The 56,266-nt window shown below is 63.0% G+C and carries 54 protein-coding genes and 2 pseudogenes (1 of these 56 cut by a window edge); 22 read left to right on the top strand and 34 right to left on the bottom strand.

Annotation, left to right across the window (positions count from 1 at the left end; all coding sequences use genetic code 11):
• Together ACZXDY_RS26755 and ACZXDY_RS26750 are read right to left on the bottom strand one after the other, a co-directional pair.
• Positions 1-1,076, bottom strand: the 5' portion of a protein-coding gene (locus ACZXDY_RS26755; RefSeq protein WP_464347568.1) for a calcium-binding protein. Its footprint begins 526 nt before the window's first position; only the first 1,076 of its 1,602 coding nucleotides appear in the window; it begins with the start codon at positions 1,074-1,076; its stop codon lies off the left edge, out of view.
• Between the two features lie 968 nt (positions 1,077-2,044).
• Positions 2,045-2,236: a hypothetical protein gene (locus ACZXDY_RS26750; protein WP_464347567.1), complete on the bottom strand. Its 192-nt coding sequence runs from the start codon at positions 2,234-2,236 to the stop codon at positions 2,045-2,047.
• Between the two features lie 263 nt (positions 2,237-2,499).
• On the opposite strand from ACZXDY_RS26750, the pseudogene ACZXDY_RS26745 reads away from it, so the two are divergent.
• Positions 2,500-2,616 (top strand): annotated as a pseudogene (locus ACZXDY_RS26745) (winged helix-turn-helix domain-containing protein); the annotation flags it as partial.
• 81 nt (positions 2,617-2,697) lie between these two features.
• Here ACZXDY_RS26745 and ACZXDY_RS26740 read toward each other — a convergent pair.
• From ACZXDY_RS26740 to ACZXDY_RS26700, 9 genes and pseudogenes are all read right to left on the bottom strand, one after another.
• Positions 2,698-3,306, bottom strand: a complete 609-nt coding sequence (locus tag ACZXDY_RS26740; protein WP_028164415.1) for a hypothetical protein — start codon at positions 3,304-3,306, stop codon at positions 2,698-2,700.
• Between the two features lie 20 nt (positions 3,307-3,326).
• Positions 3,327-3,435, bottom strand: a pseudogene (locus ACZXDY_RS26735) (SDR family oxidoreductase); the annotation flags it as partial.
• Between the two features lie 45 nt (positions 3,436-3,480).
• Positions 3,481-4,128: a hypothetical protein gene (locus ACZXDY_RS26730; RefSeq protein WP_464347566.1), complete on the bottom strand. Its 648-nt coding sequence runs from the start codon at positions 4,126-4,128 to the stop codon at positions 3,481-3,483.
• Positions 4,125-4,613, bottom strand: coding sequence for a c-type cytochrome (locus ACZXDY_RS26725; RefSeq protein WP_464347575.1), 489 nt, complete (start codon positions 4,611-4,613; stop codon positions 4,125-4,127). The genes ACZXDY_RS26730 and ACZXDY_RS26725 overlap by 4 nt, the downstream gene beginning before the upstream one ends.
• Before the next feature lie 132 nt (positions 4,614-4,745).
• Positions 4,746-6,458, bottom strand: coding sequence for a PQQ-dependent dehydrogenase, methanol/ethanol family (locus ACZXDY_RS26720; protein WP_433994507.1), 1,713 nt, complete (start codon positions 6,456-6,458; stop codon positions 4,746-4,748).
• Between the two features lie 187 nt (positions 6,459-6,645).
• Complete coding sequence (locus ACZXDY_RS26715; RefSeq protein ID WP_464347565.1) at positions 6,646-7,113, bottom strand: copper chaperone PCu(A)C; 468 nt, start codon at positions 7,111-7,113, stop codon at positions 6,646-6,648.
• Positions 7,114-7,573: 460 nt separating this feature from the next.
• A complete protein-coding gene (locus ACZXDY_RS26710) occupies positions 7,574-8,551 on the bottom strand; it encodes a Bug family tripartite tricarboxylate transporter substrate binding protein (protein ID WP_464347564.1) in 978 nt (325 codons plus the stop codon).
• A gap of 80 nt (positions 8,552-8,631) precedes the next feature.
• Positions 8,632-9,828 (bottom strand): CaiB/BaiF CoA transferase family protein, encoded by a 1,197-nt coding sequence (locus ACZXDY_RS26705; RefSeq protein WP_464347563.1) that lies wholly within the window; start codon positions 9,826-9,828, stop codon positions 8,632-8,634.
• 45 nt (positions 9,829-9,873) lie between these two features.
• A complete protein-coding gene (locus tag ACZXDY_RS26700; protein ID WP_464347562.1) occupies positions 9,874-10,752 on the bottom strand; it encodes an IclR family transcriptional regulator in 879 nt (292 codons plus the stop codon).
• Positions 10,753-10,965: 213 nt separating this feature from the next.
• On the opposite strand from ACZXDY_RS26700, the gene ACZXDY_RS26695 reads away from it, so the two are divergent.
• Positions 10,966-11,550 (top strand): hypothetical protein, encoded by a 585-nt coding sequence (locus ACZXDY_RS26695; protein ID WP_464347561.1) that lies wholly within the window; start codon positions 10,966-10,968, stop codon positions 11,548-11,550.
• A gap of 428 nt (positions 11,551-11,978) precedes the next feature.
• On the opposite strand, the gene ACZXDY_RS26690 is transcribed toward ACZXDY_RS26695, so the two are convergent.
• On the bottom strand, positions 11,979-13,559 hold the full coding sequence (locus tag ACZXDY_RS26690; RefSeq protein ID WP_028164408.1) for a porin: 1,581 nt from the start codon (positions 13,557-13,559) through the stop codon (positions 11,979-11,981).
• A gap of 372 nt (positions 13,560-13,931) precedes the next feature.
• Here ACZXDY_RS26690 and ACZXDY_RS26685 point away from each other — a divergent pair, with 372 nt between their 5' ends.
• On the top strand, positions 13,932-14,414 hold the full coding sequence (locus ACZXDY_RS26685; RefSeq protein WP_028164407.1) for a MarR family winged helix-turn-helix transcriptional regulator: 483 nt from the start codon (positions 13,932-13,934) through the stop codon (positions 14,412-14,414).
• Between the two features lie 73 nt (positions 14,415-14,487).
• On the opposite strand, the gene ACZXDY_RS26680 is transcribed toward ACZXDY_RS26685, so the two are convergent.
• The 3 genes from ACZXDY_RS26680 to ACZXDY_RS26670 all read right to left on the bottom strand — a co-directional run bounded on the left by ACZXDY_RS26680 (position 14,488) and on the right by ACZXDY_RS26670 (position 17,932).
• Positions 14,488-15,615 (bottom strand): alpha/beta hydrolase family protein, encoded by a 1,128-nt coding sequence (locus ACZXDY_RS26680; protein ID WP_464347560.1) that lies wholly within the window; start codon positions 15,613-15,615, stop codon positions 14,488-14,490.
• Between the two features lie 551 nt (positions 15,616-16,166).
• Positions 16,167-16,823 (bottom strand): pyridoxamine 5'-phosphate oxidase family protein, encoded by a 657-nt coding sequence (locus ACZXDY_RS26675; protein WP_464347559.1) that lies wholly within the window; start codon positions 16,821-16,823, stop codon positions 16,167-16,169.
• Positions 16,824-16,831: 8 nt separating this feature from the next.
• Positions 16,832-17,932: an Ldh family oxidoreductase gene (locus tag ACZXDY_RS26670; protein ID WP_464347558.1), complete on the bottom strand. Its 1,101-nt coding sequence runs from the start codon at positions 17,930-17,932 to the stop codon at positions 16,832-16,834.
• Positions 17,933-18,137: 205 nt separating this feature from the next.
• Between ACZXDY_RS26670 and ACZXDY_RS26665 the strand changes: the two genes are divergently transcribed.
• Complete coding sequence (locus tag ACZXDY_RS26665) at positions 18,138-19,361, top strand: ABC transporter substrate-binding protein (RefSeq protein WP_464347557.1); 1,224 nt, start codon at positions 18,138-18,140, stop codon at positions 19,359-19,361.
• A 124-nt stretch (positions 19,362-19,485) separates the two neighbouring features.
• Complete coding sequence (locus tag ACZXDY_RS26660; protein WP_130227607.1) at positions 19,486-20,091, top strand: helix-turn-helix domain-containing protein; 606 nt, start codon at positions 19,486-19,488, stop codon at positions 20,089-20,091.
• A 98-nt stretch (positions 20,092-20,189) separates the two neighbouring features.
• Here ACZXDY_RS26660 and ACZXDY_RS26655 read toward each other — a convergent pair whose 3' ends face one another.
• Positions 20,190-20,390 (bottom strand): hypothetical protein, encoded by a 201-nt coding sequence (locus tag ACZXDY_RS26655; protein ID WP_165435342.1) that lies wholly within the window; start codon positions 20,388-20,390, stop codon positions 20,190-20,192.
• A 214-nt stretch (positions 20,391-20,604) separates the two neighbouring features.
• Here ACZXDY_RS26655 and ACZXDY_RS26650 point away from each other — a divergent pair, with 214 nt between their 5' ends.
• The 6 genes from ACZXDY_RS26650 to ACZXDY_RS26625 all read left to right on the top strand — a co-directional run bounded on the left by ACZXDY_RS26650 (position 20,605) and on the right by ACZXDY_RS26625 (position 30,685).
• Positions 20,605-20,925 (top strand): helix-turn-helix domain-containing protein, encoded by a 321-nt coding sequence (locus ACZXDY_RS26650; RefSeq protein ID WP_464347556.1) that lies wholly within the window; start codon positions 20,605-20,607, stop codon positions 20,923-20,925.
• Between the two features lie 234 nt (positions 20,926-21,159).
• Complete coding sequence (locus ACZXDY_RS26645; RefSeq protein ID WP_464347555.1) at positions 21,160-21,900, top strand: outer membrane protein; 741 nt, start codon at positions 21,160-21,162, stop codon at positions 21,898-21,900.
• 258 nt (positions 21,901-22,158) lie between these two features.
• Positions 22,159-24,303 (top strand): methyl-accepting chemotaxis protein, encoded by a 2,145-nt coding sequence (locus ACZXDY_RS26640; RefSeq protein ID WP_464347554.1) that lies wholly within the window; start codon positions 22,159-22,161, stop codon positions 24,301-24,303.
• Between the two features lie 204 nt (positions 24,304-24,507).
• A complete protein-coding gene (locus tag ACZXDY_RS26635; RefSeq protein WP_130230471.1) occupies positions 24,508-25,569 on the top strand; it encodes an MBL fold metallo-hydrolase in 1,062 nt (353 codons plus the stop codon).
• A 260-nt stretch (positions 25,570-25,829) separates the two neighbouring features.
• The gene (gene hemA / locus ACZXDY_RS26630) at positions 25,830-27,059 is read left to right on the top strand and encodes a 5-aminolevulinate synthase (protein ID WP_028164401.1); all 1,230 of its coding nucleotides are present in this window, start codon (positions 25,830-25,832) and stop codon (positions 27,057-27,059) included.
• 116 nt (positions 27,060-27,175) lie between these two features.
• Positions 27,176-30,685 carry a hybrid sensor histidine kinase/response regulator gene (locus ACZXDY_RS26625; RefSeq protein WP_028164400.1) on the top strand — a complete coding sequence of 1,170 codons (3,510 nt, stop codon included), beginning with the start codon at positions 27,176-27,178 and terminating at the stop codon, positions 30,683-30,685.
• Between the two features lie 12 nt (positions 30,686-30,697).
• Here ACZXDY_RS26625 and ACZXDY_RS26620 read toward each other — a convergent pair whose 3' ends face one another.
• Together ACZXDY_RS26620 and ACZXDY_RS26615 are read right to left on the bottom strand one after the other, a co-directional pair.
• Entirely contained in the window at positions 30,698-31,426 is a 729-nt protein-coding gene (locus tag ACZXDY_RS26620) for a class I SAM-dependent methyltransferase (RefSeq protein ID WP_464347553.1), read from the bottom strand.
• 84 nt (positions 31,427-31,510) lie between these two features.
• Positions 31,511-32,185 carry a response regulator gene (locus ACZXDY_RS26615; RefSeq protein WP_028164398.1) on the bottom strand — a complete coding sequence of 225 codons (675 nt, stop codon included), beginning with the start codon at positions 32,183-32,185 and terminating at the stop codon, positions 31,511-31,513.
• Between the two features lie 349 nt (positions 32,186-32,534).
• On the opposite strand from ACZXDY_RS26615, the gene ACZXDY_RS26610 reads away from it, so the two are divergent.
• Entirely contained in the window at positions 32,535-34,160 is a 1,626-nt protein-coding gene (locus ACZXDY_RS26610) for an MFS transporter (RefSeq protein WP_464347574.1), read from the top strand.
• Between the two features lie 62 nt (positions 34,161-34,222).
• On the opposite strand, the gene ACZXDY_RS26605 is transcribed toward ACZXDY_RS26610, so the two are convergent.
• From ACZXDY_RS26605 to ACZXDY_RS26595, 3 genes are read right to left on the bottom strand one after another with little or no spacing between them, the layout of a single operon-like run.
• Complete coding sequence (locus ACZXDY_RS26605; RefSeq protein WP_464347552.1) at positions 34,223-34,696, bottom strand: secondary thiamine-phosphate synthase enzyme YjbQ; 474 nt, start codon at positions 34,694-34,696, stop codon at positions 34,223-34,225.
• A gap of 23 nt (positions 34,697-34,719) precedes the next feature.
• Positions 34,720-35,238 (bottom strand): hypothetical protein, encoded by a 519-nt coding sequence (locus tag ACZXDY_RS26600; RefSeq protein WP_464347551.1) that lies wholly within the window; start codon positions 35,236-35,238, stop codon positions 34,720-34,722.
• Positions 35,239-35,274: 36 nt separating this feature from the next.
• Positions 35,275-35,898, bottom strand: a complete 624-nt coding sequence (locus ACZXDY_RS26595) for a DsbA family protein (protein ID WP_464347550.1) — start codon at positions 35,896-35,898, stop codon at positions 35,275-35,277.
• 272 nt (positions 35,899-36,170) lie between these two features.
• Here ACZXDY_RS26595 and ACZXDY_RS26590 point away from each other — a divergent pair, with 272 nt between their 5' ends.
• The 5 genes from ACZXDY_RS26590 to ACZXDY_RS26570 all read left to right on the top strand — a co-directional run bounded on the left by ACZXDY_RS26590 (position 36,171) and on the right by ACZXDY_RS26570 (position 38,758).
• Entirely contained in the window at positions 36,171-36,542 is a 372-nt protein-coding gene (locus ACZXDY_RS26590; protein ID WP_027581444.1) for an AtpZ/AtpI family protein, read from the top strand.
• Positions 36,543-36,613: 71 nt separating this feature from the next.
• Positions 36,614-37,363, top strand: coding sequence for a F0F1 ATP synthase subunit A (locus ACZXDY_RS26585; RefSeq protein WP_028164393.1), 750 nt, complete (start codon positions 36,614-36,616; stop codon positions 37,361-37,363).
• Positions 37,364-37,415: 52 nt separating this feature from the next.
• Positions 37,416-37,646, top strand: a complete 231-nt coding sequence (locus ACZXDY_RS26580) for a F0F1 ATP synthase subunit C (protein ID WP_027537362.1) — start codon at positions 37,416-37,418, stop codon at positions 37,644-37,646.
• Positions 37,647-37,703: 57 nt separating this feature from the next.
• Positions 37,704-38,273: a F0F1 ATP synthase subunit B family protein gene (locus ACZXDY_RS26575; RefSeq protein WP_464347549.1), complete on the top strand. Its 570-nt coding sequence runs from the start codon at positions 37,704-37,706 to the stop codon at positions 38,271-38,273.
• Positions 38,273-38,758 (top strand): F0F1 ATP synthase subunit B family protein, encoded by a 486-nt coding sequence (locus ACZXDY_RS26570; protein ID WP_028164391.1) that lies wholly within the window; start codon positions 38,273-38,275, stop codon positions 38,756-38,758. Before ACZXDY_RS26575 ends, ACZXDY_RS26570 begins: the two co-directional genes overlap by 1 nt.
• Before the next feature lie 174 nt (positions 38,759-38,932).
• Here ACZXDY_RS26570 and ACZXDY_RS26565 read toward each other — a convergent pair whose 3' ends face one another.
• From ACZXDY_RS26565 to ACZXDY_RS26545, 5 genes are all read right to left on the bottom strand, one after another.
• Positions 38,933-39,583 carry a hypothetical protein gene (locus tag ACZXDY_RS26565; protein ID WP_464347548.1) on the bottom strand — a complete coding sequence of 217 codons (651 nt, stop codon included), beginning with the start codon at positions 39,581-39,583 and terminating at the stop codon, positions 38,933-38,935.
• A 102-nt stretch (positions 39,584-39,685) separates the two neighbouring features.
• Positions 39,686-40,273 (bottom strand): GNAT family N-acetyltransferase, encoded by a 588-nt coding sequence (locus ACZXDY_RS26560; RefSeq protein ID WP_028167927.1) that lies wholly within the window; start codon positions 40,271-40,273, stop codon positions 39,686-39,688.
• Between the two features lie 209 nt (positions 40,274-40,482).
• Positions 40,483-41,772: a M16 family metallopeptidase gene (locus ACZXDY_RS26555; protein WP_464347547.1), complete on the bottom strand. Its 1,290-nt coding sequence runs from the start codon at positions 41,770-41,772 to the stop codon at positions 40,483-40,485.
• The gene (gene thrC, locus ACZXDY_RS26550) at positions 41,769-43,187 is read right to left on the bottom strand and encodes a threonine synthase (protein WP_165435315.1); all 1,419 of its coding nucleotides are present in this window, start codon (positions 43,185-43,187) and stop codon (positions 41,769-41,771) included. The genes ACZXDY_RS26555 and thrC overlap by 4 nt, the downstream gene beginning before the upstream one ends.
• Before the next feature lie 506 nt (positions 43,188-43,693).
• Positions 43,694-44,338 carry a response regulator transcription factor gene (locus ACZXDY_RS26545; RefSeq protein ID WP_028167930.1) on the bottom strand — a complete coding sequence of 215 codons (645 nt, stop codon included), beginning with the start codon at positions 44,336-44,338 and terminating at the stop codon, positions 43,694-43,696.
• Positions 44,339-44,420: 82 nt separating this feature from the next.
• Here ACZXDY_RS26545 and ACZXDY_RS26540 point away from each other — a divergent pair, with 82 nt between their 5' ends.
• Positions 44,421-45,752: a histidine kinase gene (locus ACZXDY_RS26540; protein ID WP_464347546.1), complete on the top strand. Its 1,332-nt coding sequence runs from the start codon at positions 44,421-44,423 to the stop codon at positions 45,750-45,752.
• Positions 45,753-45,776: 24 nt separating this feature from the next.
• Here the strand turns inward: ACZXDY_RS26540 and ACZXDY_RS26535 are convergent, their stop codons facing one another.
• The 8 genes from ACZXDY_RS26535 to coxB all read right to left on the bottom strand — a co-directional run bounded on the left by ACZXDY_RS26535 (position 45,777) and on the right by coxB (position 52,334).
• Entirely contained in the window at positions 45,777-46,544 is a 768-nt protein-coding gene (locus ACZXDY_RS26535) for an SURF1 family protein (RefSeq protein WP_464347545.1), read from the bottom strand.
• Positions 46,541-46,930: a DUF983 domain-containing protein gene (locus ACZXDY_RS26530; protein ID WP_130227290.1), complete on the bottom strand. Its 390-nt coding sequence runs from the start codon at positions 46,928-46,930 to the stop codon at positions 46,541-46,543. The genes ACZXDY_RS26535 and ACZXDY_RS26530 overlap by 4 nt, the downstream gene beginning before the upstream one ends.
• 74 nt (positions 46,931-47,004) lie before the next feature.
• Positions 47,005-47,901, bottom strand: coding sequence for a cytochrome c oxidase subunit 3 (locus tag ACZXDY_RS26525; protein WP_028167934.1), 897 nt, complete (start codon positions 47,899-47,901; stop codon positions 47,005-47,007).
• A gap of 49 nt (positions 47,902-47,950) precedes the next feature.
• Positions 47,951-48,592, bottom strand: coding sequence for a cytochrome c oxidase assembly protein (locus ACZXDY_RS26520; protein WP_464347544.1), 642 nt, complete (start codon positions 48,590-48,592; stop codon positions 47,951-47,953).
• Between the two features lie 12 nt (positions 48,593-48,604).
• Positions 48,605-48,769, bottom strand: coding sequence for a hypothetical protein (locus ACZXDY_RS26515; protein ID WP_028167936.1), 165 nt, complete (start codon positions 48,767-48,769; stop codon positions 48,605-48,607).
• An 18-nt stretch (positions 48,770-48,787) separates the two neighbouring features.
• Positions 48,788-49,723, bottom strand: a complete 936-nt coding sequence (locus tag ACZXDY_RS26510) for a heme o synthase (protein WP_028167937.1) — start codon at positions 49,721-49,723, stop codon at positions 48,788-48,790.
• A 69-nt stretch (positions 49,724-49,792) separates the two neighbouring features.
• Positions 49,793-51,403, bottom strand: coding sequence for a cytochrome c oxidase subunit I (ctaD, locus tag ACZXDY_RS26505; RefSeq protein WP_028167938.1), 1,611 nt, complete (start codon positions 51,401-51,403; stop codon positions 49,793-49,795).
• Between the two features lie 91 nt (positions 51,404-51,494).
• Positions 51,495-52,334 (bottom strand): cytochrome c oxidase subunit II, encoded by an 840-nt coding sequence (gene coxB / locus ACZXDY_RS26500; protein WP_464347543.1) that lies wholly within the window; start codon positions 52,332-52,334, stop codon positions 51,495-51,497.
• A gap of 499 nt (positions 52,335-52,833) precedes the next feature.
• Here coxB and ACZXDY_RS26495 point away from each other — a divergent pair, with 499 nt between their 5' ends.
• The 4 genes from ACZXDY_RS26495 to ACZXDY_RS26480 all read left to right on the top strand — a co-directional run bounded on the left by ACZXDY_RS26495 (position 52,834) and on the right by ACZXDY_RS26480 (position 56,130).
• Positions 52,834-53,370, top strand: a complete 537-nt coding sequence (locus ACZXDY_RS26495) for an invasion associated locus B family protein (RefSeq protein WP_464347542.1) — start codon at positions 52,834-52,836, stop codon at positions 53,368-53,370.
• Positions 53,371-53,473: 103 nt separating this feature from the next.
• Entirely contained in the window at positions 53,474-54,898 is a 1,425-nt protein-coding gene (gene tldD, locus ACZXDY_RS26490) for a metalloprotease TldD (RefSeq protein ID WP_464347541.1), read from the top strand.
• Entirely contained in the window at positions 54,898-55,668 is a 771-nt protein-coding gene (lepB, locus tag ACZXDY_RS26485) for a signal peptidase I (RefSeq protein WP_028167942.1), read from the top strand. The genes tldD and lepB overlap by 1 nt, the downstream gene beginning before the upstream one ends.
• A 120-nt stretch (positions 55,669-55,788) precedes the next feature.
• Positions 55,789-56,130, top strand: coding sequence for an MmcQ/YjbR family DNA-binding protein (locus tag ACZXDY_RS26480; RefSeq protein WP_464347540.1), 342 nt, complete (start codon positions 55,789-55,791; stop codon positions 56,128-56,130).
• Positions 56,131-56,266 lie beyond the last annotated feature (136 nt).

The following is a 56,266-nucleotide window of genomic DNA, read 5'->3' as shown; positions in this document are numbered from 1 at the left end:
GCGACATTGTAGAGCTCCCCCCCGGGAGAACCAAGCCTACCGCCGGCTACCGCGTCGAGATGTGCCGTGAGGCTGTCGTTTCCGCTACCGCCCTCGAGTTGATTGAGTGCGCGAACGGCTTCACCAAGCGCGGTGGAGTTCGCAATCAAGGTGTCATTGCCTCTCCCGCCGTCCAGATAATTCGTGAGATCCGTAACGGCGTTCTCCCCATCGGTAGAATGAGTCGCCTCTAGGGTGTCGTTGCCGTCATCGCCCCAAAGCTGGTTGATGCCGACCGGCGTGCTGCTATTTGAGTCCGTCAGATTGAAAGCGCGCAATATGTCGTCGCCCCGACCGCCGTGGAGCTCATTTGTCACCAGGTCGGTGGAATTGGATTGTCCGATAGCGGAGGCGTCCAGCACGTCGTTGCCGTCACCACCGAAGAGCACGTTGCTGGCGCTGCTGTTGAGCCCAGAGAATTCTGTTTCGGCACGAGCCGTGATGTGGTCATCGCCGGAGCCACCGTCGACGGTGTTCGTGACGATACTATCTCCGAAGGCATTGCGGCCATCCGCAAGGGCATGAATGGTATCATCGCCGCTTCCGCCGAACACGTGGGTGCTGACGGTTACAGTTTCGAAGACCCGAGGCGCCACATTTGCCGTGGCGTTGATAACGTCGTTTCCGCTGCCACCATCGAGGAGCACATCTGCGGTCTTCTCGGTGCTCTGAGGCGTGCTCTCACCCTGAAGAGTGACGGTCCCATCGAGGTGGTCGTTGCCCGTTCCGCCGAACTGAATGGCAAGTCCGTGCAAATCGCCCTGCGGCACGACAACATTGGTTGTCAAAGTGTCATCGCCGCGACCGCCGATCAACGCGGTCCGGTTGAATGCGCTGCTCAAATGATCATCGCCGGCAAGGCCAAACACAATGTCACCGTCAGCCTGTGCGGCAAGGACATCGTCGTGGCGGGTGCCGATGATCAAATTGTTGACGGGATCGATGAGGGAAAGCCAATCGAAGGCCCGGGAATCTTGAAAAAACCCTTCAGCTCCCAACAATTGCTGGGCGGCCTGGCTTTTGATGGAATTCGCCATATTTTCCTCCTTGGCACCTGGATAATGATGTCGACCAAATTCGAGCAACGAAATCGCATTCCGCAAAATGCGGAATAAATGACAATTAAATGACGGGATTATGCGCTGCGCCCGCCCGCAAATTCAGGCCGCGCATTCGGCGGCCACGGGCGACCTCTCGATTCTCCTCCTACGTCGCTCTTGCCGTTGCGGCTTCCGCAGTCGCCGGCAACATAATCACTTCCAATTTTCCGCAGGCAGCCAGGAAATTGCGCCGATCCGAAGCGGATTGGGGTCCGGCTCTGCTGAGTCGAGCATCCGCATCTCTTTTCACAGCCATGAAAGGAACGAACCTATTTAATCCAACCAACAACAAAATATTAAATCAGAAGTTGCGCGACACCTAATCACATTTAATTCGCGCCGTGTGGTGCGACAATATATCCGGAGTCGTCAGACTGGAGCGGTTCCCCCTCGTCTTCGCGACCGCGCTTCGCCACGGAACCGAGTTCCTTCGCAACGTCAGGGATGGCGCTGCGGCTCAGGTGAGCGGAAACCCGCGTGGCCGGGGGCGCTTGAATCCGCGAGGAAGCAGCCGGTGATGCGACTGAAGGGAGATCTTCAGCTCGTGCGCCTTTGCGATGACGCCACTCGGAGATCGATGCAGCATCCGCGCGATGCTCTGTGCGGGGTAATCGCGACGCGCCATTCGCTTGAGATCGTCGACGTCCAGGTCAGACCAACGGCGTCCCATGATCCCTCGAGATAATCTCTTGAATACGGATCGAAACGAGCAATTGATTGGATGAGCTTCGCGGACCGGATCGGGAAATGCTTGAGACGCTGAAAATGTACCGGGCGCCGGTTTCTTTGACAGTGCTAACACCGCGGCGGCTCCCGTTCTTCCCCGGAAAACTACGGCATTCGCGTGCGCAAAGGTGAAGCAGTTCGGCAGGGGTGGCCGCTTCGGCGGTGCTGCGCCCTTGCGCTCAGCGGAGCCGCCCTGACTTCGCCGGCTTGATCGTTCGAAGCGTGTTGCGGTTCGTCATCAACCGGAATCCGTCGATGAACTCAACGAGGCACCGGTTCTTGTTGCCGCGGACCAGCACGCGGCAACCTTGGCCCTTCCGCGCTTGATCGCGGCCGCGATAGATATGTGTCAGCACCTTGTTGGACAGCACGATTGCCCTACCTTTTCGTGCGAGGTTCACAGAACGGCCCTGGCCGGGGCGACGGGACCTTCAGGGGGCTCCGGAAAAATGCGCTAGGGTTCGGCGCCGAATGGTAGTTCCAGGGATGTGCCTTTTTAACCTACCTTTTCGGGTATAAACGCGAAGCGCGATATCGGGCCGTGCACACGATAGGACGAAGCCAAGCGCTGAAGCGGCCGCTGCCGGATGACATTCTGAAGATCGTCATGCGCGGCCCCGCTACGCGGATGTAGATCTCCGCACCAGCGCACGCAAGCGATGACGTCTTTGATCGACGCATTGATGTTCAGGTGAAGCGCTTGCGACGCGAACTGGAGGCTGATCCCTTCTCGCCGAAGATGATCCTGACTCACAGAGGAGTTGATACCTATTGCGTGCGACGTAGAGCGATCCGAACAGCCGCGGTGCGCCATGCCGCCGCGTCGACCGGCTCAGTTCGGACCCATCACGTCGAACAAACTCACGACCCAGATAATCTGGATTGCCAGCGCAGAGGCGACGAACGAGACGTGGTACCGTTCGGAAGCCGAAAGCAGCGCCCCTATTGTCCCGCCGATCAGCAGGCTCTGCCTCACCGGATAATACCAGCCGTAGAATTGCTTGTAGTAGTTCGCGCCTTTCAGGAGCGTGTCGAAAACATCGATCGAAAATAGAATCAAAACGAGAACGTAGAATACCCTCCTGCGATCCCAGAAATACTCCTTCAGCCCCTCATGTTCACCGATGTTATCCGGAAAGATCATCGCGGACAGCATCACGAACACCACCGCGTAGCAGATGATGAGAAAATAGCTCTCGAACGTCCACCGCTCGATCCTGGACAGCGCGAATTCGAACCACCAGAAGTGGATGATGGCGAGGAACAGGAAGATAGCCCATCCAATATGGAGGAGGTTGATCCTCTCCTTGCCGGGGTGCTGAATGAACCGCGTTACACCGCTGACGAGCCGGGCAAGGCTGATGCCCAGGATCATTCCGACGATGATACGGATGTGGACGAAGATCTCATGGCTCTGATGCAGGTCATTGTAGCCATCCATCGGAATTGCACGACGCCCCACTTCGTGATGAGACCGCCGTTGACGAGAACGGTCTGATCCGTCATCCACCAGCCGCCAGGAATCGAATCCAGCGCACGATATCTGGATATCGGCGAGACCGGTCTTGGTCAACTTCGGGGCTCGGGCCTGCAACCCGACCTTGCCTCGTAGGCGCTAATCCTTCGCGCGCAGGATGCTGATCCGTGTTTCGTCGACGAAGCTCTTGGTGTCCTGATCGGGCCGGCGGAACAGGTTGCGTTCGACGACGAGCGAGCGGCCACTGATGGTCTTGGTGCAGCGCTCCTTGAGATAGACGCCGCCCACCGGCTGGTCTCCGGAATCCGGCTGGCCTTCGGTGCAGGCCCAGCCCTCGGCGCCATAGCGCGACTTGGCCTGCAGCCCGAGCAGGAATGCCTTCTTCCGGATATAGAGACGCGCCTTCGGGTCGGTGACGATCAGCAATCCGGAAACATGCCCGCTATCGTCGATCAACAGGGTGAGAAGCGCCGGATGGCCCGCCACCATCGTGCCGTCCCGGCTGGTCGTGGGATCATATCCAAACCGGACTGCCCGCGCCCCGCTGGCGCCGGCAGGACAGTCGCGCCAGTCTTTCCAGCCGGTCAGCGCATGTCTTGGATCCGTCGCACAGTAGAGGTCTACATAGCCTGATTCCGCGAGTTCGTTCACGGCCATGCCGAGGCGGATGTCGCGCAGGTCATTGCCGCCGAATTCTTCCGTCCGGGCCGAAGAATTGGCGAACGCGACCGCCTGCCAGGCGAGCAGGACGCTGAGGATTGCACAAAGTTTCAACCTGATCGTCACTGGCTCTTCCCCGTGCTGGCCGTCGCATCATCCTGCTTCTTGTAGATGTCGCAGACCCGCGACGTGCTCGAGAAGAAGGTGACGCATTCCGCATAAGTCGGCTCGCCGGCGCCTTTGATATGCGCAAGCACATAGTCGGCGACCGCCTCGATATCCTTCTGCCGCAGGAAGGTTCCGGCCTCAGGCGGCATGTTGCTGCCTGCCTCCTCGCGGTTCATGCCGTAACACTTCACCTCATCATAGGCGCCGCGCACGAAGAACGGCATGCCTGTAGAGGGCCGCCCGCAACTGACGGTTTCAATGATTTGCTCACGCGTCAGCACGGTCTTGCGCAGCGACAGCGCATCGCCACCGTAACCGCCGCCGCCATTGCCGTGCCATTTGTGGCAACCCATGCAATTGGCCTTGCTGAACACCGCCTTGCCGGCATTGGTCGGATCCGAAGCCGTCGCCTGCGCCGACTGACCGAAAGCTGCGGCTGGCATCGAAAGAGTCAGGGCGACGACACTCATAAGCAGCACGCGTGCCGCCGCCGGGGATGCGTTGAAGATCATCATGACGTCTCTTGTTGACGAAACGGGAGGGCCCGACATTGCGGGCCCTCCATGGTTGGAAAGTCAGAGCGCGAACACGTAGAGCATCGATCCCGGCTGGATCTTCTTCAGCTCGGGCGTCGAATCGATGAACCACTTGTCCCAGGCGCCGCCGAGACCGACGAGGATGGCGAGATACTGCTTGCCATCGACCGTGAAGGTCATCGGCGGTGCGTTGACGCCGCCTCCGGTGTTGAACTCCCAGAGCTTCTGCAGCGACTTGGCATCAAGCGCCATCACTTCGCCGGACGGCTGGCCGCTGAAGACGAGATCAGGGGTTGCAAGAATGCCGCCCAGATTGGGGAACGGCGTTTCCATCTTGCCGGCGATCTTGCCGGTGGTGACGTCGATCGCGGTGACGCTGCCCGTGATCTTGAACGGCTGGCTCGGACCACCGCCGGTCCAGAACTCACGCGGCTTCAGCTTGTCGGGCGTAGCGACCTCGACCTTGATCCGGTTGCAGCTCTCGATGACAGGGATGTACCAGAGCTTCAGGTCCGGATTGTAGGCGGTCGGCGGCCAGTTCTTGCCGCCCATGTTGCCGGGGCAGATGTCGGTTTCCATGTTGGTGCGGCTCGGCGTCACCGAGGCAATGTAAGTCTGCACCGGCTTGTTCGGATCGTACTCGATCGGCTTGCCGGTCTCGGCATCGAGCCCCTTGGTCCATGTGACCTTCTTGACGAACGGAAGGCCCCAAATGAACTTGCCGGTGGTGCGATCGATCGCATAGGCGAAGCCGTTGCGGTCGGCCTCGAGCGCGAGCTTACGCGGTCCGCTGGGTCCGGGGATATCGACCAGCACATTCTCCGCCACGCTGTCATAGTCGTAAGGGTCGTTCGGCGTGTGCTGATAGTGCCACTTGATTTTGCCGGTGTTGGCATCGAGGGCCAGCGAGCTGTCGGTGTAGAGATTGTCGCCCGGCCGATACTCGTTGTCCCAGTCCGGTCCCGGATTGCCGACGCCCCAGATGATGGTGTCGGTCGACGGATCGTAGCTGCCGGTCACCCAGGTCGAACCGCCGCCGGCGGCGGCCGCGTTGTTGCTGTCCTTCCAGGTATCGCTGCCCGGCTCGCCTTTGCCCGGAATCGTGTGCGTGCGCCAGAGTTCCTTTTGGGTGTTGAGATCGGTCGCGGCGATCCAGCCGCGGATGCCGTATTCCGCGCCGGCCACACCTGTTATCGCCATGTTCTTGACGATCAGGGGCGCGCCGGTGATGACCTCGCCCTTATCAGGATCGGCGACGGTGCGTTGCCAGGCGACCTGACCGGTCTCCTTGTTGGTCGCGATCAGCCGGCCGTCCAGCGTGTGGGAAATGACGAGATTGCCCCACAAAGCGACGCCGCGGTTGTCGACGCCGCAGCAGGCGACGGCACCGGCCCAGTCGCGGTCGGTCTTGGGATCCATCTTCCAGACCAACTGGCCGCGGCCGCCATGCGCGTCGATCTTGTAGACCGAGCCCCATCCATCGGTGACGTAGAGGAAGCCGTTTTCGGCGATCGGCGTGCCTTCGAGGCCGCCATGGCTCCAGATGCCGCCGGGCTCGATGCCGCCGAGATGCATGGTCCAGGCGACCTTCAGGTTCTTGACGGTATCGCGGTTGATCTCCTTGAGGGAGGAGAACCGGTGCGCGGAGTAGTTCTGGTGATGATGAAGCCAGTTGCCCGGTTCCTTGTCGACGTTGAGCAGCCGTTCCTGGTTGACCTCGTCAGCGGCGAAAGCTGGCAATGCCGCCATCATGCCTCCGGCCGCGACTGCTGCAGCGAGCAGACCCGCTCGCCTGGTGATTCTTCTTGCGTGACCTGAAAATCGCTCCATGAGCAAATGCCCTCCTTTGGCAAGTTCATGTTGGATCGAGCGTCCGGCACATCCGAACCGCTCAGTCGAGAAGCCTCATTCACCGGGCTCACCTTGCCCGTTGTCGCGATCACGGCGTTCGTGAAACCTCCACCTCCGTTTCCTTGGTTCCGGCTTTTTGGAAGACGACGGCGCATGTGAACTTCTCGCCGTCGACAAGCTTCTGCCGCGTCTGCAGCAGCATCACGTGATATCCGTCGCGCTTGAGCTCGGTGGTGTTGTTTTCCGGAATCGGAATCGACTTGATCTCGCGCATGGCCGGCGCGCCCTCGCCACGATCAACGGTGTGCTTTTCGGAGAAGTTCGCGAACGGACAGCGGACCCGCAATATCGCGTCGGGCTCGGCCGCATCGTTCCTGATCGTCATCAGTAGCGGGAGATTGATGCCGATCTCTTCGGATACGGGCACGCGGGCGTTGGTCACCTGCAGCGCAATATCCGCCGCGGCGGCCCCGGGTGTCAGCCAAGTTCCCACGGCAACCAGCCCAATCGCAATAATTCCCGATCTACGGGACAGCGATGTCGCTATGGCGATCATCGGCTAGGTCCTGGCGGAAGCGTGATCCTGCGCATGCCCTGTCGGCAGCGAGCGACAGGTGATGGACGCCCAAACGAAATGCTTCGTCCGACTCATCGGCGCATTCCTCCCAAGATCATTCTTTTTTCTTAGCGAGCGACGTTACGCTCGTTGCAAACACAAATCATCCCAAAATATGGCGATGAGAGGACCGACGTCTGGAAAAGGATTCCAATGAATGATGCGCTTCATGCTTTTCATTCCAATGATGCGCACAGAGACAAGGCATGGTCGCGCCCGCGCGCGAGCCAGGTGTTCGTGAGTGCTCAACCAGCGCGGTGCAAGCGCGCTGGTACATTGGATTCCAAGTGGGCCATGATGGCCCTGAAGCGACCCAGTACGTGTCGGTTAAGCTTTGCTCAAATCACTCGAAGACTTCATTGCACCGCAACAGCCGTGGCCGGCAAAAGCGTTGTGATCCTCATTCTCCTTTGAGGCCGGCGTCGCGGATCAACTGGCCCCATTTGCTCGTTTCCGCGTCGATGAACGCGCCGAACTCCGCGGCCGTGCTGCCGCGGACTTCCAGCCCCTGGGCGAACAGCTTTTGCTTCACGTCGGGATCGGCAAGGATGCGGACGATCTTATCCTGCAGACGATCGACGATGGAGCGCGGCGTGGCCGCCGGCGCCATGAAGCCGTACCAGCCGGCCGCGATCACGTTGGGCAGACCTTGCTCACGCAAGGTGGGAGCGTCCGGATAGATCGGGCTGCGATCGACTGACGCCACACCCAGCACGCGGAACTTGCCGCTCTGGATATAGGGCAAGGCCGTGCTGATCGCGGTCAACGTGGCATCGACGCGGCCGGCCAGCAATTCCGTGTAAGACATCGCATCGCCGCGGAAGGGAACGTTGAGGCCCTTGACGCCTGCATCCCTGAACAACAACTCGGCCGCCAGATGAGGTTGGGAGCCGGCGCCCGGAGAAGGGAAGGTAAGCCCGTTGGGCTGCTGCTTGCCGTAGGCGATCAGCTCCTGCAGGTTGTTGAACGGCGCCTCCGCACCGATGATCAGGAACAGCGGCGCGATGACCGCCATCGCCACCGGCTGCAGGTCCTTGCGGTCATAGCCCAGTTTTCCGAACAGCGCCTCGGCCGTCGCATAGGGCGCCGCGGCGTAAAGAAAGGTGTAGCCATCAGGCGTGGCGCGCGCGACCGCTTCGTTGGCAAGGCGCGTGCCGGCGCCCGGCCTGTTCTCGACGATGCATTGCTGTCCGAGCTGACGCTCGAGCTGCTCCGTCAGGATGCGCAGCGAGATGTCGTTGGCGCCGCCTGCCCCGTACGGCGATACAAACCGCACAAGACGCGAAGGCCAGGCGCCCTGTGCGAACGCCCGGGAACCGCAGCCTGCAGCGAAGCTGGCCGCGACGCTGCTCAGCAGAGTTCGGCGTGTGACGTTCATGATGCCTCCCTTTCGTTGTTGCACGTCCGCATCGCTTTTCTTGTTGTCTCCGCGGAACCGCGCCGGTGCATGGCCGGCCGTCAGATCACCTTCTTCTGAGTGAGCCGTTCGATCTGCTGCTCCGAAAGGCCGAGCCAGTCCCGATAGACCTCGCGATTGTCCTGCCCGACGTCGCCGGCGGAATGACGCAATTGCGCGGGATCGGCGGCAAAGCGCGGAACGACGTTCGCCATCGCTACCGAGCCGAAGTCGCGATCGGGAACGCGGGCAATCATCTCGCGCGCCTTGGCTTGCGGGTCCGCCGCGATCTGATCGATCGAATAGATCGGCGCGATGGTGCCCTGCGCGGCCGTGAATTTTGCGAGCACCTCATCGAGCGTGTGTTCGGCGCACCACGCCGCGAAGATCTCGTTGAGCTCGCCCGCATGCTTTACGCGCCGCTCATTGCCGGAAAAGCGCGGATCCTCGATCAGGTCGGGCCGTCCGATCGCGCGGCAGTTCGCCGCGTAGAGCGCATTGGTCGAACCTGCGAGCGTAACCCAGCGAACGTCCTTGGTACGAAACACCGCCGCCGGCGCGGAATAGCCGTTGGCATTGCCGATCCGGCTGCGCACGAAACCAAGCTGGTCGAACTCGATGGGAAGGACATCGAGCAACCGGAACACCGCTTCGGTCAATGCGAGATCGATCTCTTCGCCGGGAGCATTCGGGTCCCGCGCCCGCTTCCACAACGCCGCGAGCACGCCGACCGCGCCGAACAGGCCGCCGACGGAGTCCCCGATCGGGTAGCCGGGATGCGTGGGCTCGCCATCGGCCTCGCCCGTGATGTAGGTCAGCCCGCCGATTGCCTCGAAGATCCGGGCGAAGCCGGGTCTATCGCTATGGGGCCCGTCCTGTCCGAAAGCCGTCGCGCGCAGAATGACCAGGCGAGGCTGGATCGACCACAGCATCTCCTTCGAGAGGCCCCAGCGATCGAGCGTGCCCGGACGAAAATTCTCGATCAGCACGTCGAAGCGCGGCAGCATCTGCTTGAACAGCGCAAGCCCTTCGAGGGTGCGAAGATCCAGCGTCGCGAATTTCTTGTTGCGGTTCGCCGCCTTCCACCACAAGGGCTTGCCGTCCTTCAGCGGCGGGAACGACCTGAGCCCATCGCCCTGCCCCGGCATTTCGATCTTGAGGACCTCGGCGCCATAGTCGGCCAGCAGGGTAGCGGCCAGCGGCGCGGCGATGATGGTGGCGATGTCGAGAACCTTCAATCCCTCGAGCGGTCCGGCCATCTCATGATCCGCCGCTCGCTTCGGCTACAACGGCCATTTTGCGGATCATTTCGTGACCTTCTTCTTGGGCTGCTCGATGGTCGGCTCGGCCTCGTTGACGAGCGAGCGGATGCTGACGGCAAGAGCACTGATGCGCGGGCCGATCTCGGATTCGAGCTGTCCGGGCTGCAGCCGGAACGCAGGGATTCCACAATTGATGGCAAACGACTGCTTCAATCGCCGCGCATGAAACAGCGGCGCGGCGACCGCATGAATCGACGGCATGTATTCGCCGTAGCAGGTGCAGAAGCCGTGATCCGCGCACTGCTGAATTCCGGCGCGATACTTGTCGCGATGCGTGGACCATGCGTCCGCGTTATCGGTTTTGATATGCCGCTCCAGCAGCGCGGAGTCGGCTGCAGGCAGTGTCGCGGCCGCAGCGCGTCCCATCGCTGTGCTGACGACCGGAATGGGCATGCCGATGTCTGGAACGTGCGGCCCGACATCGCCTGATCTTGCGGTTTCGACATAGACCATCGCCGTTCCGTCGAGCAGTCCGATCGAGACGGTGCCGCGTACGCTTTCCGCCAATTCCTGCATCAACGGCCGCGCCACCTGGCGAAATTGCATGCCCGCGAGCAGCGGATGAGCCATGCGCAGCGCCCGCGCGCCGAGACAGTATTTCGCGAGATCCTGGTCGTAACGGAGATAGCCGAGCTCGGCGAGCGTATGCGTCAGTCTCGCAACCGTCGGCCGCGGAATCCCCGTGCGGGCCGAAAGCTCCATGTTGCCAAGCAAGCTCGCCTGCGCATCGAAGGCTTCGAGCACCACCAGCCCCTTTGCCAGCGTCGTGGCGAAAGCGGCGTCGCCCGCGCTTTCAGCCAGCACCGCCTCCGCGGAGGGAGACGGAATGAAGGTCGGTTCGCGGGTCGCGGAAAGGGCCATGTGGCTCTGCTAGACCAGATCAGAATTTTTGTCCATATATTACCGGCTTTACCTAGCATCCGTCCACTATTTGGACAATCATCTGATAAGCTATTGATTTTAATGCCTACACAGGGCTCCAACAGGAGAATTCAGCTTGCGGCGCGGGGCGCGATGGGATTCTCGGCTTGCGCGTCGACGCCTCTTGGATGCTGGATCGCCCGGTCACGGACGATGACAGCGGCAAGCTGTTTGACATTTGAGTCAGAAGCGTTCCCGGTCATTCGACGGGACGACGCCGGTGCAGGCGCGCCAGCGACAAAACAACGCCGACGAAGAGAGCGTCGCGCTCCAGCCAACGCGGGGATCAACACAGGGCAAATGATGGTCGGCCGGTTTTTCCTATTCGCGGCCTGGTGCGCGCTGCTCTGGTGCCTGCAGGTCAACCCTGGGCTTTCGCGCGATGCCGCGGTGGACGCGGATGACAGCGTCTGGACGGCGATCATTCCCGACGCTTTCCCGCACTACCTCTACACGTGGCGCATGAGTCCGGACGGCAGCTACCGCGAGGACGGGCGCGATGCCGCAAGCGGCAGGCCGATCCAGGCCACGCTTTCCGGACATTGGAGGCGCGACGGGGCGCGCATGGTTCTACGGCAGGAGGGCTACCCGTTTGTGTTCGACGGAGTGGTGCTCGGAAATAGCTATGCGGGCTCGCTGTATCTGGGCGGCCGCTCCTTTTCCCGCTTCTGCGCCGCCAAAGGCGAAAAGCCGCCCGAGGGCTGCGGCAGCGAGGCTGGCGTCGCGATGATGCGATGACAGGATTGATTGGGCGACCTCGCCACGATCGCCCGGCGCATCCATCGACCATCGGATACCCGAATCACGTGGAGCGCGGACCGCGGAGCCCTGCCCCAGTCGCCGAAATGAAAAACCTCCGGCAGGGCATTGCCGGAGGTTTCGGAGGTTTAGCATTAAGAGGTTGTGTCTCAGCGAGACCTAACGGGCCGACCATGCTGCGCCGACTTGAGTCCTTAGTACCTTAGAAAATTACCTGAGTAAATCATATTTTTCTGGCAATGCGCTATGCCGAAGCTGCGGAGGTCAGGATGAATGGCGAATAGCGAGTTGCGATGGAGTGCGCGACGCCCGCTCGCTTCGCTATTCGCCACTCACCATTCGCCCAACGAAAAATCCCCGGCAGTTGCCTGCCGGGGATTCTCTAGAGATGCATCAGATCGAGCGGATCAGAAGTTGCGCTGAGCGCGGACCTGCAAGCTGACCGTATCCTGGTCCTTGTACTCGTAAAGCGTGGCCGGCTTCGGGGCCGGCACAGCGAGAACGGCACCGCCGGTGAACTTCTGGTCGAGGTGGAGCCAGATGACTTCGGCCGAGAACGTCAGGTTCTTGACCGGGGTCCAACGGGTGACCACGCCGAGCTGAGACACGTTGAAGTTCGGGTTGCAGCTGTAATCCGCAGTGACAGCCTTGGTACCGGTGTAGTTGGCGCAGATGAACGCCTTCGCCGTGTTGTCGTAGCTCACGCTGGAGTAGCTGCCGAACAAGCTGGTCGACCAGTAGGGATCCCAGTTGTGGTTGAACGCACCACGGATACCCCAGGCCTTGGTCAGGTGGATCGAACCGTCGCCACCGGCCGCAACCGGAAGGTACACGCCATCGGTGGTCGCACCGAAGCCGACGCTCTGATAGGCGCCGAGCCTGCTCGTGCTGCCGAATATCGCAAAGCTCGGCGAGGCCGCCGACGTCGAGATCACCTGCTTGGTGTCACCGACGGCATAGGTCGCATCCAACTTGATGTCGTCGCCGGGACCGGTCGGGATGTTCTTGATCTGCAACGCAGCCATCACTGCACCACCCCACTTGGTGTCGGGGTGACCGGACAGTTCCGAAGCAGCGGTCGGAGCCGCACCCGGCAGACCGACGCCACCTGCGGGAGCCGCAGCGGCGTTCAACACGTTATAGGAGCCGCTGACTTCATGTGCCGCAGCCGAAATCTGGAACAGACCCCAAGCCTGATCGATGCGGATGTTACCGACGATGTCCGGAGCATGGACGCCGGCATAGGCGTTGGCGACGCCACCGGTCGCGGTGAGAGGCAGCGACAGGTTGGCAACCGTCGTGCGGTTGAACACGGTCGGATCATCGAGGCCGATGGTGCCCGAGATGCCGTTGCCGAACTGCGCGGTGTACTGGATGTTGTTCACACCCGTGACGGTGTCATGACCGCCGAGCAGGTTGGACGAGTTGTTGCCCGGATAACCATTCCAAGGCGTCGCAAACGCGGACGATGACTTACCGAAGGTAAAGCCCGCGAACTGGATGAACACGTACTCGACCGCGACGTAGCCGCCGCCCGGCGTGTGCAGCAGGTTGGCACCTGCGACCGGAAGCGAACCATTGATCGAGTTCGGGCTGTAGGTGTTGTTGCCGAGCGTATCGAACTGGAAGTCGCCCTGAGCGAAGGTGCGGACGACGCCATATTCCGTCGCGGTGCGGGTATCGATCGTCAGCGCCATACGGGAGCGGGCGGAGAAGTAGTCTTGATAACGGTTGTGCTGACCCGCATCACCGCTCCAAGCCTGCGAACCGTAGATGCCGCCGTTGAACGTGGTGTCGACACGCAGATAACCACCGATCTTCATGCAGGTATCGGTGCCCGGGATGTACCAGAAACCGGCACCATAGAGCGAACAGACCTTCACGTACTCGACCGCTTTGGCCTTGACGGGAAGATCGGCCGCCTGAGCCCCGCCCATCGCGAGCAGAACCGCCGCTGAGCCAAGAATAAGGCTCTTAGCCACCTTCATTGTTAACCTCCAAGTAAGTGCTGTGCACGAACCCCCGTGCAAAGCGGATTAGACTGCCCTCGAAAAAAACGTTGAGGATCAACGCATCTCTCAAGCCGGTGGCCTGATGAGAACCACCTGAGACGAGACGGTCGGGTGCCCCCCTCCGTCGGAATGAAAGTTATGCATGTGCTATTTAGATAATCAAATTAGTTTACTCACTCATATATTGATTGCCAACGCGATGTGTCTTTTCGGCAACTGAGCGCGCCGCTACCGAAGGACCACCTGTTGCCAAATTTCCCGTGCGAATTGACACATATATAACTGATTACCGGTGTCGTTTCCGCCGCACATCCGCTATGGAGTCTGAAGGGGGTGAGTACAGTGCCCATGGATGAGTCCGCCACCAAGAGCGAGAATGTCATTCGGCGATTCGCCTGGGAGATCGCGGCGATCAGCGTTCATCTCGAGGAGATTCGCTACTTCTGGGCCAAGCAGCTCGGAATCAGCGGACCGCAATGGATGATGATCGTGGCGCTTGCCGATCTCGATCAGGGCGACGGCGTGCCGGTCAACGCTGTGTCAAAAATGCTGCATGTCGATCCGTCGTTCGTCACGACCCAATCGAAGCTTCTGGAGAAGAAAGGCTTTGTCCGTCGCAAGCCGGCGAAGGAAGACGCCCGCATCGTGAAGATGTCGCTGACCGACAAGACCTACAAGCAGCTCGCGGGCCTGACCTCGCAGCAGGAAAGCCTGAATGAGTTCATTTTCGCGGAATTCAGCCCGCGCGAGCTGGATGATCTGACCAACAAGCTCGCCGCCCTCAAGAGGCGGCTGGAGAAAGCCCGCCTGAAAGTGGCGGCGGATTTTTAGAGACGCGACGTCACCGGCCTCCGTTCATCATCTCCGAAGACGCGAAGGGCGACGCGCCTGCGACTAGATCCTGTTATCTCAAAGGCTGCGCCGCGATGCGGGATGCTATCCAATCGAAAATGAACTCGTTGGCGAGAGTTGGATTGTCCAGGAGCCCCTGGCCTGCGGCAGTCTCCGCGCTCTCAAAAATCTCGAGCGTGATGTCCCGGTCGCGCCGCCCCGCCCGCAACTGATCCGTCAGTTCTGCAACCCTGTCCGCCCTGAGTCCGCCGCGCCCGCTCGCGGCAATCAGCAACGGACACCTGATGCTCCTCAGGATGCGGTCGGCTTCCAATTCAGGACACGATTCGATGCCGAACGATCTGTCCTGCGGATTCAGGAATGACCGTATATGCAGATCCCAGATGCCGCCGTCGCAAACGGCCGCAGCAAAGCGATGGTCGAAGGCGATCCCGCGCGCGACAAAGGACGAACTCCAGCCATCGGCGAGGATCGCGATCCGCCGCTCGTCGACATCGTCGCGGCCGACAAGGTAATCCATGATCGGTGCAATGGCCCGCTGCGGCTTGCGGCGCAGCGACACCTCCTCGAATGACTGGCCGCTGCCGTCGCCTAGGACGTCCACCGCAAGCAGCGCCATCCCGCGCTCGGAGGCATGGTGCGCAAGCTTGAACAGGAATTCTTCCTTGTGGTGTCCGGGCTCTCCGATACAGATGACCACCGGCGCACGATCGCCGCCGCGGCGCGCCGGCAAATAATATCCCTGCAAGGTGAACTCGTTCAGCCAGGGTATCGAGACGACCTCGCCGACCGGCTCGCGGCAGTTGAGATATTTCGCGGCGCATTCGCGCATCGATGCGATCGCTAACCGCCGCTTGTCCGGCGAAAGATCAAGCGGATATGCGGCGGTAAGATAATAGTTGATGGCGCGCAGCCAATTGCTCCTCGCCGTCGCCAGATGGCCCTGTGCGGCCGCGGATGAAGCCCGCTCGCGATTTACTTCCGCGGCGCCAATCCATTCCCGGTGCCAAGAATCGTCGCCATCGTCGCCAGCGAAATCGATGCGGCTGGCGGTGAGCCAGCATTCCGAAAAAGTCGCGCCGCCTTCCTGGACGGAAGCCAGCAAGCGCATGAACTCGAGCGAGAGATCCTCACGTTCAGGCCACCAGATCCACCCTTGCGGGCTCAGATCAGACTCCATGGCCGGAAGCGCCTTGACCCGGGGGAGATGATCGCGAGGACTGCGATCTCTGCAATCGACAACCGGCAACAGCAATTAGCGCGTCCCCCAAAAAGGCCTCAGCCAACTTCGACAGTCCAATAAGCGCATCACGAAAAACTTCGCGCGCGCTGTTCTTCCCCAACTCTGCCCCATGGAGAATGCGCCTTTCTTTCGGCGCAAATCACATCGCTGTCAAAGCGAATGATGCATGGCGGGGTTGCGCAACAGGATGGCGCAGAAACATCTTGCGACGATTGCAGTCAACTGTGCTCACCAATTCATCAGTGAGGGATGCGAACTGCACGATAGCGGGCAGAGAGACAGCCAGCGCCGGCGATGGCGAGAAGAGTTCGGCGAGCATGACGACAAGTTCGGCTGTCGTGCGTCTGTTGCCGTAGCAACTACGAGAGTCGATCAGCGGACATAAGACCGCACGTGGTCAGGCGCGACCTTCACTCGCAGCGACCTGCCCAACATCAGTGCGCCGACCGTCATCGGCGCACGAAACGACATGGAGCTCAATCACAGCTTCACCGGCCGCGGCGATAGTTCTTCGCGTAGTCGGGTACGGCGATACCGGGCTTCAAGGCCGAACAATTGCGCGGCTCGCCGGCGGTAAGCTGAAGCGGAATCACGCCCGACCAGGTGTCGAGCCGATAATCCTCTTCGGGATCCACGACGCCCTGATTCCTGATCTTGACCGAGGCTTCGGTCAGCGGAAACCGCATGAAGAGCGTGGCGGCAATTTCCTTCGGTTTCGGCGCACGCACCTGGTGGCCCGGGCAGATGTCCTCGATGAACGCCGCGACGAGGCGCTCCTTCTCGCCGGGATCGACGATCTTCTCGGCCGCCGCGAAAATCATGACGGAGCGGTAGTCCATGCTCATGCCAAACCCCGATCGTCCCGCAACGATCGAATCGATCAGGGTGACCGTGATGCAGGCGGGAGCGCCGGCGGCCAGCGCCGCGAGCGACTGATTGGCGGGGCTGCCATGGATGTAGGCGAAATCGCCGATCCTGACGATTGCGGTCGGAAGCACGCGCGGCGCGCCATCAACCACGACACCGACGTGACAAACCAGCGCCTCGTCGAGGATGCGATACATCACCTCGCGATCATAGACGGCACGTTCCGGATGAAGCCGGACGCGGGTGCGTTCGGTCGGCGATAATGTCGAGCCTGTCATGGCTGCCCTCACATCGCGACGGCCTGACCGGCATCCTTGCGATGCGTCAGGTGATCGCCCTCATAGGCATTCCGCTCGGCTGCTTGCTTGCCTGCGATGTAAAGCTCGATCGAGTCGTGGAGCGATTTCGGCACCAACACGCCTTCGACTTCGGTGCGCTTGCGGGCCTCGTAGCGGCGATCCGAGGGCAACCGGACGCCGTCCTGTGCCAGCATCTTGCCGAACAGCAATTCGGCATGTTCGAGCTGTTTGGCGCGATCCCCGTTCGCCATGCAACGGACCGGATCGATCGCGATCACGAGTTCTCCGCCGCACGGGGCGCCCGTATTCGCCTTGTCGCGCTCGCCGGCTTCGAAGCTGAGGACATCTCCGAGCAGCGGCCCTGCCAGCAATTCCACCATCATGGCGATGTTGGAGCCCTTGAAGCCGCCGAATGGAAGCTGCGCGCCGGCCAGCGCCTGGGCCGGATCGCGGGTCGGCGTGCCGTCCGGTCCGATAGCCCAGCCGTCGGGCAATGTCTTGCCATCGCGAAGCCGGAGCTGGATCTCGCCGCGGGCGCTGGCGCTCGATGCCTGATCAAACACGACCGGAGGCTTGCCGTTTCGCGGCCAGGCGAATGCCATGGGGTTGGTGCCGAACAGCGGCCTTGTGCCGCCAGCCGGCGCGACATAGGGACTGGCAGCGACAAAGGCGAAGCCGACCAGGCCGTGCTCCGCCAGCCGCTCGACCTCCGGCCAAAGCGCGGCGACGTTGAGCGCGTTGTTCACCGCCATCGCCGCGATCCCCATCTTCTTGGCAAGCGCGGCGAGCGGCTCGGCTCCGCGCTCCAGTGCCAGCGGCGAGAAACCGTATTTCGCATCGACCTTGATGACGGCAGGCGCAAGCATGGACAGTTCGGGCTCGGCGTCGGGCGAAGCCTGACCCGCGTGCAGCCCGTTCATGTAGAAAGGCAGCCGGAACAGGCCGTGATGGCGGCACTCGTCCCGCTCGGCCATAGTCATGGTGTTCGCAATCGCATTTGCATGCGATGCACTAAATCCTTGCGCGAGCAGCGCGGCCTTGGCCGACCTGTGCACGTCAGCCAGCCACATCCGGATGGCGTCCGACATCCTCTACCTCCTATTTTCTCTTAGCTTTCCCGGCGCGGGCGGCCGACTCGCTTAGAGAAATGAACTTTGCATGTTATGCAAATTTTGTCAGGCTATTTCGTGATCAGCACGATAATTTAACCCTGCACAAAAGTGCATGATATGCAAAACTGACTGCAAGATTTCAGCGCGCGCCGTCCCTGAGCGAAACCAAAGGAGAAGCAAGATGCCGTCACTGATGAAATTCCTCAGCCTTGCAGCCGTGCCGATCGGCTTGGTGCTGGCCATGCAGCAGGGCCGGGCCGCCGAACCGGTGATCTCGGACGGCTTCGTCAAGATCGGCATCATGAACGACCAGTCCGGGCTCTATGCGGATCTGGCCGGTCCGGGCTCGGTGGTTGCGGCGAAAATGGCGATCGAGGAATTCGGCGGTACGGTCCTCGGCAAGAAGATCGAGCTCGTCTCCGCCGATCATCAGAACAAGGCCGACATCGGCGCGGCAAAGGCGCGCGAATGGTTCGACCGGGATGGTGTCGACATGGTCGCCGATTTCTCGAACTCGTCGGTGGGCTTTGCCGTGCAGGCCCTGGCGAAGGACAAGGACAAGATCGCCATCATCATGGCGGCCTCTTCCGACTTCACCGGCAAGGCCTGCACCGCCACCTCGGCGCAATGGGTCTACACCAGCTATTCCAACGGCTACAGCCTCGCCAGGACGATGACCGACGCCGGCGACAAGAGCTGGTTTCTGCTGACGGTCGACTACGCATTCGGCCATGCGTTCGCCAACGATATCCGCAAGGCGGTGACCGAAGGCGGCGGCACCGTCGAAGGCGAAGTGCGCCACCCGCTCAACACCGCCGACCTCAGCTCTTATCTGCTGCAAGCGCAATCCTCGAAGGCCAAGGTGGTGGCGCTGGCAAGCGCCGGCGCCGACATGGCCAACGCAATCAAGCAGGCGGCGGAATTCGGCATCAACAAGAGCAAGACCTTCGTGGCGCCGATTGTCTTCATCACCGACATCCACGCAATGGGCCTCGCCAGCACCCAAGGCCTGCGCTTCGTCTCGGCCTTCTACTGGGACCGCAATCCGGAAACCCGCGCCTGGTCCGAAAAGTTCTTCAAGCTGCACAAAGCCATGCCGACGATGACGCAGGCCGGCGTCTATTCGGCGGTGCGCCATTATCTTCGCGCAATCGAAGCGACCGGTACCGATGAAGCAACCGCGGTGATGGCGAAGATGAAGGAGCTGCCGGTGAATGACATCTTCACCCACAATGGCAGGGTCCGCGAGGACGGGCTGCTAATGCACGACATGTACCTGATGCAGGTGAAGCAGCCCCAGGAATCCAAGGAGCCGTGGGACTATTACAAGATCCTAACTACCTTGCCCGCTGACAAGGTGTTTCCGCCCTTGGAAGCGAGCGCGTGCCCGCTGATCAAGAAGTGACTTGCACATTATGATATGGCGCAAGCCGGAGCTTGCGCCATTTTTGCCGCTGATCTTGCGCCCGATGCAAATCACCTCTAGAGCAGGTCCCGGTAAGCCATCACGATAGCTTTCGGGAGGGGCCATGGATCAGGCGCGGCTGATCGCCCGGCAACTTGGAGCGCGAATTCGCAAAGCGCGCACGGATCGGAAGCTCACGCTGCAGGCGCTCGGCAACGATACCGGCCTCTCGGCGGCCTATCTCTCCCGGGTGGAGCGCGGCGAGGCGGCGATGTCGATCGCCAATGTGATCCTGATCGCGACCCGGCTGAACATGCCACTCCGTGACCTGTTCGAGGATTCCGGCGACGTCCAGGCGCCCAAATACTATACGATCTCGCGCCGGCGCCAGCGCGAGACCTCTCCGCCGCACTCCGCCAACGGCTATGACTATCACTGGCTCTCGGGCGACCTCGCAGACCCCAAGCTCAGCGCCTTCGTGCTTGATTTTCCGGTCACCTCGGACCTCGACATCAAGCTGCTGTCCCACGAGGGCGAGGAAATCCTCTACGTGCTCGAGGGCAGGATCGAATTTCAGATCGGCGAGGAACGCTTCGTGCTCGACCAGGGCGATTGCGTCCATCTGTTCGGCGACCGACCGCATATGGGCCGCAATGCCGGGCTTGGACCGGCGCGATTATTGATGGTGGCCACGCCGCCCGATGTGATCGAGCATCATTCGGAAGCTTAGCCGTGATCCGGAAAAGTAGTTTTTCGAAAAATATCACGTTCAAATAGAAAACGAGGTCACGAACCGATATCCGTATGGCCGGACCATGATCCAGCCGATCAATCGGCGGCAAGCGCGCAAGACACGCAAGCGACCGCAGCCAGCGACAGCTCGTAAGCCGAGCCTTTCGTGGATCGATGGGTCATCAGCAGACCGGCCGCAATCACCACCACTGCCATATAAAACGCGAACATGGCGCCGATCCATTTCCAGTCGATTCGGCAAGCGTCGGGTGTGAGGCTTTCAATCAGGCTGCGCATGATCTCCTCCTCATCGGGAATCGGCGAGCGGTATAGCTTGCTTCCGCGATGGGCTATGTGATCTGGTTCACAAACCATCCGAATGGAGCACCAAGAGAGCGTGATGAATCGTCATTACGCTCTATCTTTTATGTGAGCATGATATTCCCGCAGACGCTTCGAAAGCTGGCGCCCACTTTTCCGGATCATGCTTCGGTCCGAAAATGAGGTATCGATGACCGGCCCAGAACTGAAAAAGCTTCGCGAGCATCTCGGCGATGCCATTGGCCGGCCACTCACGGTGGCCGACATGGCGAAGCTGTGCGGACTGAAAGAGCCCGAGGGCGCCAACACCGTCCGCCGCTGGGAGGTGACGGGACCGAACGCGCAAGTCGCCGATCTCCTGCGCGTGCTGGCGATGGCCAGCGAGCACTATCCGATCCTAGAGAAGTTCAACGTGTTCGACCGCCATGACGTCCCCGAGAAGGAACGGCCGGCGCGCAAAGCTCAGTTCCGCGAACAGATGCGCGAGGACATCAGGCGCAGGCTTGGTTAAGCAAGTCTTGCCTCGTTAGGAAAGATTTCCGCAAAGGCTGCGCGCGAGGTGCAGATTAAGCCTTCCTTCACCCTTCCTTAAGCTGCCGTTAAGCACAAAAAACAATTACCGGCCAATAGGTTGGATTATCGATCGCGATCGCCCCCCGCTGACATCATTTTATTCAAAAGCGGTCTTTATTCGCGCCAGGGGCGCTGCGCGCAGCGTCTCATTTTGAATCTCCGAGGACTAGAAATGAAGAAGATCCTGCTCGCAACCGTTGCCCTCACGGCGTTCGCCGCAGCCGCGCCGGCATTCGGCGCCGATCTCGGCGCCCGCCCCTATTACAGCAAAGCCCCGGCGCCGGTTTACGCCGCGCCGATTTACAACTGGACCGGCTTTTATGTCGGCGGCCATATCGGCGGCGCCTTCACCAGCAGCGACACCTTTAACGGCTTCGGGCTCAGCGACCACAAAACCCGCTTCCTCGGCGGCGTCCAGGTGGGCGGCGACTGGCAATTCCATCCGAACTTCCTGGTCGGCGTCGAAGGTCAGTATTCCTGGCTCGGAGGCGATCAGGTCAGCGCGGCGTTCCCCGGCGGCTTCGTCTACAACAACGACCAGCGCGGGATCGGCTCTATCACCGGCCGCGTCGGCTGGACCTGGGGCCCGGGCCTAGTCTACGCGAAGGGCGGCTATGCCTATTCCGACAACAACGAGACGCTGAGGTTCGGCGGCATCCCGGTCGGATTCGCGCTGAGCGACAGGCACCGCAACGGCTTTACCGTCGGCGGCGGTATCGAATACATGTTCGCGCCAAACTGGTCGGCCAAGGCCGAGTATCAATTCTACGATTTCGGCGACAGCCGCTTCGTTGCGCCGCCCCCGCTGGTGCCGTTCGGCAGCTTCCACAATGACGAGCACACCGTGAAGGCCGGCATCAACTACCGCTTCAATTTCGGCAATTTCGGCGGGCCGGTGGCAACCGGCTACTGACCGCGATCCAAGAATCTGAACAAGAGACAAAAGGCCGGCATCTCGCCGGCCTTTTTTGATTCTCGAGAGGTTGTAGGTACTGGCGTCCGGCAAGCACCGCGCGATCAATTCCGGCGTGCGGTAGAAAGCTACTTCAACGCCGCCATGCGCGCAAAAATTGCACCGCCGCGCATTCTGGTTCCCGATTTTGTTAACCCGCCATCGCGATACTGCCGCGCGAGGATTCAAGCTCAAAGGCAGTGACTGCGGGGCAGGCAAATGGCGTTACGATTCCGCTTCGGTAAAATGAAACTTAAGGGCATCCGGCGCCCGCGATGGGGCGTCAGGGGCAGCCTGTTTGCGGCGTTCGCCGGCATCGCCGCCATGGCGATCGTGATCAGCGCGGGCGCCGCCATGGTGTTCGAACAGCTCGGCGAGACCATGGGCGACCTTTCCGGCCGCGACATCCCGCGGCTCGCTGCGAGCCTGCAATTGTCGGCACAAAGCGCGAGCCTCGCAAGCCAGGGTCCGGCGCTGCTCGCCGTGCGCACCGAGGAGGCGCTGAACGAGCGCTCTGCCAAGATGAAGGAAACGCAGACGCAGGCGCTGCAGAAGCTCGACGAGATCATCAAGCTCGGTGCCGACAAGGCGATCGGGAAGGCGCTGACCGAGACGGTCAAGAACATCGACGACGTGATCGAGAGCCTCGGCTCGGCCGCGCGCGAGCGGCTCGAGACGGCGGCGTTGCACGACAAGCTGTATGAAACGCTGCGCAAGGCGCAGGCCGAGTTCGTCGCGGCTTCGGCGCCGGCGATGATGGACGCGCAGAGCCAGCTCCATGCGATCCTCGGCGCGGCCGAGCCGTCGTCCGACGACGCGAGCAGCGCCGCCCGCGTCGTAGAGCAGCTCGGCGATGTGATCGCCAGCGGCAACCTGTTGGCCTCCAACATGGCCGCAGCGCTGTCGGCGACCAACAGCGACACGCTGGAAGCGATCGAGAAGGATTTCAAGCGGGTGCTCTCGCAGACGATTTCCAATCTGGAGATGCTGCCGAAGAATTCCGGCACCAAGACGCTGGCCGACGCCGCCACAAAGCTGCAGACGCTCGGCCAGGGCAAGACCGGCGTGTTCAAGGTCCGCCAGAAGGAATTGGACGCCACCGATTTCGGCGAGACCATCCTGGAGGAGACCCGCAAGCTCAATATCGGCCTCGGCATCAGCGTGCAGCAGCTCGTCGACGGCGTGCGGAAGGCGACCGATGCGTCCACCAGCCAGGCGCAACGGGAGATTTCGTTTGCGACCATGGTGATGCTCGCGCTCGGCATCGGCACCCTGATCGGCTCGATCCTGTTCGTCTGGCTCTATGTCGGCCGCAGCATTCTCAAGCGGCTCAAGGGCCTGCAGGACTCGATGCAGCGGCTGTCGGCCGGCGATCTCGACACCGAGATCCCTCAGAGCCGCCAGGACGACGAGATCGCCGCGATGGGCAACGCGCTGAAGGTGTTCCGCGAAAGCATGATCGAAGGCCGCGCGCTCTCGGCCGAGCAGGACGAGGACCGCATCGCCAAGGCGGAGCGTGCTTCGCGCATGGAAGCCCATATCGTCGAATTCGAGTCCACCGTCCGCAGCGCGCTCGACAGCCTGCAGAACGCGGCCAATTCGATGCAGTCCACGGCGCAGAGCATGTCGGCGACCGCCGACCAGTCCAGCGCGCTGGCAAACACGGTCGCTTCCGCAGCGGAGGAAACCTCAGTCAACGTGCAGACGGTATCCGCGGGCACCGAGGAGCTCTCTTCCTCGATCGCCGAGATCGGGCGGCAGGTCGTGACCTCGGCCGAGATCGCGCGCAAAGCGGTGGACGAAGCCGGCCAGACCGACGTCACCATGCAGGGTCTCGCCGAGAACGCCGGCCGCATCAGCGTGGTGGTCGACCTGATCCAGACCATCGCCTCGCAGACCAACCTGCTTGCGCTCAACGCCACCATCGAGGCGGCACGCGCCGGCGAAGCCGGCCGCGGCTTTGCCGTGGTCGCCTCAGAGGTGAAGAGCCTCGCCAACCAGACCGCGAAAGCGACCGACGAAATCCGCCAGCAGATCGTCAGCATGCAGGAGGTGACGACGACGGCGGTTTCCGCGATCCGCAACATCAGCACGACGATCGGCGAGATCAACGACGTCACCACCGCGATCGCCGCCGCGGTCGAGGAACAGGGCGCGGCGACGCGCGAGATCGCCCGCAACATCCAGCACGCAGCCGGCGGCACCAGCGAAGTCTCGAGCAATATCGTCGGCGTCAGCAGCGCCTCGGCGGAAGCCGGAACGGCCGCCGGCGAGGTGCTGAACGCCTCCAGCGAATTGCGCCGGGAGGCCGAGGTGCTGCGCGCCGAAATCGACGCGTTCCTGTCGAATATCCGCGCGGCGTAGAAACACCGTCATTCCGGGGCGCCTCGAAGAGGCGAACCCGGAATCCATCGGGCGACAAATCCTGCTGGAGAAATGGATTCCGGGTTCGATGCTTGCGCATCGCCCCGGAATGACGTTCCCACGGCAATTCATGCCCATTATCCGAACCGGCATCTGCTTTTTTGAGCTAGCGCCGGGCGGCCGGTACCGCTAAGCCGATGGACGATGCATTCGAAAACAGACAGCGTGCAGTCCTCGGCTGAGGCACTGCGATACCCCCTCGAAAATCACCCCGGCCCGGACCAGGTCGTGGAAGTGATGCCGGGCGTGCTCTGGGCGCGGCTGAAACTGCCGTTCCGCCTCAACCACGTGAACATCTACCTGCTCGCCGACGGCGACGGCTGGACCATGATCGATTCCGGCTTCGGCAACGAGGAATCGATCGCAGCCTGGACCACGCTGTTCGAAGGCCCGCTCAAGGGCATGACCATCACGCGCCTGATCGTGACCCATTCGCATCCCGATCATGTCGGGCTCGCCGGATGGATCATCGAGCGGTTCGGCTGCCCGCTATACATGTCACAGGTCGAATACCTGCAGTCGGTCTATCATCAGAACCGCGGCACCGCCGAACGATTGACCGCGCAACGTCTGTTCTTCCGCCGTCACGGCATGGACGAGGACCTGACCGACAAGCTGCTCGGCCGCGGCCAGGATTATCTGAAGCGGGTCTCGGTGCTGCCGGCGTCCTATCGCCGGCTGACCCATGGCGACGAGGTCGTGATCGGCACGCGGCGCTTCAAGGTCATCACCGGCGGTGGACATGCGCTCGACCAGGTGATGCTGTATTGCGCCGCCGACAAGCTGTTCCTCTCCGCCGACCAGGTGTTGAGCAAGATCTCGCCCAATGTCAGTGTCTGGGCCGTCGAGCCGGAACAGAATTCGCTCGGCGAATATCTGGCCTCGCTGGCGAGCCTGACCACCACGCTGCCCTACGACGCGCTGGTGCTGCCCGGCCATGGCGTGCCGTTCTACGGCCTGAAGACACGGATCAAGCAGCTCGCCGATCATCACGAGGAGCGCTGCGGGCTGATCGCCGAGGCCTGCCGGGAGACCGCCAAGACCTCCAAGGAGCTGGTGCCGGTCGTATTCCACAAGCACGTGCTGGACGCGCACCAGATGGGATTCGCCGCCGGCGAACTGATCGCCCACGTCAACTACATGCTGGTCGAGGGCCGGCTGACGGCCGAGGCGATCGACGGCGTGCTGCGTTTCCGCACCACCTGACGCTATACACTCCGGTTCGGCTGATCCGGACAATTACGGGCATCGTGCGATTGCGTAACGATGCGGCCCGAGGAGCTATCGGCCCGCATTCCGGCGACAGGTCTAGGTCGTTGATCCACATCAATATTTGCCGCGCTTCCATGGACAATCTGTCCAATGTCTGGCGCATGCCCGAACGTGGGATAGCGGATAGACATTAGAGATTGAAAAGCTCTAAGAAGAGTTGGCCGCCCCGGCCGGGTCCTGCTCCAGGTTTGCCGATGGATTACAGCCAGTTTTTCAGCGCCGCCCTCAACCGCCTCCATGACGAGCGGCGCTACCGCGTATTTGCCGACCTCGAGCGGATCGCGGGCCGCTTCCCGCACGCGATCTGGCACTCGCCGAAGGGCCAGCGCAATGTCGTGATCTGGTGCTCCAACGACTATCTCGGCATGGGCCAGCATCCCAAGGTCGTCGGCGCCATGGTCGAGACCGCGACTCGCGTCGGCACCGGCGCCGGCGGCACCCGCAATATCGCCGGCACCCATCATCCTCTGGTGCAGCTCGAAGCCGAACTCGCCGACCTCCACGGCAAGGAAGCATCGCTCCTCTTCACCTCCGGCTATGTCTCGAACCAGACCGGCATCGCGACGATCGCAAAGCTGATCCCGAATTGCCTGATCCTGTCGGACGCGCTGAATCACAATTCGATGATCGAAGGCATCCGCCAGGGCGGCTGCGAGCGGAAAGTTTTCCGCCACAGCGACCTCGCGCATCTGGAGGAGCTGTTGCGCGAGGCCGGTCCCGACCGGCCGAAGCTGATCGCCTGCGAGAGCCTCTACTCGATGGATGGCGACGTCGCGCCGCTCGAGCAGATCTGCGACCTCGCCGAGCGCTATGGCGCCATGACCTATGTCGATGAGGTCCATGCGGTCGGCATGTACGGGCCGCGTGGCGGCGGCATCGCCGAGCGCGACGGCGTCATGCACCGTATCGACGTGCTCGAAGGCACGCTGGCGAAGGCGTTCGGCTGCCTCGGCGGCTATATCGCCGCCAAAGCCGAGATCATCGATGCCGTGCGTTCCTATGCGCCCGGTTTCATCTTCACGACCGCGCTGCCGCCGGCGATCTGCTCGGCCGCGACCGCTGCGATCCGCCACCTCAAGACCTCGAATTGGGAGCGCGAACGCCACCAGGAACGCGCCGCCCGCCTCAAGGCGATCCTGAACGCGGCCGGCCTGCCCGTGATGTCGAGCGACACCCATATCGTGCCGCTTTTCGTCGGCGACCCCGAAAAGTGCAAGCGCGCGACCGACATCCTGCTCGAGGAGCACGGCATCTATATCCAGCCGATCAACTACCCGACGGTCCCCAAGGGCACCGAGCGGCTGCGGATCACCCCGTCGCCCTACCACGACGACGGCCTGATGGACGGCCTCGCCGAGGCGCTGCTGCAGGTCTGGGAGCGGCTTGGGCTGCCGCTCCGCAAGCGGTCGATGGCGGCAGAATAACCCTAACGACGCGACATCCGGGATCGGAACGGCGGCGCACGGTGCGCCATCCGCCTGATCCCGCTATACTCCCCCGTCACGGCCCGCTCTGAGGCCGGGAAGGGAGATCAGCAGCGATGCTGCACGACTGGGGCGTCATCGCCGCCGCGTTCGGCTATATCGGGTTCCTGTTCTTTGTCGCCAGCCGCGGCGATCGTTCGCTGCCGACGAAGCGCGGTCGCGCGGGCATGGTGATCTACCCGCTGTCGCTCGCGATCTACTGCACCTCCTGGACCTTCTTCGGCTCGGTCGGATTTGCGACCCGCACCAGCGTCGACTTCCTGGCGATCTATGTCGGGCCGGTCCTCATGATCGGCTTGTGTACGCCGCTGCTCCGCCGCGTGATCGGGCTTGCCAAGTCGCAGAACATCACGTCGATCGCCGACTTCATCGCCGCGCGCTACGGCAAGAGCCAGGCGGTGGCCGCCACCGTGGCGCTGATCGCGATCATCGGCTCGGTGCCCTATATCGCGCTCCAGCTCAAGGCGATCGCCTCCTCGCTGGAAACGATCCTGGCCGAGGACAGGGCGTTTTCCTCGGTCCCCATCCTCGGCGACATCGCGCTGGTGGTGATGCTCGCGATGGCCGTATTCGCGGTGCTGTTCGGCACCCGGCAGGCTGATGCCACCGAACATCAGCACGGCCTGATGCTGGCGGTCGCGACCGAATCCATCGTCAAGCTGGTGGCGTTCCTCGCCGCGGGCATCTTCGTCACCTTCTGGATGTTCTCACCGACCGAACTGATCGAGCGCGCGATGAAGACGCCGGAAGCGGTGCGGGCGATCGAATATGTGCCGTCGGTCGGCAATTTCCTGACCATGACGCTATTGTCGTTCTGCGCGATCATGCTTTTGCCGCGCCAGTTCCATGTCAGCGTGGTCGAGAATTCAGGCCAGGAGGAGGTCGGGCGCGCGCGCTGGCTGTTCCCGCTTTATCTCGTCGCGATCAACCTGTTCGTAATCCCGATCGCGATCGCGGGGCTCGTGACCTTCCCGTTCGGCGCCGTCGACAGCGACATGTATGTGCTGGCGCTGCCGATGGAGGCCAACGCATCGCTCCTCAGCGTCGCCGTCTTCATCGGCGGGCTGTCGGCGGGCACCGCGATGGTGATCGTGGAATGCGTGGCGCTGTCGATCATGGTCTCCAACGACATCGTGCTGCCGATGGTGCTGCAGCGAAGCCGCGAAGCGCTCGCCGGGCAGAAGGATTTCAGCGACTTCCTGCTGAGTGTGCGCCGCTTTGCGATCTTCGGCATCATGGTGATGGCCTATTTCTATTATCGCGCGCTCGGCAATACTCAACTTGCCGCGATCGGGCTGTTGTCGTTCGCGGCGATCACCCAGCTTGCGCCCGCCTTCTTCGGTGGGCTGTTGTGGCGGCGGGCGACCGCGCGCGGTGCTATGGCCGGCATGGTGGTCGGCTTTGCCGTGTGGATCTACACGCTGTTCCTGCCGAGCTTCCTGGAGAGCAGCACCACGGGACTGATGCTGCTGCAGCATGGCCCCTTCGGCATCGAGGCGCTGCGGCCACAGGCGCTGCTCGGCACCGACCTGCCGCCGCTGCTGCATGGTGTGCTGTGGAGCCTGTCGCTGAACATCTTCACCTACCTCGTGTTCTCGCTGGCGCGCGAGCCGACCTCGATCGAACGGCTGCAGGCCGACCTGTTCGTGCCCCACACCTTCACGCCGATCGCACCGAGTTTCCGGCGCTGGCGCAGCACGGTGACGGTGCAGGACATCCAGAGCACGGTGGCCCAATATCTCGGGCCCGAGCGCGCCGGCCACGCGTTCGAGGCGTTTGCGGCCGAGCGTGGCGGCGCGCTCAACGCATCGGCGCCCGCCGGCCTCGAATTGCTGCAGCATGCCGAGCGCCTGATCGCATCCTCGATCGGCGCCGCGTCCTCGCGGCTCGTGATGTCGCTGCTGCTCCGCAAGCGCACAGTTTCGGCGAAGGCCGCGCTCAAGCTGCTCGACGATTCCCATGCGGCGCTGCATTTCAACCGCGAGATCCTGCAAACCGCGCTCAACCATGTGCGCCAGGGCATCGCGGTGTTCGACGCCAATCTGCAACTGATCTGCTCGAACCGGCAATTCGCCGAGATCCTGGCACTGCCGGCGCATCTGGTTCAACTCGGCATCCCCTTGTCGGAAATCCTGGAGTTCATGGGCGCGGTCAATCCGTCAGGCTCGGGCGACGCCCAGATCATGCTGGAGAAGCGGCTCGCCGCCTACACCACCGAGGGCGAGCCTTACCTGGAGCGGCTGCCCGACCGCCACATGGTGATCGAGGTCCGCACCAACCGGATGCCCGGCGCCGGCTTCGTCATCACCTTCTCCGACGTGACGCCGAGCTTCGAGGCGGCCGAGGCGCTGGAGCGCGCCAATGCGACGCTGGAAAAGCGCGTGCGCGACCGCACCGAGGAACTCACCCGCCTCAATTCCGAGCTGGCGCTGGCCAAGAGCGCCGCCGAAGATGCCAATATTTCCAAGACGCGATTTCTCGCCGCCGCCAGTCACGACATCCTGCAGCCCTTGAACGCGGCGCGGCTGTACGTCACGAGCATGGTGGAGCGCCAGCAGGGCGGCGAGGATTCCCGCCTGGTCGAGAACATCGACGACTCCCTGGAAGCGATCGAGGAGATTCTCGGCGCGCTGCTCGACATTTCGCGGCTCGATGCCGGCGCCATGACGCCATCGATCAGCCGCTTCAAGATCGGCGATCTCATGCGCTCGCTGGAAATCGAGTTTGCGCCGATCGCGCGCGCCAAGGGGCTGGAGCTGGCCTTCGTGCCGTCTTCGCTGGCAGTCGAGTCCGACCGTTCGCTGCTCAGGCGGCTATTGCAGAACTTCATCTCCAATGCGATCAAATATACGCCGCGCGGCCGCGTGCTGGTGGGTTGCCGCCGTCGCGGACAGTCGCTCAAGATCTGCGTCTACGATACCGGCGTCGGCATTCCCGTGCTCAAGCGCCGCGAGATATTCAAGGAGTTCCATCGTCTCGAACAGGGCGCGCGGATCGCGCGCGGCCTGGGACTAGGGCTGTCGATCGTCGAGCGGCTGGCGCGCGTGCTCAACCACGGCATCGCGCTCGATGGCAATGCCGGTGGCGGCTCGATGTTCTCCGTGACCGTGCCGGTCGCGAAGGCGATCAATCATACAGGGCCCGTGACCAGCGCAACGCCGCTCGCCAAGACCCCGATCAGAGGCGCACTGATTGTCTGCATCGAGAACGACCTGGCGATCCTCGATGGCATGAGGACGCTCTTAACGGCCTGGGGCGCCGAGGTGATCGCGGTCGCCGATCCCGAAAGCGCGATCGGCGCGATCGAGGCCGCGGGCGGGCGCGTCACCGGCCTCCTGGTCGACTATCATCTCGACCGCGGCAACGGCGTCGCCGCGATCCGCGACATCCGCCGCCGCTTCGGCGAGGGGCTGCCCGCGATCCTCATCACCGCCGACCGCAGCCCCAATGTCCGTGCCGCCGCACGCGAGGAGAACATCGCGGTGCTCAACAAGCCGGTGAAGCCGGCGTCATTGCGGGCGCTGCTGGGGCAATGGCGCACGCAGCAGATGGTGGCGGCGGAGTAGATCTCAGCGGGCCTACCGCTGGGCTGCGACGATCAACATCATCGGCCGCTCCAGCTCCTCGGCAAGATCGCGCATTGCGGCAATCTGATCGGGTGTCGGAGCAAATTCCTCGACGTGCCGGATCTCAAATCCGACGCCGATCAGCATATTCAGTGTCGTTCCGATCCTGCGATGATACTTGATCACGCCATCCGCAAACCAGTTCGTCTTGCGTGGCCCCTCAAGCGCGTATGCATCGACTGGCCACGTCTTGCGCCCCTCCTGATCAGTGCGCCAGCCCGGCTTTCTCGAAGCCATATAGATTGGATGCTCTATGGTGAAGACGAAACGCCCGCCCGGCCGCAGCGCGTGATAGACGCTGCGCACGAGCCTCTCGAAATCCTCGATGTAGTGTAGGGCCAGCGAGCTATAGGCGAGGTCGACCGAGGACGGCGGAAACTCGACCCGTTCGAGATCGGCGATCCTGTACTCAATGCCGGCATCGTGGGTATTCAGCCTCGCGCGACCGATCATGTTCTCGGAGAGATCGAGCCCAAGCACATATGCAGCTCCCTGCGCGCGGGCCCATCTCGCAAACCAGCCGAAGCCGCAGCCGAGATCGAGGACGCGCTTGCCGGTCAGGTCGGGGAGTTGCGCGCGGACCGCCGGCCATTCTGGCGCGCCGTCAAGCCCGCGGACGGACCGCGGCAAAGTGGTGTAACCGGCAAAAAAGACAGGATCGTCGTAGATGTTTTGGGCCAACAGGCTCTCCATCGATGCCGCCGGGCAGACGCGTAGGGTGGTCAAAGCGAAGCTTTGACCACCCTACAATTCAGCGGTGGCTGATCACACCTGCGGCGTGCCCTGGCGCCATTGGCCGCCGGCGATCTTGGCGGCGGCGATCACGGCCTGGGTGCGGCTTTCGACGCCGAGCTTTTGCAGGATTGCTGATACATGCGCCTTGATGGTGGCCTCGGAAACGCCGAGCTCGTAGGCGATCTGCTTGTTGAGCAAACCCTCCGACAGCATCATCAGGACGCGCACCTGTTGCGGCGTCAGCGTCACCAGCCGGTCGCGCAGCCGCGCCATCTCGGGATCGCCCGCGGATGACAGATCGGTGTCGGCGGGAACCCAGACGTCGCCGTCCATCACCTTCATGATGGCATCGCGCAGCGTGTCGACGCCGAAGCGCTTCGGGATAAAACCCGACGCGCCGAAGTCGAGCGAGCGGCGGATCGTGGTGGCATCATCGCTGGCTGATACGATCACCACCGGGATCGCCGGATATTGCGCGCGCAGATAGATCAGGCCGGAGAAGCCACTGATCCCCGGCATGGTCAGATCGAGCAGAATAAGGTCAACGTCGGCGTCCTTCTCGAGCAAGGCGGTGAGCTCGTCGAACGAACCTGCTTCGGTAATGGCAGCCGAACTGACGACGCTCGCAACTGCCTGCCGCAGCGCATCGCGGAACAGCGGATGGTCATCGGCGATGACAAGATGGGTCTGGACAGCAGCAGTCATCGGTATCTCTTGAGCGGGTCGTCGCCCCCTTTTTTTCCCTTGTCCTCCGAGCGAAGGCTGCGTGCAAGCCGTAATTCTACCGTCTGTCGAAGCAGTTAATGCGCGCGCTTGTGCATCGCAACACGCGCGTCGAATCCAGATCGGGATCGCGCAACCGACAGTTCCTCGCGGCGTGGAAGGGCGTGAAGAGGGCCGAAAGTCGTATTGGGGCGGCTTTTGCCGCGATGTTACCCTCTTTCGAAGCCCGTAGCTCATCCGGCCGAACTCGGCAGGCGAGTTCAGCAGCAATAATTTGGGGGGAATGATCCAGATGTCCACAATGACTGCAAGTTCGGCGCGCCGCGCCGGGATGACGAAGGATGAACGCTTCGTCATCCTTGCCTCCTCGCTCGGCACCGTCTTCGAGTGGTACGATTTCTACCTGTACGGATCGCTGGCCAGCATCATCGGCGCGCAGTTCTTCTCGGCCTATCCGCCGGCGACTCGCGACATCTTCGCCCTGCTGGCCTTCGCCGCCGGCTTCCTGGTGCGTCCGTTCGGCGCCATCGTGTTCGGCCGCGTTGGCGACATCGTCGGCCGCAAATACACATTCCTTGTGACCATCCTGATCATGGGCCTGTCGACCTTCATCGTCGGCCTGTTGCCCAACGCCGCCACCATCGGTATCGCCGCGCCGGTCATCCTGATCGCGTTGCGCCTGCTGCAGGGCCTTGCGCTTGGCGGCGAATATGGCGGTGCAGCAACCTATGTCGCCGAGCATTCCCCGCAGGGCAAGCGCGGCTACTACACCTCCTTCATCCAGACCACCGCCACGCTCGGCCTGTTCCTGTCGCTGCTGGTGATCCTGTTCACGCGCACCGCAACCGGCGAACAGGCCTTTGCGGAATGGGGCTGGCGCATTCCGTTCCTGGTGTCGGTGCTGCTGCTCGGCATCTCTGTTTGGATCCGGCTGCGACTGAATGAATCGCCGGTGTTCCAGCGCATGAAGGACGAGGGCAAGAGCTCCAAGGCGCCGCTGACCGAAGCCTTCGCCAACTGGGCCAACGCCAAAATCGTGCTGCTCGCTCTGATCGGCGGCACCATGGGCCAGGGCGTGGTCTGGTACACCGGTCAGTTCTACGCGCTGTTCTTCCTGCAATCGATCCTGAAGGTCGACGGCTATACCGCCAACCTCCTGATCGCCTGGTCGCTGCTGCTCGGCACCGGTTTCTTCATCGTGTTCGGCGCGCTGTCCGACAGGATCGGCCGCAAGCCGATCATCCTCGCCGGCTGCGCGATCGCGGCGCTGACCTTCATCCCGATCTTCAAGATGATCACCACCAACGCCAACCCGGCGCTGGAGAAGGCGATCGAATCCACCAAGGTCGAAGTGGTGGCCGATCCCGCAGGCTGCGGCGATCTGTTCAACCCAGTCGGCACCCGCGTCTTCACCGCGCCGTGCGACACTGCCCGTGCCTACCTCGCGCAGTCGTCGGTGAAGTACGCGACGACACCAGGCCCGGCCGGCTCCGGCGTCAAGGTCGTGGTCAATGGCAAGGAAGTGCCTTATGCCGACGCCAAGACTTCCAATCCGGCGGTGCTGGCGGCGATCCAGGCGGCGGGCTATCCGAAGACGGGTGACGCCGGCATCGTGAAGATGTCGAATCCCTTCGACATCTTCCGTCCGCAGGTCGCGGCCGTGATCGGGTTGTTGTTCATCCTGGTGATCTTCGTCACCATGGTCTACGGCCCGATCGCCGCCATGCTGGTCGAACTGTTCCCGACCCGCATCCGCTATACCTCGATGTCGCTGCCCTACCACATCGGCAACGGCTGGTTCGGCGGCTTGCTGCCGGCGACCGCGTTCGCGATCGTGGCCTCGACCGGCGACATCTATGCCGGCCTCTGGTACCCGATCATCTTCGCGGCAATCACCGCGGTGGTTGGCTTCCTGTTCCTGCCGGAGACCAAGGACGTCGATATCAGCAAGACCTGAGACGAAGCGCGCTTTTCAGCGCTTGCTCGATCGGCCGCGGAGCGATCCGCGGCCGATTTGTTTTATTTGATGCCGCCGACGAACTGCAGCACGACCTCGCGCTGATGCGGCCTCGTGCGATGCTCGATCAGGTAGATCGCCTGCCAGGTGCCGAGCGCGAGCTCGCCATCCAGCACCGGAACCTGGAGCGAGGTCGACGTCAGCATGGTCTTGATATGCGCCGGCATGTCGTCAGGACCTTCGGTGTCATGGCGCCATCCGCCATTCTCCGGCGCCAGGCGGCGCAGCACGGTGAGGAGATCCTCGAGCACGGTCGGATCGGCATTCTCCTGGATGGTGAGCGATGCCGAGGTGTGGCGGATGAACAGCGTCACTTGCCCCTCCGCCCCGCGCGCCTCGCGCAGGAATTTTGCGACTTCCGAGGTGAGGTTGGTGAAGCCGACGCCCGACGTGTGTACGGTCAGTAGCGATGACACGACGGTGGTGGCACTGACGGTTGATGGAGCGCTGCGCGAGAGTGATCGGGTCGAGGTCATGAAGGACCTACCTTGCAAACAAACTAAATCTTCCCTGACGTGTCGCGCTGCACGCGGTTGGCCATCTCGACCAGGCGGCGCCAGGCGCGTTCGAGGAAGGACATCACGCGATCCATATCCTGATCGCTCGGCAACGGGATTTCGATCCTGCGCCCGCCCTCGGCGACCTTCGGTTCGCTTTTCTTCAGCGAGTCCGATTTCGGCAGCGCCTCGTCGGTCTTGCCGGTGGCGGCCTGATCGCGCTGCGCGAGCTCGGCCTTGAGCGTCTCGTTCTCGGCCTGCAGCCGGCCGATTTCCGCGTCCATCGCGGCGCGCTCGTCGGGCACGGCATAGCAGGCCCAGCCCGTACCCGAATTATTGTTGCAGGTTGAGACCGTGCCGGTCCGCGTGTCGAGCCGCAGCACGCCATCGGTGGTGGTCGACAACGCGTAGCGGCCGTTCTCGGTATCCGGCCGGGATTGAGCAAAGGCTGTGCCGCTCAGGCTCAACACTACGACCGCGAGGACGGCGGGGACTTTTGATGAAGACGTCGCGTGGCGCATCGGCGTGCTCCCGACTCAGAAAAGAATGCCGCGCCCCTATATATCCGACGTATAGGGCGGCCTGCCCGACTTCAATGCATCGGCGAGCAAATCCAACCGGTCCTGCCCCCAAAACACCTCGCCGTCGAGCACATAGGCGGGCGAGCCGAATACATCGGCCGTTATCGCATCCTGACGGTTCTGCTCATAGGTGGCGCTGATCGCCTCCGAGGCGGAACGTTCCACCAGCTTGCTGCCGGGCAGGCCCGCTTCGTCGGCGAGGCGCGCCACCGTCGCAGGATCGGCGAGATCGAGCTGATCCTCCCAGACCGCGACAAAACCGCGCTTCAGGAAAGCATCGGGATCGAGCGCCAGCTCAATCGCAGCGATAACCGCGCCGTCGGCAAGGCGGGCATTGAACGGCCAGTGCGCGGGCCTCAGATGAAACTGCAATCCGCGCCGGTCCCGCCAGCGCTGCAATTCCACTATCCGATAACGTTGCCGCACCGGATGGCGCTTGAGCAGCGGCAAGCCTCCGGTCTCCGAGAACAGGTCGACCAGCACCACAGGCTTGTAGTTCACCTTGAGATCAAAGCCAGTGACGAGATCGCGGAACGGCCGGTCGCCGATATAGGCCCAGGGAGATTGAAACGAGAAGTAGTAGTCGACCTGGCGCGACATGGCGGCTCCGAGCGGGATTGGTGCGACGATGCGCCCATCCCAACAGAGCGCCCCGACCGGTGCAAGACCGCCGCGGCCTGAATGTCGGCTGTTGCGTTGCGATGACAGGTCGCAGACATCTGGAATATCTCCAAAGAAGTGCAATCGAATCAATGCGCTAACTGGTTGTTACGCAATCTTGACTTGATCGGACACGGTAAGTATGGTCCGCGCGGCTTTTGAGGGTGGCGGCGCAATTTCCATCAACCGCAGCATCGTTTAGTGTCTGCCGCATGGCGGAAAACAAAAACGACAACGCAAGTGGAAATCGCGACCAGTCGTCGTCCGACGAAGCTGCGCTTTCCGCAAGGCTCGGAAGTCTGGATCATCGGTTGTCCGAAATTCGCGACAGCCGCAAAATCAGGACTGATCAATCCGGAACTGAAAGCGGAGACGGTGCGGCCAGAGCTTCGGCGATGGCGCTCGGCTTCCGCCTTTCCTCGGAATTGGTCGCGGGCGTTGTCGTCGGGGCGGCGATTGGCTGGGGATTCGACCGTCTACTGTCGACATCGCCGTTCGGTCTCATTGTGTTCCTGCTGCTCGGCTTCACGGCCGGCGTGGTCAACGTGGTGAGGTCTGCAGGCGTGGCCTCAGGCAAGCGCTGAGTTCTGGCGGAAGTCTCGACATCTGTAATTCGATTGCCGGCGGATAAGCCGGAGGACCAAGAGCCGCGCGGATGAAAATCGATCCGATCCACCAGTTCAATATCGAGCCCCTCTTCACGATCGGCCATATCGGCAATCACACGATCGCCTTCACCAATTCGACGCTCTACATGTTCGTGGCGGTGGCGTTGATCTCGGTGCTGATGCTGGCGAGCGGCCGGCAACTGGTTCCGGGGCGCCTGCAGTCGGTCGCCGAAATCTCTTACGAGTTCGTCGCCAGCACCATCCGCAGCACCGCCGGCGCGGAAGGCATGAAGTTCTTCCCGCTGATCTTCTCGCTGTTCATGTTCATCTGCGTCTCGAACCTCGTGGGCATCATCCCCTACACGTTCACGATTTCGAGTCACCTGATCGTCACCGCCGCGCTCGCGCTGCTGGTGTTCTTCACCGTCCTGATCTACGGCGTCTACAAGAACGGGCTGAAGTTCTTCAAGATTTTCGTGCCGTCCGGCGTGCCGATCTACATCCTGCCGCTGGTCATGTTCATCGAGATCCTGTCGTTCTTCCTGCGGCCGGTCTCGCACAGCGTGCGTCTGTTCGCCAACATGCTGGCCGGCCATATCGCGCTGAAGGTGTTCGCGGGTTTCGTCGCGATGCTCGGCGTCTCGCTCGGCGCCGTCGGTTGGCTCGGCGGCGTGATGCCGCTCGCCCTCACGGTCGCATTGACCGCCCTCGAATTGCTGGTCGCTTTCCTGCAAGCCTATGTGTTTGCGATCCTGACCTGCATCTACCTCAACGACGCCATTCATCCGGGACACTGAGCGGTCCGGGGAATTTCCACCCACATCTGTCTTTCTCTCCAAGGAGCAAACTATGGAACCGGCAGCAGCTAAACTTATCGGCGCGGGCATCGCGTGCATCGGCATGGGCGGTGCGGGCGTCGGCGTGGGCGTCATCTTCGGCAACTATCTTGCCGCCGCGGTGCGCAATCCGTCCGCCGCCCAGGGCCAGTTCGGCAACCTGATCTTCGGCTTCGCCGTGACCGAAGCGCTCGGCATCTTCTCGCTGCTGATCGCGTTGCTCTTGCTGTTCGTTCCGCTCTGAGCGGTACACTCTTGCGCCGCCTGCGGGCGGCGTCCGTGACAGCTACAGGAGAACTCCATGGCTGAGAGTCATGGCGAAAAATCAGGCCAGAAGGCCGGCGCCCACACCGAAGCCGATGGCGGCCACGGCGGAGCTTTCCCTCCGTTCGATTCGTCCACCTACGCCTCGCAACTGGTGTCGCTGGCTGTCGCCTTTGTCGCGCTCTACATCATCGTGTCGCGCTTCGCGCTGCCGCGTGTCGGCGGCGTGATCGAAGCGCGCCAGAACATGATCGAGGGCGATTTGGCGGACGCGCAGAAGCTCAAGGATGAGTCCGCCGCTGCGCTGAAGGCCTATGAGAACGACCTGGCGGCCGCGCGCTCGCGCGCTCAGGCCATCAGCAACGAGACCCGCGAGAAGCTGAACGCGGCCTCCGAAGCCGAACGCAAGGTGCTGGAGGACAAGCTTACGGCCAAGCTCCACGACGCCGAGAAAACCATCGCGGCGACACGGGCGACGGCGATGAGCAATGTCCGCGGCATTGCGGCGGATGCGGCGACCGCGATCGTGCAGCGGCTGACCGGCGCGGCGCCGGATGGCGCTGCGGTGAACAGCGCCGTCGACGCCTCGCTGAAGGGACAAGCCTGATGTTGACCGAGCCGGAAACCTGGGTTGCGATCGCCTTCGTCATCCTGATGGTGGTGTTTGCCTATCTTGGCATCCATCGCACGGTGCTGAAGGCGCTGGACAACCGCAGCGAACGCATCAAGGCCGAACTCGATGACGCTCGCCGTCTGAAGGAAGAGGCCGCAAAGCTGCTCGCCGAATACAAGGCCAAGCGCACGACTGCCGAGCGCGAGGCGGAGGAAATCGTCGCGAGCGCCAAGGCGGACGCCGAACGCATCGCGGCTGAAACCAAGACGAAGATGGAAGATTTTGTCGCGCGGCGGACCAAGACCGCCGAGAACAAGATCGCGCTCGCCGAAGCCCAGGCTCTGGCGGATGTCCGTGCTGCTGCGGCGGATGCCGCGGTGACGGCGGCGTCCACCATCCTGTCGCAGTCGGTCAAGGGCCCCATTGCCGACGACCTCCTCGCCAAGGGGATCGCCGAGGTTCGTTCCAAGCTGAACTGAGCGGCTTCAACGCCAATCAAAAAGCCGGCGCGAGATGATCGCGCCGGCTTTTTGTTTGGGACTGTCTTGTAGGGTGGGCAAAGCGCAGCGTGCCCACCTTTCTTGCACCGAACGTGGATGGTGGGCACGCTTCGCTTTGCCCACCCTACGGCCGTCGTTCAACGCAGCCCTCCGCTACCTCTTCCTCGCCGCCTTGGGCTTTGGCTCGGGCTTCAGGGCCTGCGGGTCGAAGCCGATGTAGAAGATGTAGTTCTCGGCAACGTCGGCTGACGGCGCCGGAAAGGTCAGATCCTCAGCCACCAGCGTAAAGGGCTCGCTGCCGCTTTCGCCCATCGTCACCGTGGTCTGATAGGCCTTGGTCGCGATCGTCTTTTCCGAGACGCCGCCCTGCACCACGGCGACGCGCAGCGGCACCTGAACGGTCGGCGGGGCGCCGGCAGGACCGACGATGATCCGGCCCTGGATGCCGATCCGCGCCGTGATGTCGCCGCCATTGAGCGCGCATTCGCGGGCGGTGCGGGTGATCGTCGCCTGGAACCTGAGGTCGCTGCCGACCGGTTCCTTGCCGGGCGCCCCCACCGCGTAAGTCGAGGCACCGGAACGGATCGCCACCGGCGGACAGAGGACGTCCGATTCGTTGCTCTGGCTCCCCGCGGGCGCCGGCGGCTTCTCAGCCGGCTGCTCCTCGGACTTGCCGCCGCCGAACAGGCTCTTGAAGCGATCGGTCAATGACTGTGCCGCCGCCGGCGCGGCCAGGGTGCCGCAACCAAGCGCAGTCGCCACCACAGAGGCGATCGCGGCCCTGATCACACGATGTCTTGCCATGAGAATCCCTGCCATCCCATTTCCCGCGGCGTTATAGCAGCGCAATGGCGGCGAACCCAAGGCGCTAACAAAGGCGCGACCGAGGCGCCAGGAACCCGAGGGCTAGCCCCGGAAATCCTCATGCAACAGGCCAAACAGCAGGTGATCCTGCCAGATGCCGTTGATGCAGAGATAGCGCCGCGCCAGGCCCTCGCGGGTGAAGCCGCATTTCTCCAGCACGCGGATCGAGGGCGCGTTGGAGGGGATGCAGGCGGCCTCGATCCGGTGCAGATTGAGCTCGCCGAACAGCGAAGGCAACAGCACCCGCAGCGCCGTGGTCATGTAGCCGCGATGCGCATAGGGCTCGCCGACCCAATAGCCGATGGTGCCGGCCTGCACGATGCCGCGGCGGACATTGGCGAGCGTGATGCCGCCGACCATCACGCCGTCCACTTCGCGGAAGATGATGAAGGGATAGGAGCGGTCGGCGGCGATATCCTCGGCGTAGCGGCGCAGGCGGCGGCGGAAGCCGGAACGGGTCAAATCATCGGACGGCCAGATCGGCTCCCAAGGCGTGAGATAGGCGCGGCTCGATTCGCGTAGCTGCGCCCATTGCGGAAAGTCAGCCATTTGCGGCGCGCGTAGCAGCAGGCCATGACCGCGCGGCATCAGTGCAGCCGGTCCGCTGGATGGCAAACGAAACAGGGCCATACCCTTGAACTCCCCTGCCCGCTAGCGGGCTGCCGGTCTATCTTTTAGGGCATGATCTTTTCGGAAAACCGGTCTCCACTTTTCCGGATCATGCCCTTCCGTTTGGGCATGATCTCTTCGGAAAACCGGAGACCACTTTTCCGGATCATGCCCTTCCGTTTGGGCATGATCTCTTCGGAAAACCGGAGACCACTTTTCCGGATCATGCCCTAGTGCAGGAGCGTCTTCGCCTTCGACTGGGTTAATCCTTCCGCAAAAGACACCGCGGTGTCCAGACCTCTACCGCTGCCGAGCGCCACCACCGCCGGCCGGCTGCGCGCGAGCAGCGCACGGGCGGCATTGCGGGTCGATTCGACACTCACCGAATCGATCCGGCTGACCAGTTCGTCCACCGTCAGCGGCCTGCCATAGGCTAGCACATGGCGTGCCAGTTGCTCGGCGCGGGAGGAACAGCTCTCCAGCGCCATCAGCAGCCCCGCCTTCATCTGCGCCTTGGCGCGCGCGATCTCGGCCTCGGTCAGAGTCTCCACGGCCTCGTTCATCACGTCCACGATCACCTCCATCATTTCCGGCGCATCCGATGGGTCGGTGCCGGTGTAGAGGCCGAAGAAGCCGGTGTCGCTATAGGGGGCATGGAAGGTGTAGATCGAGTAGCACAGTCCTCGCTTCTCCCGCACCTCCTGGAACAGCCGCGACGACATTCCGCCGCCGAGCGTGTTGGTGAACACCTGCAGCGAGAACAGCGACAGGTCGGTCTGCGGCACGCCTTCCAGCGCCAGCGTCAGATGCGCCTGTTCGAGGTCGCGGTGCACGACGCGGGAACCGCCCTTGCCGAACATCGCCGCCAGCGGCTTCGGCGCGGGCGCCGCGTCGAAATTTGCGAACTTCTGCATTGCCTCTTCGACGATCCGCTTGTGGTCCACCGCGCCGGCGGCGGAGATCACCATATCGGGCCCGCGGTAATGCGTTGCGAGGTAGCTGCGCAGCATGTCGCGGTCGAACCCCTTCAGCGTCTTGGCGGTGCCGAGCAGGGAGCGGCCCATCGGCTGGTCGGGGTAGCAGAGCTCGTTCAGGTGCTCGAACACGACGTCGTCGGGCGTATCCTGCGCCGCACCGATCTCCTGCACGATGACGCTCTTCTCGCGCTCGAGCTCATCCGGCACGAAAGAGGGATTGGCGAGGATGTCGGCGAGCACGTCGAGCGCCAGCGGCACGTCCGCCTTCATCACGCGCGCGTAATAGGCCGTCGTCTCGGTCGAGGTGCCGGCGTTGAGATCGCCGCCCACGGCCTCGATCTCCTCGACGATCTCGCGGGAGGAGCGGCGCGCCGTGCCCTTGAACGCCATGTGTTCGAGCAGGTGGGAGATCCCGTGCTCGTTCGGCTTCTCGTCGCGTCCGCCGACGCCGGCCCACACGCCGAGCGCGGCCGTCTCCAGATGCGGCATGGTGTCGGTGACCACGGTCAATCCGGACGGCAGCTTGGTGATCTCAACGCTCATCCGGTTACTCCCTGCTTGGCGGCGCGGCTCACCGACAATACGAACTTTTCGACTTCCGCCTGATCGCTTTTCATCACCTTGAGGTGTTCGGGTTTGGTCATCAATCCGTCGAGCCAGGCCGGCAATTGCGGTCGCACCCCGCAGGCGGCCTCGACCGCATCGGGGAACTTGGCCGCATGCGCGGTCGACAGCACGATATTTGGAATCCTCGAATCGGCGCTATCGCGGTCGGCAACTGCCAGCGCCACCGCGGTGTGGGGATCGACCAGATCCCCGGCCTCGCGCCAGGCGGCCCGGATCGCGGCCGCTGTCTCGGTCTCGTCCGCCTTGCCTGCGTCGAACTCCTCGCGGATCGCAGCCAACATCGCAGCCGGCAACACGAAGCGGCCGGACTGCTTCAGCGAATCCATCAGCCGCCGCACACTGTCAGCGTCGCGCCGGCTTGCCTCGAACAACAGCCGCTCGAAATTCGAGGACACCTGGATGTCCATCGACGGCGAGGTCGTGGCGTGAACCTCGCGGACCTCGTAGATGCCCGTCTTCAGCGTGCGCGGCAGGATGTCGTTGACGTTGGCCGCGATCCGCAAGGATCGGATCGGCAAGCCCATGCGCTTAGCGACATAGCCCGCAAAGATGTCGCCGAAATTCCCGGTCGGCACCGTGAAGTCCACCGTCCGCTCCGGCGCGCCGAGCGCGACCGCCGAGGTGAAATAGTAGACCACCTGCGCCACGACCCGTGCCCAGTTGATCGAGTTCACGCCTGACAGCGACACCGCATCGCGGAAGTCGTGATGGTTGAACAGCCCCTTCACGATCGCCTGGCAATCGTCGAAGGTGCCTTCGATCGCCAGCGCATGGATGTTGGCGGCGCCGGTCGTCGTCATCATCCGCCGCTGCACCTCGGAGATGCGCCCTTGCGGGAACAACACGACGAGGTCGACATTTTCGAGATTGGCAAAGGCCTCGACCGCGGCGCCGCCGGTATCGCCTGATGTCGCGACCACGATCGTGGTGCGCTGTGAACGTTTCGCCAGCACGTGATCCATCAGCCGCGAGATCAACTGCATCGCGACGTCCTTGAACGCCAGCGTCGGGCCGTGGAACAGCTCCAGCAGGAATTGATTCGGGCCGATCTGGTCGAGCGGCACGACGGCGGGATGGCGGAACGTCGCGTAGGCTTCGTTCGCCATGCGACCGAGATCGGGATCGGAAATCTCGCCGCCCGCGAACGGCCTGATGACGTCGACCGCGACTTCCCAATAGGGCCGTCCGAAGAAGCCGGCGATGGTTTCGCGCGACAGGACCGGCCAGCTTTCGGGCACGTACAGGCCACCGTCGCGGGCAAGCCCGGTCAGCATCACATCACAGAAACCAAGAACCGGGGCCTCTCCCCGGGTCGAAACATACCGCGTCAAACCGCCCTCCAAAGGCTCAAGCCTTTACCTTAAGCCCTTGATATCATGGAATTTATCGAGTTCTCGCTGCGCGGACCCGAAGCGCCACCATAAAGGGTTTTCGTGCCAAGGGGAAACCGCTTCTTGTGCGGCGCTGCCGCAAAGCACGGCAGGCTAGACGGAGGTGCGCCGTCAAGCGCGCTGGGATGCGCTAGTCCATCGCTGGCGCGGTGCGGTTCTTTCTTTCTCGCACCTTTCTACAGGCCCGTGGTGCACGACCGGCAAGACTCGATCGCTCGCCGATCTCTGGCGCGTCGGAACTATTGCCGTTTCTTCCCGTTTATGTCCGCCATTGAGGCCAGCGCAGCAGCGATCAGCGGCGCGGCCGACGCTCCGGCACATTGGATCAGAAGCTCTAGGAATCGCCTGCACCGCCCTGCTGTTCCCGAATTGCCCCGGCAGAAGCGAATGCAAGCGATGGGAACGGTCGCGCCTTCGGGCGCGACCAGTTCCGCAGGCGGTGAGGATCAGCCCAACGCCATTTCGACAGCGATACGGATCAGGTCGGAATGGCTCTTGGCGCCCAGCTTCTGCTTCAGAAGCGACGTGGTGTTGGCGACGGTCTTGTAGGAGATGTTGAGCGCCGCGGCGACCTCGCCGATCTTGTCGCCCCGGCCAAGCAGCCGCAGGATTTCCAGTTCGCGCGGCGACATCAGCGAGGCCGGATTGGCCTTGATGGCGGCGCCCGAAAAGGTCACGGCTTCGGCAAGGTGCGGCGATATGTAATTGTCCCCTGCCGCGACCTTGCGGACGGCTTTCACGAACACCCTGGGATCGTCGGTCTTTGAAACATAGCCCTGGGCGCCTGCTTCCACCGCGCGGACGACGAAGGCCGGATCGTCGTTCATGCTGAACATGATGATCCTGGCCTCTGGATCCTCCTTGCGGATCCGGCGCATCAACTCGAACCCGGAAACATCCGGGAGGTTGATGTCGATGACGGTAACATCAGGCTTCTTGCTGACATAGGCGCGGTGTCCCGACTTGGCGTCGGTGGCTTCCTCGATCTTCACCGAGCTGTCCGAAGCGAACAGCGACCGGCACCCGGACAACACGACCGGGTGGTCATCGACAATCAATATTCTTGTGGCCGGTTTCGGCGTATCTTGCATCACTTGCATTCTGTATCCAGAACATAGGTCCCCGGGAACCGGTGAAAAGAAAAAACCACCGGAGCGAATTAGAATTATCCAAATGTGGAAAAAATGTTCGCTCCGAACGCGGTTCTTCCTTCCGCTCGGTATCATGTTCGTGGCGGCGCTCCTGATCGGAGCGGTTTCGCTGAAGCTTTTCGTGCCGGAGCAACTGTCGGACGAGAACGCACCGGCCGCACGTTCGGCCAGGGTGGTTGCCGACGCGCTCAACAGCGCGCTTCGGACCTCGGCCAATCCGCAAGCGACGCTGGATGCCTTTGCGCAGGCGCTCGGCACCTCCGAAGCCATCCGCTTCCAACCCGACGGTGCAAGCCACCCGCCGCCGCGGGTCGAGGTGCAAACCCCGATCGGACGGGTGCCGCGATGGTTTGTGGACCTGCTCACGATACCGGAGGTGGGCGCATCGTTCCCCGTCCGGATCGAAGGCAAGCAGGTCGGTGAGATCATTTTCTCGCCCGACCTGTCGGCCGATATTTTCGAGAAATGGATCGGCTTTGTTGCGATCACATTCTCCGTGGTTGCGCTGACGCTGCTCACCGGCGCTATCGCTTATTTCACCTCCGGCGCCGTGCTGCGTCCCCTGCAGGATCTCGGCGAAGGCCTCACCCGCATGCGCGGGGGTGATTATAAGCAGCTCATCCCCCCGTCGGGCCCGCCGGAGATCCGCCGAAGCGCCGAGGAAGCCAACGAACTTGCCCGCACGCTGAGCTTGCTGAGCCAGGACAATCGAGGTCTGCTGCGCCGGATCGTCTCGCTGCAGGACGACGAGCGGCGCGATATGGCGCGCGAACTGCACGACGAGCTCGGACCGCTGTTGTTCGGCATTCGCGCCAAGGCGGTTGCGCTGCTCGAAGCTCTCCCGCATGGCAACCTGCAACTTGCGGCCTCCGTCGACGGCATCCTGCAATCGGTCGAAGCGCTGCAGCAGGCCAACCGCCGCATCCTCGACCGGCTGCGGCCGCTCTACATCCAGGACTTGGGGCTGGAAAAAAGCATCGAGACCTTACTGCAATATGCGCGCGCGCAAGCGCCCGGGCTCAAGCTCGTCGCGCATATCGACGGCAGGCTGAATGCGATCGAGGGTCTGCTCTCGCAGACCGTCTATCGCGTGATCCAGGAGAGCATCACCAACGTGCTACGCCATGCCCGAGCCCGCTCGGTCACCGTGGAGGCTTCGATGAAGGCGGCGGAGCTGATCGTGGAGGTATCGGACGACGGCATCGGCCTTCCCAAGGACTCCGTCTTCGGCCGCGGGTTGACCGGGATGCAGGAACGGGCCCGCGCGCTGAGCGGCACGCTCGAGCTGGTGCGCGAAGACGGACGGACCATCGTGCGCTGCCTCCTGCCGGTCGGCGACAGCGCGCTTGGCTGATCGCCGCGCTCGGCGCGGCATGATCTACGCGCGACGTTGGCCGCGAGACCACAATGCGAAGACGATCAGCACCGCCACGGCGAGCGTGAACCAGGTGATGGCGTATTGCATGTGGTCGTCCTTGAGATTGACCTTCAGCGGTCCCGGCTTGGGAATGCCGCTGTCGGGCACGGGCGACTCGAGATCGATGTAGAAGGGCGCGACAGCCTTGCCGCCCTCGCCCCAGCCGAGCGCGCTCGCCATCGCGAGATGATTGCGGACGAACCATAGGCGTTTTGCCGGATTTTCCTTCGGCGTCAGCGAGCCGGCCCCCTCGGGAAAGCGGAGATAGCCGCTCAGCTTGACCGGTTCGCCCGTGATCAGCGGCGCGACCGCGCGATCCTGTTGGGCACGATCCTGCATCGTGTTCTGCGCAAAGCCGGCATTGATCACGACGATCTCGCCGTCAGGCAGGCGCGCCGGCAGAAACGCCCAGGTGCCGGGACCGGAAATGTCGTCACGGACCGCGGAGCCAGAACTGAATACCATCGCATCCGGCAGCTTCGCATAGGTTGCAGTGAAAGTGACGCGGCGGAATTCTTCGCTCACCGGACGTAGCGCGGCCCATTGCGAAGGCTGCGGCAGCGCTTCGGGCGCCGCCGTCAGGCGCTCGTTGAGGGCCGCGATCAGCGCGTGCTTCTCGACCCGGCGCTGCAATTGCCAGATCCCGAGGCCCGTGAACACCACCACCAGGATCAACGTGAAAATGCCGAAGCCAGCGGCGCCGCGCCGTTGCGTGGATGCTGCGGTCATTTCTGCTCGCGCTTGATCAGCCGGCCCTCCGCCGCCTTGTGGTGGAACTGGAGTGCGATCAAAAGCGATTTCATCGAACGCAGCGGCAGCAACGTGACGACGACGATGAGCGGCAGCCAGAGCACCGCATGCACCCAGAACGGCGGCTGGTACTTGACCTCCACAATCAGCGCACAGGCAACGACGATCGCGCCGGCCAGCATGATGATGAAGATCGCTGGCCCATCGCCGGAATCGATGAAGGCATAATCCAGCCCGCAACTCTCGCAGCGCGGAGCCAGCGTGAGGAAACCCGCATAGAGCTTGCCCTTGCCGCAGCGCGGACAGCGGCAGGCGATGCCGCGGAGCGCGCTCTCGGTGACCGTCGGGGGAGTGTCGGCTGGCATCAAGTCGTTCGATCTTTACTCGCGAAAGCAAAAGGGCGGCCATCTGGCCGCCCCTTGTAGCACGTCACGGCGGGTTAGTGCGCGGCGTGCGCCATGGTTTCGGCGCCGCGGCCCCACACGTAGATGCAGATGAACAGGAACAGCCAGACCACGTCGACGAAGTGCCAGTACCAGGCGGCGAACTCGAAGCCGAGGTGCTGCTTCGGCGTGAAATGGCCGGCATAGGCGCGGAATAGGCAGACCAGGAGGAAGATGGTGCCGATGATCACGTGGGCGCCATGGAAGCCGGTCGCCATGAAGAACACGGAGCCGTAGACATTGCCGCCGAACGAGAACGTCGCATGGGCGTACTCATAGGCCTGCACGCAGGTGAAGGCCGCGCCGAGCAGCACGGTGAGGATCAGGCCGTATTTGAGGCCCTGGCGATCGTTTTCCAAGAGCGCATGGTGGGCCCAGGTCACCGTGGTGCCGGAGGTGAGCAGCAAGAGCGTGTTGAGCAGCGGCAGGTGCCAGGGATCGAAGGTCTCGATGCCGTGCGGCGGCCAGGTGCCCGGCACGGCGCAGGCGCCGGCGGCGGTGCCGGCGCCGCAACCGAAGATCGCGTCGCGGGCGGCATGGACCGGATCGGCCGGGAACAGCGCGGCGTTGAAGAACGCCCAGAACCAGGCGACGAAGAACATCACCTCGGAGGCGATGAACAGGATCATGCCGTAGCGGTGATGGAGCTGCACCACGCGGGTGTGGTCGCCCTTGTACTGGGCCTCGCGGATCACATCGCCCCACCAGCTCGCCATGGTGTAGAGCACGCCGATCACGCCGATGCCGAACACGATCGGCGCGCCCGTGAACATGTGATGCATCCAGCCGATGGCGCCGAAGCACATGATGAAGGCCGAGATCGAGCCGACCACCGGCCAGGGGCTCGGATCGACGAGATGGTAATCGTGATGCTTGACGTGCGCCTCAGCCATTGCAGTCTCTCCGTTCGCGTGCCGTCAGGCACGTATTCGTCTCAGAAATTCAAAGATTGCCCTTGCGCTTGTCCTGCTCGCCGGAGGCCACTGGCTTCGGGACCGGATCGCGCACGGAATAGAAAGTGTAGGACAGGGTGATCGATTTCAGGCTGTCGTTCTCGCGGTCGGCGACCAGCGCCGGATCGACATAGAACACGACAGGCATCTCCCGCTTCTCGCCCGGCGCCAGGGTCTGCTCGGTGAAGCAGAAGCAGTTGATCTTCTGGAAGTAGGCCCCGACCGCCAGCGGCGCGACATTGTAAGCCGCCTGGGCCGTCGTCGCCCGCGCCGACTGGTTGGTCACCGTGTAGAAGACGGTGACGACCTCGCCGATCCTGACTTCGATCTCGTTCTGCTCGGGCTCGAACTTCCAGGGCAGGCCCGGCGCGACATTGGCATCGAAGCGAACCTCGATCTTGCGGGCGAGCGGACCCTCCGCCGGCGCAGAGGTCGCAACCTGGGTGGTGCCGTTGAAGCCGGTGGCGCGGCAGAACCAGTTGTAAAAGGGCACGGCCGCATAGGACGCGCCGACCATCAGCACGACGACGAAGCCGCAGACCGCGGCAACCACCGCGTCACGCGTCAGCGCGCGGCGGGACGCCTTTTGGCTCGTGCCGGACTGCCTGGGCGTGGTCGTTTCTTGCGCCATCTCGATCACATCTCAGATCGGCCGCACCAGGACGGCCGGGCCCTTGACCAGGGTGACCGCGAAGAACAGCACGACCAGGACACCGAGCGCGAGCGCAATGGCGATCGAGCGCTGGCGGCGGCTCCTGAGCTGCGCCTCGGTAAGGACAATTCCTTCTTGCTCGCGTTTGTCATCCATTGCGTGTTCATGCGCTCCCTACCCGACCCATGATGCAACGGTGCGGAAGGCAACCTCGACCAGCAAGGTCGCGAACAGCGCGAACAGATAAAAAATGGAGAAAGCAAACAATTTGCGGCAGGCGCGATTGGCTTCCTTGCCCTCGCGGCGGCGATAGACGTCGACCGCGAGGGCGAGCATGCCCGACCCGAGCAGGAGCGAGGCGACGCCATAGACCGCATCGAAATAGCCGAGCGGCCACGGCGCGACCGCGATCGCGACAAGCACGATCGTGTAGAGCAGGATCTGCAGCCGGGTCGCGTCGGGACCGGCGACCACGGGCAGCATCGGCACGCCGGCGCGGGCGTAGTCGTCGCTGCGGAACAGCGCCAGGGCCCAGAAATGCGGCGGGGTCCAGAAGAAGATGATCAGGAACAACAGCACGGGCTCGATCGACAACGAGCCGGTTGCCGCCGCCCAGGCCACCACCGGCGGCAGCGCGCCAGCGGCGCCGCCGATCACGATGTTCTGCGCAGTCCAGCGCTTCAGCCACATCGTGTAGATCACGACATAGAAGAAGATCGTGAAGGCCAGCAGCGCGCCCGCGACCCAGTTGACGAGGATGCCGAGCGTCATCACCGAGAAGAACGCCAGCGTCAGGCCGAAGGCGGTGGCTTCTCCACTTGTGATGCGGCCGCGTGGGATCGGCCGGTTGGCAGTGCGCGTCATCAACGCGTCGATATCGCCTTCATAGGCCATGTTCAGCGCGCCGGAGGCGCCGGCGCCGACCGCGATGCAGAGGATCGAGGTGAAGGCCAGCACCGGATGGACGTGACCAGGCGCGATCATCAGGCCGACCAGCGCGGTGAAGATCACGAGCGACATCACCCGCGGCTTCAGAAGCGCGATGTAGTCGCCGACCTCGGCCTCGGAGATCCGCGGCAACTCGATGGCATTGTGATCGACAACCGACACGATGGTCTCGTTCCCTTAAAATCAAGCAGAGAGCGTGACGCGCCCCCTAAGGGCGCGTCACTGTTTCCTTTACTGCACGCGCGGCAGCACTTCGAACTGGTGGAAGGGCGGCGGCGAGGACAGCGTCCATTCCAGCGTGGTGGCGCCGGCGCCCCACGGGTTGGCGGCCGCCTGCTCCTTGCGGACGAAGGCGTCGATCACGCCGTAGATGAAGATCAGCACGCCGAAGCCGGAGATGTAGGAGCCGACCGAGGAGACCAGGTTCCAGCCGGCGAACGCGTCCGGATAGTCGACATAGCGACGCGGCATGCCCGACAGACCGAGGAAGTGCTGCGGGAAGAACACCAGGTTCACGCCGATGAAGGTGAACCAGAAGTGCAGCTTGCCGATGGTCTCGCTGTACATGTAGCCGAACATCTTCGGGAACCAGTAGTACCAGCCTGCGAAGATGCCGAACACGGCGCCCAGCGACAGCACGTAGTGGAAGTGGGCCACCACGTAGTAGGTGTCCTGCAGCACGCGGTCGACGCCGGCATTCGCCAGCACGACGCCGGTGACACCGCCGACCGTGAACAGGAAGATGAAGCCGATCGCCCAGATCATCGGCACCTTGAACTCGATCGAGCCGCCCCACATCGTGGCGATCCAGGAGAAGATCTTCACGCCAGTCGGGACCGCGATCACCATGGTGGCGGCGACGAAGTAGGCCTGCGTCGCCGACGACATGCCGACCGTGTACATGTGGTGCGCCCACACCACGAAGCCGATGCCGCCGATCGCGACCATCGCGTAGGCCATGCCGAGATAGCCGAACACCGGTTTGCGCGAGAAAGTCGAGACGATCTGGCTGATCATGCCGAAGGCCGGCAGGATCAGGATGTACACTTCAGGATGGCCGAAGAACCAGAACAGGTGCTGGAACAGCACCGGGTCGCCGCCGGCATCGGGCGCGAAGAAGGCGGTGCCGAAGTTACGGTCGGTGAGCAGCATGGTGATGGCGCCGGCAAGCACCGGCAGCGATAGCAAGAGCAGGAACACCGTCACCAGGATCGACCACACGAACAGCGGCATCTTGTGCAGCGTCATGCCCGGTGCGCGCATGTTGAAGATCGTGGTGATGAAGTTGATCGCGCCCAGGATCGAGGAGGCACCGGCGAGGTGCAGCGACAGGATCGCAAAGTCGACCGCCGGCCCCGGATGGCCCGAGGTCGACAGCGGCGCGTACATGGTCCAGCCCGCGCCGACGCCGTTGGCGCCCGGCTCGCCCTCGACGAAGGTCGAGATCAGGAGCAGCGCGAAAGAGGCCGGCAGCAGCCAGAACGAGATGTTGTTCATGCGCGGGAACGCCATGTCGGGCGCGCCGATCATCAGCGGCACGAACCAGTTGCCGAACCCGCCGATCATCGCCGGCATGACCATGAAGAAGATCATGATCAGGCCGTGCGAGGTCACGAACACGTTGTAGGTATGGGACTCGTGGAAGATCTGCACGCCCGGATACATCAGCTCGGCGCGGATCGCGATCGACATCGCAGCCCCGATGATGCCCGCAATGACCGCGAAGATAAGGTACATCGTGCCGATGTCCTTATGGTTCGTGGAGTAGAGATAGCGGCGCCATCCGGTCGGATGGCCGTGATCATCATGGGCGTGATCGTGTGTCGCTGCGCCTGTTGCCATGTCCTAGATCCTTAAGCCAATTCCCTTTTGGACCTTTGCGGTCCCATCGCCCTTATTCTTCCGATGCGCGCCCGCCCCCGGGCTTGCAGCCTTACCGCGACGCCTGACCAATCGAGGCGTATGAATTCGCCGGGCTGCTGGCAAATTTCTTCTTCGCGGCGTCCACCCAGCTCGCGAATTCCTGATCCTCCACGACCCGCACCGCGATCGGCATGAACGCATGATCCTTGCCGCACAGCTCGGAGCACTGGCCGTAATACATGCCGGTCTTGGTGGCCTTGAACCAGGTCTCGTTGAGACGGCCCGGGATCGAGTCGATCTTGATGCCGAAGGCCGGCACCGCAAACGAGTGGATAACGTCCGCGCCGGTGGTCTGGATCCGGATCACCTTGTTGACCGGCACCACCATCTCATTGTCGACGCCGAGCAGCCGCGGCTGCTTGTCCTGGGCAAGCAGCGAGTCGAACTCGAACTTGCCGTTATCCGGGTAGGCGTAGGACCAATACCACTGCTTGCCGGTGACCTTGATGGTCAGGTCCGACTTCGGCACGTCGAGCTGCAGGAACAGGAGGCGGAACGACGGCACCGCAATGCCGACCAGGATCAGGACCGGAACCAGCGTCCAGGCCACCTCGATCAGCGTGTTGTGGGTGGTCCTGGAGGGGACCGGATTCGCGCGCGCGTTGAACTTCATCACCACCATGACGAGCAGCGCCAGCACGAACAGCGTGATCACAGTGATGACCACCAGCAGGAAGTTATGAAACCAGACGATGTTCTCCATCACCGGGGAGCCCGCCTGCTGCAGGGTGACTTCCCAGGGCGCCGGTTGCCCCAATTCGGCGAATGCCGTCCCGCCGGCCGCGAGCGCCATGCCCGCTACCGCACCCCCCAGCAACCGCCGGCCCATCAGGCCCATCGACATCCTCATGCCGCTCGCGCTCCCTATGATTTATCCCCTTAGCACCCCCGCCACACGGCGTGGATGCAGCACGATCCGCCCTCACAAACGGCCTGCCGGACGCACTTTCGGAAAGTACAGGGGCCAGATCGTTAGAACGCGTCGAAATCTAGCCTCTCAAACCATAATTCGCAGGCGCTCGCAATGCAGTAGTAGGGCCCCAGGCCATGCGCGATCGGCTATTCCCGTGATGTGACATTTTCTCGATAAATCAGGCGATAGCGCCACTTCCGCGGGCAACGCCGCTTGACAGGGCGATTGCTGGATGTACCCACAGGCTGGGCGCTCCGCAGGAACCTGATTCGCGCGAAGCGTCCCCACCGCGGCGCGAGATTTGCTTCGGAATCGCCTTCAAGGCGCCGTCATTGCGGTATCAGTCGTTTTGCGTGCCGCCGGCAGCCGGGCAATGCACCCGACCTGGGCCGGGGAAACCAAGCCGGCATGGCCGGCCATCAAAGGATCGACCCGGATGGGCGCTTTGAAACATCACAGCGGACGTAGCTGGAGTGCCGCCAACTGGCTGGGCGGCCTGCTGGCGCTCGTGTTCATGTTGGGCCTGCTGCAACCGGCCCACGCCCAGGGGGCGGTGCGCTCGGTCCACGGCGATTGGCAGATCCGCTGCGACACCCCGCCGGGCGCCCAGAGCGAGCAATGCGCGCTGATTCAGAGCGTGGTCGCCGAGGACCGTTCCAATGCCGGCCTCACCGTGATCGTGCTGAAGACCGCCGACCAGAAAAGCCGCCTGATGCGCGTGGTCGCGCCGCTCGGCGTCCTGCTTCCCTCCGGACTCGGGTTGAAGCTCGACAACCAGGACGTCGGCCGCGCCGGTTTCGTCCGCTGCCTGCCCAACGGCTGCGTCGCCGAAGTTGTGATGGACGACAAGCTGCTCGGCCAGCTCAGGGGCGCCAAGACCGCGACGTTCATCATCTTCGAGACCCCCGAAGAGGGCATCGGCTTTCCGCTCAGCTTGAACGGGCTGGCAGAGGGGTATGACAAGTTGCCGTGAGGCGACCTCTCCCGAATTGCTGCAACAGCGCCTATCTTGAACGATGATGTCCCGGCCAAGCCAAACATGAACGGGATGTAATTGCGTTGAATTCGGAGTCGTCATGACCAGTCCTGCCACAACCTCCCTGCTCGACCGCGCCAATCTCGACCGCGATGCCGTGCGCCGCGAGCTCGCGCGCGGGCTCCAGGGGGCGGACGACGGCGAATTGTTCCTGGAATTCGGACAGACCGAGGCCCTGGTGTTCGACAATGGGCGCTTGAAGCAGGCGACCTATGACACCAGCCAGGGGTTCGGCCTGCGCGCGGTGAAGGACGACGCGGTCGGCTACGCGCATTCCTCCGACGTCTCGCTGCCGGCGCTGATTCGCGCCGCCGATGCGGTGCATGCGGTGCGCGGTGGCTATTCCGGCAGCTTCGCAGCGGCGCCCGCGCACACGAATGTGAAGCTTTACGGCGACGAGAACCCGCTGGATGCGCCCGGCTTCGAGGCCAAGGTCAAGCTGCTCGGTGAGATCGACGCCTATATCCGCGACAAGGACCCGCGGGTGCGGCAGGTTTCGGCGAGCCTGACTGCGACCTGGCAGGTGGTGGAAATCGTCCGGCCGGACGGCGAGAGCTATCGCGACATCCGGCCGCTGGTGCGGGTCAACATTTCCGTCGTTGCGGGTCAGGGCGACCGGCAGGAGAGCGGCAGCAAGGGTTATGGCGGCCGCGAGGGTTACGCCCGTTTCATCGAGACCAAAGCCTGGCGCGACGCTGCCGACGGCGCGCTGCGCGAGGCGCTGGTCAACCTGGAATCGGTGCCAGCACCGGCCGGCGAGATGGACGTGGTGCTGGGCGCCGGCTGGCCCGGTGTGATGCTGCATGAAGCCGTTGGCCACGGGCTCGAGGGCGATTTCAACCGCAAGAAGACTTCGGCCTTCGCGGGCCTGATGGGCCGGCAGGTCGCCGCCAAGGGCGTCACCGTGGTCGACGACGGCACCATGGCCTCGCGCCGCGGCTCGCTCTCGATCGACGACGAGGGTACGCCGACCAACCGCACCGTGCTGATCGAGGACGGCATCCTGGTCGGCTACATGCAGGACCGCCAGAACGCACGGCTCATGAACATGAAGCCGACCGGCAATGGCCGGCGACAGAGCTATGCCCACGTGCCGATGCCGCGCATGACCAATACCTACATGCTGGCTGGCAACAGCGATCCCGCGGAGATCCTCGCCTCGGTGAAGAACGGCATCTATGCCGCCAATTTCGGCGGCGGTCAGGTCGACATCACCTCGGGCAAATATGTGTTCCAGTGCACCGAGGCCTACAAGATCGAGAACGGCAAGCTGGGAGCGCCGCTGAAGGGCGCGATGCTGATCGGCAACGGCCCGACCGACCTCAATCGCATCACCATGATCGGCAACGATCTCGCGCTCGACACCGGCATCGGCACTTGCGGCAAGAACGGCCAGGGCGTGCCCGTGGGGGTCGGCCAGCCGACGCTGCGCATGGAGCGGATCACCGTAGGAGGAACCGGCTAGTGAGCAACAACGAAGTGGCGGTCAGCAAGCCGACAAGCTGGCGTTCGCAAGCAGCGCAACTCGCGGCGATCGTCGCTGTCGTGTTCCTCGCCAAGGGCGCGATCGCCGAGCCGTTCTACGTGCCGTCAGGCTCGATGGAGCCGACGCTTCTGATCGGCGATGCGCTGGTCGCATCGAAATACCCTTACGGTTACGGGACAGCCTCGCTGCCGATCCAGATCACGCTGCCGGAGTCGAGCGGCCGGCTGTTCGGCGAGCCGCCGCAGCGCGGCGACGTCGTGGTGTTCCGCTGGCCCGGCGACCGCTCTCAGGCCTGGGTCAAGCGCGTGGTCGGCCTGCCCGGCGACCGCATCCAGGTGCGGCAGGGCCAGCTCTTCATCAACGACCATCCCGCGACGTTGAAGCCCGACGGCATCGGCGAAGCCGAGGACGACCGCGGCCACACCGAGACCGCCTATCGCTATATCGAGACGCTGCCGAACGGCGTCAGCCACGCGATCTTCAAGATGCGCGACAATGGCCGCCTCGACAACACGCCTGAGGTCACCGTGCCGCCGGGAGAACTGTTCGTGCTTGGCGACAACAGGGACAATTCCGCCGACAGCCGCGTCTCCGTGCGCGACGGCGGCGTCGGACTGCTGCCGGTCAACAACCTGATCGGCCGCGCCGACGCGGTGGTCGGCTCATGGGACATGGGCATGCGCAGCCAGCCGGTCTGGACCTGGCCGTCAGGCTTTCGGTTCGCGCGGTTCTTTACCTCGGTGCACTGAAACCTGCTTCCGTCATGGCCGGGCTTGACCCGGCCATCCACGACTTTCTTGCTGTCCGACTGTTGAGGCGTGGATGCCCGGGAGAAGCCCGGGCATGACGACCGAGAGAGTGACGGAGAAATGACCTTCGACGACGTCAGGAAAATCGCGCTGGCGTGGCCGGAGGTCGAGGACGGCACCTCCTACGGCACGCCGGCATTGAAAGTGCGCAAGAAGATGCTGGTGCGCCTGAAGGAAGACGGCGACAGCCTGGTCATGCCTGCCGTGCCGCAGGACGAGCGTGACATGCTCATCGAGAGGCGGCCGAAGATATTCTACTTCACCGATCATTATCGCGACTATCCGATCGTGCTGATCCGACTGTCGAAGGCGAGCCGCAGCATCGTCGAGCCGCTGTTGCGCCGCCAGTGGCGCACGCTGGCATCGAAGGCTGCGGTGAAAGCGCACGATGTTAATTCGTAGGGTGGGGCAAAGCGACGCGTGCCCACCATCCCGAGCAGAGTGCTGGTGGTGGGCACGCGTCGCTTTGCCCACCCTTCTGTAACGGGCCTTGCTCAGTCAATCCCTTTTGCGTCATCCACTCGCCGGGGTCTCGCTT

The organism is Bradyrhizobium sp. LeoB3, assembly GCF_055456055.1.
Note: the sequence above shows the minus strand (reverse complement) of the source record. Positions and strands in the feature narration are given on the sequence as shown.

Bases quoted from the DNA above. Each gene is read 5' to 3' on its own strand.
- ACZXDY_RS26740 (WP_028164415.1), bottom strand. From the start codon at position 3,306: ATGGATGGCTACAATGACCTGCATCAGAGCCATGAGATCTTCGTCCAC.
- ACZXDY_RS26725 (WP_464347575.1), bottom strand. From the start codon at position 4,613: ATGCCAGCCGCAGCTTTCGGTCAGTCGGCGCAGGCGACGGCTTCGGAT.
- ACZXDY_RS26720 (WP_433994507.1), bottom strand. From the start codon at position 6,458: ATGATGGCGGCATTGCCAGCTTTCGCCGCTGACGAGGTCAACCAGGAA.
- ACZXDY_RS26715 (WP_464347565.1), bottom strand. From the start codon at position 7,113: ATGATCGCCATAGCGACATCGCTGTCCCGTAGATCGGGAATTATTGCG.
- ACZXDY_RS26710 (WP_464347564.1), bottom strand. From the start codon at position 8,551: ATGAACGTCACACGCCGAACTCTGCTGAGCAGCGTCGCGGCCAGCTTC.
- ACZXDY_RS26705 (WP_464347563.1), bottom strand. From the start codon at position 9,828: ATGGCCGGACCGCTCGAGGGATTGAAGGTTCTCGACATCGCCACCATC.
- ACZXDY_RS26700 (WP_464347562.1), bottom strand. From the start codon at position 10,752: ATGGCCCTTTCCGCGACCCGCGAACCGACCTTCATTCCGTCTCCCTCC.
- ACZXDY_RS26695 (WP_464347561.1), top strand. From the start codon at position 10,966: ATGACAGCGGCAAGCTGTTTGACATTTGAGTCAGAAGCGTTCCCGGTC.
- ACZXDY_RS26690 (WP_028164408.1), bottom strand. From the start codon at position 13,559: ATGAAGGTGGCTAAGAGCCTTATTCTTGGCTCAGCGGCGGTTCTGCTC.
- ACZXDY_RS26685 (WP_028164407.1), top strand. From the start codon at position 13,932: ATGGATGAGTCCGCCACCAAGAGCGAGAATGTCATTCGGCGATTCGCC.
- ACZXDY_RS26680 (WP_464347560.1), bottom strand. From the start codon at position 15,615: ATGGAGTCTGATCTGAGCCCGCAAGGGTGGATCTGGTGGCCTGAACGT.
- ACZXDY_RS26675 (WP_464347559.1), bottom strand. From the start codon at position 16,823: ATGACAGGCTCGACATTATCGCCGACCGAACGCACCCGCGTCCGGCTT.
- ACZXDY_RS26670 (WP_464347558.1), bottom strand. From the start codon at position 17,932: ATGTCGGACGCCATCCGGATGTGGCTGGCTGACGTGCACAGGTCGGCC.
- ACZXDY_RS26665 (WP_464347557.1), top strand. From the start codon at position 18,138: ATGCCGTCACTGATGAAATTCCTCAGCCTTGCAGCCGTGCCGATCGGC.
- ACZXDY_RS26660 (WP_130227607.1), top strand. From the start codon at position 19,486: ATGGATCAGGCGCGGCTGATCGCCCGGCAACTTGGAGCGCGAATTCGC.
- ACZXDY_RS26655 (WP_165435342.1), bottom strand. From the start codon at position 20,390: ATGCGCAGCCTGATTGAAAGCCTCACACCCGACGCTTGCCGAATCGAC.
- ACZXDY_RS26650 (WP_464347556.1), top strand. From the start codon at position 20,605: ATGACCGGCCCAGAACTGAAAAAGCTTCGCGAGCATCTCGGCGATGCC.
- ACZXDY_RS26645 (WP_464347555.1), top strand. From the start codon at position 21,160: ATGAAGAAGATCCTGCTCGCAACCGTTGCCCTCACGGCGTTCGCCGCA.
- ACZXDY_RS26640 (WP_464347554.1), top strand. From the start codon at position 22,159: ATGGCGTTACGATTCCGCTTCGGTAAAATGAAACTTAAGGGCATCCGG.
- ACZXDY_RS26635 (WP_130230471.1), top strand. From the start codon at position 24,508: ATGCATTCGAAAACAGACAGCGTGCAGTCCTCGGCTGAGGCACTGCGA.
- hemA (WP_028164401.1), top strand. From the start codon at position 25,830: ATGGATTACAGCCAGTTTTTCAGCGCCGCCCTCAACCGCCTCCATGAC.
- ACZXDY_RS26625 (WP_028164400.1), top strand. From the start codon at position 27,176: ATGCTGCACGACTGGGGCGTCATCGCCGCCGCGTTCGGCTATATCGGG.
- ACZXDY_RS26615 (WP_028164398.1), bottom strand. From the start codon at position 32,185: ATGACTGCTGCTGTCCAGACCCATCTTGTCATCGCCGATGACCATCCG.
- ACZXDY_RS26610 (WP_464347574.1), top strand. From the start codon at position 32,535: ATGACGAAGGATGAACGCTTCGTCATCCTTGCCTCCTCGCTCGGCACC.
- ACZXDY_RS26605 (WP_464347552.1), bottom strand. From the start codon at position 34,696: ATGACCTCGACCCGATCACTCTCGCGCAGCGCTCCATCAACCGTCAGT.
- ACZXDY_RS26600 (WP_464347551.1), bottom strand. From the start codon at position 35,238: ATGCGCCACGCGACGTCTTCATCAAAAGTCCCCGCCGTCCTCGCGGTC.
- ACZXDY_RS26595 (WP_464347550.1), bottom strand. From the start codon at position 35,898: ATGTCGCGCCAGGTCGACTACTACTTCTCGTTTCAATCTCCCTGGGCC.
- ACZXDY_RS26590 (WP_027581444.1), top strand. From the start codon at position 36,171: ATGGCGGAAAACAAAAACGACAACGCAAGTGGAAATCGCGACCAGTCG.
- ACZXDY_RS26585 (WP_028164393.1), top strand. From the start codon at position 36,614: ATGAAAATCGATCCGATCCACCAGTTCAATATCGAGCCCCTCTTCACG.
- ACZXDY_RS26580 (WP_027537362.1), top strand. From the start codon at position 37,416: ATGGAACCGGCAGCAGCTAAACTTATCGGCGCGGGCATCGCGTGCATC.
- ACZXDY_RS26575 (WP_464347549.1), top strand. From the start codon at position 37,704: ATGGCTGAGAGTCATGGCGAAAAATCAGGCCAGAAGGCCGGCGCCCAC.
- ACZXDY_RS26570 (WP_028164391.1), top strand. From the start codon at position 38,273: ATGTTGACCGAGCCGGAAACCTGGGTTGCGATCGCCTTCGTCATCCTG.
- ACZXDY_RS26565 (WP_464347548.1), bottom strand. From the start codon at position 39,583: ATGGCAAGACATCGTGTGATCAGGGCCGCGATCGCCTCTGTGGTGGCG.
- ACZXDY_RS26560 (WP_028167927.1), bottom strand. From the start codon at position 40,273: ATGGCCCTGTTTCGTTTGCCATCCAGCGGACCGGCTGCACTGATGCCG.
- ACZXDY_RS26555 (WP_464347547.1), bottom strand. From the start codon at position 41,772: ATGAGCGTTGAGATCACCAAGCTGCCGTCCGGATTGACCGTGGTCACC.
- ACZXDY_RS26545 (WP_028167930.1), bottom strand. From the start codon at position 44,338: ATGCAAGATACGCCGAAACCGGCCACAAGAATATTGATTGTCGATGAC.
- ACZXDY_RS26540 (WP_464347546.1), top strand. From the start codon at position 44,421: ATGTGGAAAAAATGTTCGCTCCGAACGCGGTTCTTCCTTCCGCTCGGT.
- ACZXDY_RS26535 (WP_464347545.1), bottom strand. From the start codon at position 46,544: ATGACCGCAGCATCCACGCAACGGCGCGGCGCCGCTGGCTTCGGCATT.
- ACZXDY_RS26530 (WP_130227290.1), bottom strand. From the start codon at position 46,930: ATGCCAGCCGACACTCCCCCGACGGTCACCGAGAGCGCGCTCCGCGGC.
- ACZXDY_RS26525 (WP_028167934.1), bottom strand. From the start codon at position 47,901: ATGGCTGAGGCGCACGTCAAGCATCACGATTACCATCTCGTCGATCCG.
- ACZXDY_RS26520 (WP_464347544.1), bottom strand. From the start codon at position 48,592: ATGGCGCAAGAAACGACCACGCCCAGGCAGTCCGGCACGAGCCAAAAG.
- ACZXDY_RS26515 (WP_028167936.1), bottom strand. From the start codon at position 48,769: ATGGATGACAAACGCGAGCAAGAAGGAATTGTCCTTACCGAGGCGCAG.
- ctaD (WP_028167938.1), bottom strand. From the start codon at position 51,403: ATGGCAACAGGCGCAGCGACACACGATCACGCCCATGATGATCACGGC.
- coxB (WP_464347543.1), bottom strand. From the start codon at position 52,334: ATGAGGATGTCGATGGGCCTGATGGGCCGGCGGTTGCTGGGGGGTGCG.
- ACZXDY_RS26495 (WP_464347542.1), top strand. From the start codon at position 52,834: ATGGGCGCTTTGAAACATCACAGCGGACGTAGCTGGAGTGCCGCCAAC.
- tldD (WP_464347541.1), top strand. From the start codon at position 53,474: ATGACCAGTCCTGCCACAACCTCCCTGCTCGACCGCGCCAATCTCGAC.
- ACZXDY_RS26480 (WP_464347540.1), top strand. From the start codon at position 55,789: ATGACCTTCGACGACGTCAGGAAAATCGCGCTGGCGTGGCCGGAGGTC.